The 57671-nt window shown below is 36.9% G+C and carries 44 protein-coding genes (2 of these 44 running past the window's edge); 24 read left to right on the forward strand and 20 right to left on the reverse strand.

What is annotated here, in order from left to right:
• From HND50_07655 to HND50_07665, 3 genes are all read right to left on the reverse strand, one after another.
• A protein-coding gene (locus HND50_07655; protein NOG45089.1) for an acyl-CoA desaturase crosses the window boundary here: on the reverse strand, positions 1–264 show its 5' end (the start). Its footprint begins 825 nt before the window's first position; 264 of the gene's 1089 nt are visible here — the first part of the coding sequence; its start codon is at positions 262–264; its stop codon lies beyond the left edge, outside the window.
• A gap of 97 nt (positions 265–361) precedes the next feature.
• Positions 362–1711, reverse strand: coding sequence for a DUF3179 domain-containing protein (locus tag HND50_07660; protein NOG45090.1), 1350 nt, complete (start codon positions 1709–1711; stop codon positions 362–364).
• A gap of 120 nt (positions 1712–1831) precedes the next feature.
• Positions 1832–3409, reverse strand: a complete 1578-nt coding sequence (locus HND50_07665) for a M28 family peptidase (protein NOG45091.1) — start codon at positions 3407–3409, stop codon at positions 1832–1834.
• A 130-nt stretch (positions 3410–3539) separates the two neighbouring features.
• On the opposite strand from HND50_07665, the gene HND50_07670 reads away from it, so the two are divergent.
• Entirely contained in the window at positions 3540–4436 is an 897-nt protein-coding gene (locus tag HND50_07670) for an EamA family transporter (GenBank protein ID NOG45092.1), read from the forward strand.
• On the opposite strand, the gene HND50_07675 is transcribed toward HND50_07670, so the two are convergent.
• Positions 4433–4816, reverse strand: coding sequence for a hypothetical protein (locus tag HND50_07675; protein NOG45093.1), 384 nt, complete (start codon positions 4814–4816; stop codon positions 4433–4435). The two genes, HND50_07670 and HND50_07675, sit on opposite strands and share 4 nt — an antisense overlap.
• A 193-nt stretch (positions 4817–5009) precedes the next feature.
• On the opposite strand from HND50_07675, the gene HND50_07680 reads away from it, so the two are divergent.
• The 10 genes from HND50_07680 to HND50_07725 all read left to right on the forward strand — a co-directional run bounded on the left by HND50_07680 (position 5010) and on the right by HND50_07725 (position 20955).
• Positions 5010–7394 carry a T9SS type A sorting domain-containing protein gene (locus tag HND50_07680; GenBank protein NOG45094.1) on the forward strand — a complete coding sequence of 795 codons (2385 nt, stop codon included), beginning with the start codon at positions 5010–5012 and terminating at the stop codon, positions 7392–7394.
• A 139-nt stretch (positions 7395–7533) separates the two neighbouring features.
• Positions 7534–9843 (forward strand): TonB-dependent receptor, encoded by a 2310-nt coding sequence (locus HND50_07685; protein ID NOG45095.1) that lies wholly within the window; start codon positions 7534–7536, stop codon positions 9841–9843.
• 18 nt (positions 9844–9861) lie between these two features.
• On the forward strand, positions 9862–10779 hold the full coding sequence (locus HND50_07690; GenBank protein ID NOG45096.1) for a DUF4249 family protein: 918 nt from the start codon (positions 9862–9864) through the stop codon (positions 10777–10779).
• A gap of 301 nt (positions 10780–11080) precedes the next feature.
• Positions 11081–12319 carry a GWxTD domain-containing protein gene (locus HND50_07695; GenBank protein ID NOG45097.1) on the forward strand — a complete coding sequence of 413 codons (1239 nt, stop codon included), beginning with the start codon at positions 11081–11083 and terminating at the stop codon, positions 12317–12319.
• Positions 12320–12452: 133 nt separating this feature from the next.
• Positions 12453–12962 carry a DinB family protein gene (locus HND50_07700; protein NOG45098.1) on the forward strand — a complete coding sequence of 170 codons (510 nt, stop codon included), beginning with the start codon at positions 12453–12455 and terminating at the stop codon, positions 12960–12962.
• Between the two features lie 78 nt (positions 12963–13040).
• Positions 13041–14318, forward strand: a complete 1278-nt coding sequence (locus HND50_07705) for a glycosyltransferase family 4 protein (GenBank protein ID NOG45099.1) — start codon at positions 13041–13043, stop codon at positions 14316–14318.
• An 87-nt stretch (positions 14319–14405) separates the two neighbouring features.
• On the forward strand, positions 14406–15221 hold the full coding sequence (locus tag HND50_07710) for an RHS repeat-associated core domain-containing protein (protein NOG45100.1): 816 nt from the start codon (positions 14406–14408) through the stop codon (positions 15219–15221).
• Between the two features lie 781 nt (positions 15222–16002).
• Positions 16003–16191, forward strand: a complete 189-nt coding sequence (locus HND50_07715) for a hypothetical protein (protein ID NOG45101.1) — start codon at positions 16003–16005, stop codon at positions 16189–16191.
• Positions 16179–16466, forward strand: coding sequence for a type II toxin-antitoxin system RelE/ParE family toxin (locus tag HND50_07720; GenBank protein ID NOG45102.1), 288 nt, complete (start codon positions 16179–16181; stop codon positions 16464–16466). The genes HND50_07715 and HND50_07720 overlap by 13 nt, the downstream gene beginning before the upstream one ends.
• Before the next feature lie 340 nt (positions 16467–16806).
• Positions 16807–20955: a hypothetical protein gene (locus HND50_07725; GenBank protein NOG45103.1), complete on the forward strand. Its 4149-nt coding sequence runs from the start codon at positions 16807–16809 to the stop codon at positions 20953–20955.
• A 60-nt stretch (positions 20956–21015) separates the two neighbouring features.
• Here HND50_07725 and HND50_07730 read toward each other — a convergent pair whose 3' ends face one another.
• A complete protein-coding gene (locus tag HND50_07730; GenBank protein ID NOG45104.1) occupies positions 21016–24534 on the reverse strand; it encodes a T9SS type A sorting domain-containing protein in 3519 nt (1172 codons plus the stop codon).
• A 212-nt stretch (positions 24535–24746) separates the two neighbouring features.
• On the opposite strand from HND50_07730, the gene HND50_07735 reads away from it, so the two are divergent.
• From HND50_07735 to HND50_07770, 8 genes are all read left to right on the forward strand, one after another.
• Complete coding sequence (locus tag HND50_07735) at positions 24747–25361, forward strand: YigZ family protein (protein ID NOG45105.1); 615 nt, start codon at positions 24747–24749, stop codon at positions 25359–25361.
• A 70-nt stretch (positions 25362–25431) separates the two neighbouring features.
• The gene (locus HND50_07740) at positions 25432–25875 is read left to right on the forward strand and encodes a DUF2384 domain-containing protein (GenBank protein ID NOG45106.1); all 444 of its coding nucleotides are present in this window, start codon (positions 25432–25434) and stop codon (positions 25873–25875) included.
• A 135-nt stretch (positions 25876–26010) separates the two neighbouring features.
• Positions 26011–26466: an RES family NAD+ phosphorylase gene (locus HND50_07745; GenBank protein ID NOG45107.1), complete on the forward strand. Its 456-nt coding sequence runs from the start codon at positions 26011–26013 to the stop codon at positions 26464–26466.
• 92 nt (positions 26467–26558) lie between these two features.
• Entirely contained in the window at positions 26559–28412 is a 1854-nt protein-coding gene (locus HND50_07750) for a type IIA DNA topoisomerase subunit B (GenBank protein ID NOG45108.1), read from the forward strand.
• A 45-nt stretch (positions 28413–28457) separates the two neighbouring features.
• Positions 28458–31004, forward strand: a complete 2547-nt coding sequence (locus HND50_07755; protein ID NOG45109.1) for a DNA gyrase/topoisomerase IV subunit A — start codon at positions 28458–28460, stop codon at positions 31002–31004.
• Between the two features lie 334 nt (positions 31005–31338).
• Positions 31339–31833 (forward strand): hypothetical protein, encoded by a 495-nt coding sequence (locus HND50_07760; GenBank protein ID NOG45110.1) that lies wholly within the window; start codon positions 31339–31341, stop codon positions 31831–31833.
• A 121-nt stretch (positions 31834–31954) separates the two neighbouring features.
• On the forward strand, positions 31955–33913 hold the full coding sequence (locus HND50_07765; protein NOG45111.1) for a hypothetical protein: 1959 nt from the start codon (positions 31955–31957) through the stop codon (positions 33911–33913).
• Between the two features lie 115 nt (positions 33914–34028).
• Positions 34029–34883: a hypothetical protein gene (locus HND50_07770; GenBank protein ID NOG45112.1), complete on the forward strand. Its 855-nt coding sequence runs from the start codon at positions 34029–34031 to the stop codon at positions 34881–34883.
• Between the two features lie 47 nt (positions 34884–34930).
• Here HND50_07770 and HND50_07775 read toward each other — a convergent pair whose 3' ends face one another.
• The 9 genes from HND50_07775 to HND50_07815 all read right to left on the reverse strand — a co-directional run bounded on the left by HND50_07775 (position 34931) and on the right by HND50_07815 (position 46192).
• Entirely contained in the window at positions 34931–36319 is a 1389-nt protein-coding gene (locus HND50_07775; protein NOG45113.1) for a M20/M25/M40 family metallo-hydrolase, read from the reverse strand.
• 52 nt (positions 36320–36371) lie between these two features.
• Positions 36372–37253: a hypothetical protein gene (locus tag HND50_07780; protein ID NOG45114.1), complete on the reverse strand. Its 882-nt coding sequence runs from the start codon at positions 37251–37253 to the stop codon at positions 36372–36374.
• Positions 37254–37317: 64 nt separating this feature from the next.
• The gene (locus HND50_07785) at positions 37318–39441 is read right to left on the reverse strand and encodes a T9SS type A sorting domain-containing protein (GenBank protein ID NOG45115.1); all 2124 of its coding nucleotides are present in this window, start codon (positions 39439–39441) and stop codon (positions 37318–37320) included.
• Between the two features lie 6 nt (positions 39442–39447).
• On the reverse strand, positions 39448–40515 hold the full coding sequence (locus HND50_07790; GenBank protein ID NOG45116.1) for a beta-propeller fold lactonase family protein: 1068 nt from the start codon (positions 40513–40515) through the stop codon (positions 39448–39450).
• Positions 40516–40627: 112 nt separating this feature from the next.
• Positions 40628–43138, reverse strand: a complete 2511-nt coding sequence (locus HND50_07795; protein ID NOG45117.1) for a choice-of-anchor B family protein — start codon at positions 43136–43138, stop codon at positions 40628–40630.
• Positions 43139–43278: 140 nt separating this feature from the next.
• A complete protein-coding gene (gene egtD / locus HND50_07800) occupies positions 43279–44244 on the reverse strand; it encodes an L-histidine N(alpha)-methyltransferase (GenBank protein NOG45118.1) in 966 nt (321 codons plus the stop codon).
• Positions 44245–44312: 68 nt separating this feature from the next.
• Complete coding sequence (locus tag HND50_07805) at positions 44313–44594, reverse strand: DUF427 domain-containing protein (GenBank protein ID NOG45119.1); 282 nt, start codon at positions 44592–44594, stop codon at positions 44313–44315.
• Positions 44595–44688: 94 nt separating this feature from the next.
• Entirely contained in the window at positions 44689–45306 is a 618-nt protein-coding gene (locus HND50_07810; GenBank protein ID NOG45120.1) for a glycerol acyltransferase, read from the reverse strand.
• 13 nt (positions 45307–45319) lie between these two features.
• Positions 45320–46192, reverse strand: coding sequence for an EamA family transporter (locus tag HND50_07815; protein NOG45121.1), 873 nt, complete (start codon positions 46190–46192; stop codon positions 45320–45322).
• Between the two features lie 191 nt (positions 46193–46383).
• On the opposite strand from HND50_07815, the gene HND50_07820 reads away from it, so the two are divergent.
• The 3 genes from HND50_07820 to HND50_07830 all read left to right on the forward strand — a co-directional run bounded on the left by HND50_07820 (position 46384) and on the right by HND50_07830 (position 50235).
• Positions 46384–47376 carry an AraC family transcriptional regulator gene (locus HND50_07820; protein ID NOG45122.1) on the forward strand — a complete coding sequence of 331 codons (993 nt, stop codon included), beginning with the start codon at positions 46384–46386 and terminating at the stop codon, positions 47374–47376.
• A 159-nt stretch (positions 47377–47535) separates the two neighbouring features.
• Positions 47536–49425 (forward strand): TonB-dependent receptor, encoded by a 1890-nt coding sequence (locus tag HND50_07825; protein NOG45123.1) that lies wholly within the window; start codon positions 47536–47538, stop codon positions 49423–49425.
• 105 nt (positions 49426–49530) lie between these two features.
• Positions 49531–50235, forward strand: coding sequence for a glycosyltransferase (locus HND50_07830; GenBank protein ID NOG45124.1), 705 nt, complete (start codon positions 49531–49533; stop codon positions 50233–50235).
• Positions 50236–50270: 35 nt separating this feature from the next.
• Here the strand turns inward: HND50_07830 and HND50_07835 are convergent, their stop codons facing one another.
• Complete coding sequence (locus HND50_07835; GenBank protein NOG45125.1) at positions 50271–50576, reverse strand: type II toxin-antitoxin system RelE/ParE family toxin; 306 nt, start codon at positions 50574–50576, stop codon at positions 50271–50273.
• Complete coding sequence (locus tag HND50_07840; GenBank protein ID NOG45126.1) at positions 50577–50753, reverse strand: addiction module protein; 177 nt, start codon at positions 50751–50753, stop codon at positions 50577–50579.
• A gap of 202 nt (positions 50754–50955) precedes the next feature.
• On the opposite strand from HND50_07840, the gene HND50_07845 reads away from it, so the two are divergent.
• Positions 50956–53760 carry a hypothetical protein gene (locus tag HND50_07845; protein NOG45127.1) on the forward strand — a complete coding sequence of 935 codons (2805 nt, stop codon included), beginning with the start codon at positions 50956–50958 and terminating at the stop codon, positions 53758–53760.
• An 89-nt stretch (positions 53761–53849) separates the two neighbouring features.
• Positions 53850–54461 (forward strand): bifunctional nicotinamidase/pyrazinamidase, encoded by a 612-nt coding sequence (pncA, locus tag HND50_07850; protein NOG45128.1) that lies wholly within the window; start codon positions 53850–53852, stop codon positions 54459–54461.
• 18 nt (positions 54462–54479) lie between these two features.
• Here the strand turns inward: pncA and HND50_07855 are convergent, their stop codons facing one another.
• From HND50_07855 to HND50_07870, 4 genes are all read right to left on the reverse strand, one after another.
• On the reverse strand, positions 54480–55583 hold the full coding sequence (locus tag HND50_07855) for a DUF2914 domain-containing protein (protein NOG45129.1): 1104 nt from the start codon (positions 55581–55583) through the stop codon (positions 54480–54482).
• Between the two features lie 63 nt (positions 55584–55646).
• Complete coding sequence (locus HND50_07860) at positions 55647–56339, reverse strand: HAD hydrolase-like protein (GenBank protein ID NOG45130.1); 693 nt, start codon at positions 56337–56339, stop codon at positions 55647–55649.
• Positions 56340–56471: 132 nt separating this feature from the next.
• Complete coding sequence (era, locus tag HND50_07865; protein ID NOG45131.1) at positions 56472–57383, reverse strand: GTPase Era; 912 nt, start codon at positions 57381–57383, stop codon at positions 56472–56474.
• Positions 57380–57671, reverse strand: the end of a protein-coding gene (locus HND50_07870; GenBank protein ID NOG45132.1) for a hypothetical protein. Its footprint extends 299 nt past the window's final position; only the last 292 of its 591 coding nucleotides appear in the window; its start codon lies off the right edge, out of view — the gene reads right to left on this strand; its stop codon occupies positions 57380–57382. The genes era and HND50_07870 overlap by 4 nt, the downstream gene beginning before the upstream one ends.

Raw genomic sequence — 57671 nt, forward strand, 5'->3', positions numbered from 1 at the left:
ACTGTCGTGCATAATATTAAAACCGATCAATGCAAATCCCTGTGCCAGAACAAAAGCGGATGCAATAGCCATTATCCAGGAGCTTGTAAAAAAAACAAGTAATATATATGATGTAATCACCATAGCAATTATTATTGTGCCTTTAAGAAAAATTCTCCAGCCACCTGTCTGAGTAATTTTGTTTTCTGTAAAATAATCATTCACCCTGGTTTTTAACTCTTTGTAAAAGCCGATCTGTTTTGTAAAACTTATCTTCTCACTCATTCTTTCCCCCTAACAAAAATAGATTCCTTTACTAAAGTGTCTGTTAAATATATGGAATTTATGACAAAAATTGTATTCTATATATTTAATAAGTTTATTAATTATTCTCTCTTGCTTCATAAACATCCGTATCCATAAAAAACTGATACCAGGCAAACCAGTATGCAAGATGCCCTGGGTAACGATTAAGCTTTTTAGAATGATCGTCTGTTACCAGACTGTCTTCATAAACTTTCCAGTTTTTCCCGGATTGGTCCTTTAGAACGCCTTCCATTGTCATCGAAAAATATTGATCTTCAGCTTGATAAACGCGAACGGTTAATTCGTCTTCATTTCCAATGAAAACAAAGTTAATCCCGCCAAATGAATCCTGAATTAACTGATTTTCCTCAAAAAGTTTTATAGGATAGGCCTTGGATTTTCCTTTAACGTGAATACCATAAACCCATTCTTTTGCCTCCAATTTATAATCCCGCCAGGAGATTGGAAACATGGTTCTAGGGCTTCGAAAGTAAGCATTGTAAGGACCGCCAAAACGACCGTAATTCCTTGTATGCCCCGTGTTAATATCTAAGACGAGTGTTTTGGGATGTTTTGTTTTCCATTCTTGCCAGCTTGTTCTAACAATGGGATAGGTTTTTAGTTTTACATCCTGCTGGGCCATTAAACCTGTTACCGGTTTACCTTCAAAAGCCGACCATAATGAATTTGTTTGGCGATCGTACATTAATTTATTGCTGCGGTATAATAATCCCGAAGAACCAAAAGTAAAAACACGCCCATCAACTTTTGTATCAAACGGTATTGCAGCACCGCATAATGTGCAATAAGATATCGAAACGCTTTTTCCACCAATTTCTATGTTGATCATTTCATGCCAGTTAAAAATACGCAGTGGATAAGCATGAAACTCTCCGTTTACTGCCAAACCAAAAACAGATTCATTATCATCAACATAGCTTGCAGCCTCTGCCTTAATCATCAATGGATTATCTAAAGCCGGGATACCATCTTTTTCTGCGCCACCCCAAACAATTTCATCCCAGCGAATATGGCTTGGAAAACGTGGATTTAAAAATGAACTGAATTGGGGATCGACAGTGCTTAACATAAAACGTTTAAAATTCATGTAATCTAAACTGTTCTTTATATCCTGCTGCCCTAACCACTCCATCCATTTTGGCCATTTTTTGTCGAACCTTCTGTGGGTCAGCTTTTTCAATTGCTCAAATGACTCGTCAGACAATTTTTTGAAATACAACACGTCAATAAAAGCTGCAGCTAAGGAGATATCATGCTTTTCGGCCAACGCTATTGCCGCAGTCAGTTGAGCATCCTCATCAGGATTAAGCAGGCTCATCATTAGTTTTAGATTTTCACTTTCCTGTGCACATAAATTTATTGAAGAAAGAAAAGTGAGTGTCATTATTTGAATTAATCTAATCATAACGCCTGTTGGTTTGTTTTAAAGAAAATACCTATAAAATATTACAAGGATAAAACAAAGAGTTAAAAAAAGAAAATGCCCGGCGTAACCGGGCATCTCATTAAAATTATTACATTTGGCTTATTGCGTTGGACTGTTTTGTTCTTCTTTCTTTTTATTTGTTCCTGTAATTTTAGCATTGTCAACAATCAGCTTATGATCCAGGTTTGCAACTTTTAAAGCAATCTGACTAGCCAGCCTGGCAACTTTATCTAGTTTTGGGAAATTGATTTTTTCGACATCATCTGTCGGCTTGTGGTAATCAGGATGGCCATCGATTGTAAAGAAAACAACAGGTACCCCCTTCTTTGCAAAAGCCCAATGATCACTTCGGTAATATATTCTTGATTTGTGGTTTTCATCATCAAGGGTATAATCAAAAACGAAATTTGCCGACTCTTTGTTAGCTTCTTCTACAATGTCAAAAAACTCACTACTTATCATACCTGAACCAACAGCAAAAATAGTATCTGTACTACCCCGGCCAACCATATCCATATTTATATTTACAATTACATCATCAAATCTTTCAAAATGATTTGTGAAATAATAAGCCCCTAATAACCCTTTTTCTTCAGCTGCATGGAAAACATAAACGATTGGACGTTTGTTTGATTTTGTTGCAGACATTTGACGTGCGCTTTCTAAAATGGCAACTGTCCCGGAGCCATTATCATCTGCCCCATTATAAACTTTGCCCCCTTTTATTCCTTCATGATCGTAATGTGCCCCAACAGTTACAAGCTCATTATCCAATGATTTGTCGTTACCATCAACTATACCAACAACATTGCGGGCGTTAACTATTTTTGACTCTTTTTTTATCTCCATCGAGACGGATCCTAAGTTCATACCAGGTTTTATATATCCTGCTTTTAGCGTATCATATAATTGGGTATATGTTATGTTTCCCAGGTTGAACAAGTCTTTAATTGCTACACTATCCAACCAAGCAGCGCTAATTGCTTCTTCATTTTCCTCCCGTATGCGACCTATTCTTTCCTTTGAGAAATATTTACTGTACCGTTCCCATCGCTTCATGTAATATGTACTTGAGAGGATAAAAACCGCTACAGCGCCTTTCTTTTTGGCCCATTTTGTTTTTGTAGTTGATCGCCCCCAATGTTTGTTACCCATTCTTTTTTTAAATTCCTCATCGCCTTCAGGAACACCGGAAAGACAGACGACGGTCTTACCTTTCACATCTATTCCCGCATAGTCATCATAATTTGAAATAGAATCTGTAACTCCATATTTTAGATAAACCATTTGAGAATTATCAATTGTTTTTCCAGCCAAAATCGGCACAAAATTATCTATAAAAGTTAGTGACTTCTCTTTTTTATTATTATAAAGAACCAATTTAGAGCTTGGTTGAAAACGTTGGCTTTGAAGATCAAAATTTTGAAAATATGTACCATCATCACCAAAAGGTTTTACGCCATATTGTTTTAGTTGGCTGGCAATATATTGTGCAGCAATTCGTGCTCCTCGTTTTGTTGTTTCGCGACCCTCCAATTCATCGGAGGCAAGAAACTCTAAATTGGATCTTAAAAGAGTTTGACTATCCTTTGTCAGCTCATTCATAGTTTTTTGTTTATGTGTTTGACTACAACCCACAATCATAGCAGTTAAAACAATCAGTTTAATTATCTGCATCCTTTTTTCCCTTCAAAAAAGTTAGACCCCAAATAACCCAAAATCTTTATCTACAATGAGCACGAATTTATTTTCAGGATAATTGATTTTACAGTAATTTAAAAATTCATAAGAATAAACCAAATTATCAATGAATAGATTTGCCCCACTTTTTGTAGTTTTTGCCGCCTCACTTTGGGGCATCGACGGAATTTTATTACGACCAAACCTATATACGCTACCCGTTCCTCTTGTTGTTTTTTTAGAAAGCACAATAATTGTTCTGGTTTTGTCGCTATTTTTTGTTCGCTCCTATAAATCATTTTTTAGTTTAAAACGAAACGACTGGCTTGCTTTTTTTGGCGTAGCCATAATGGGTGGCGCTATTGGAACCATGTCCATTACAAAAGCTTTGTTTTATGTAAATTTTGTAAACCTATCCATTGTTGTGTTAATCCAAAAACTGCAACCGGCTTTCGCGATTATGCTGGCTTCATTAATTCTTAAAGAAACCCCACCCAAAAAATTTTACGGATGGGCTGCACTGGCAATTACCGGCGCTTATTTTATGACATTTGGTTTAACGTTTCCTGAAATTAGTTTTGAAAACAAAACAGCTTTGGCAGCAGGATTTGCTTTGCTGGCAACATTAGGTTTTGCCTCTTCTACTGTTTTAAGCAAACGGGCTTTAAAAAATTTAGAATTCAATAATGCGACCTATCTTCGTTTTTTAAGTACTGCAATTGTAATGCTGATAATTGTCCTATCTACGGGAAATATTTCTGCAGTCTCTCAGGTATCAACAAATCAATGGTTAATTTTTATTTCCATCGCCTTTTTAACAGGTGGTCCAGGTATTTTTCTTTATTATTATGGATTGAAACATATCAAAGCTTCAGTTGCTACAATCGCAGAATTAGCTTTTCCTATAACGGCAGTATTATTAGAGTTTTTTATCAGGGGAAATATTTTAGGTCCGGTTCAGTGGATTGGCCTGGTCGTTTTGTTTTACAGCATTCTTAAAGTTACCCGGCTGGAAAAAGGTTAAACTTTTGTAGCCGAAACTGAATTAACCATCAACGATATTCTACCAAAATCTTTTTCCAATTCTTTTGCCGCTTCTTTTCGCTGCTTCTTAAATTGACCTTCTAAACGAAGTTGGGTTGATATAATACTTCTTAAAAGTAATTCTACAAACTTCTGTTGATTTTGAAGTTTATCAGCCATTGACTCCAAATCATTTTCAAGTTTATTTTTAACATCTGGGTTATCCAATTGGCCAAAAATTTCCTTGTTGTCTGTAAAGAGAAGAGAGATTGATTTTATAAAATCGGGCAGACTTTTTTTATGAGTTTTTGCCAACGCAGAAAGTTGGGCATATTCGTCATCCGTAACACGAAAGGTTATACTTTTTTCCTTAAAAGCCATGATTGTGAAGGTGGTTTAATGAAACTTCTGTAAGATATCGGTTGCTAACTAAAAAACCAAAGAAAAAAAATAAAAGTCTTCGATTCTATCAGATCAGAAACAGATCGAAGGATTTCAATTGTCCTTTTTATTGTTTCACTGTATCTTTAAAAATCAAACCTGTAAACACACCTTTCATACTTGGAGGCTAATTATGATCAAAGCCATTTATAAACCAATCCTGCTATTATTGTTTTTATGTACAAGTCTGGCAAATGCTCAAAACATTGCCCGCTGGCATACCTCGATGGGAGATTTTGAAGTGGAGCTGCGCGAAAAAATTGTTCCGATTACAGCTAATAATTTTATGGATCTGGCAAATGCTCAGTTTTATGACAGCCTAATTTTCCACAGGGTGATTGTCAATTTTGTAATTCAGGATGGCGATCCACTCGGAACAGGTGAAGGCGGGCCAGGATACACCATCCCAGATGAATTTCATCCTGATTTGCGCCATGTTACAGGTGCGGTTTCCATGGCTAATGCCGGCCCTAATACAGGAGGATCTCAATATTTTGTAACTCTAACACCTCAACACCACCTGGATGATGTACACTCAATTTTTGGAAATGTTATTAAAGGAATGGATATTGTACAGGATATAGGGCATGTTGATACGGACGAGAACGATCGTCCTAAAGTGCCGGTTGTAATAGATAGCATCCGAATTTTGGGGGTGATTTATCCGCACATCGAAATCATTTCGACCAACATAGTTGAAGACCCGGACAATTCGGACGGTGATGGAATAATCAACCCATTGGAAAGTGCCCAACTTCATTTCACTTTGAAAAACTGGCAGCACTGGGCTAACTCTAAGAACTTATCTGTTCGGCTTTCATCCGATGATCAGAGAGTGACCATTGATTCCCCACCAATCGAACTGGGTACTGTTATTAATGGTGATTCTGTCTCATCAGGTGAAAAACCTTTAAATTTTACAATCAACACAAACGAGGCTTTTGACACTGAATTAAAACTTATTATTTCTTCTGGTTCACCGCACAACACAAATTATGAAACCGAGTATAGTATAAATTTTTCTGTTTCCCTTACCCAAGCTGGATTTCCGTTTAACACAACTTCCCGTTCTTCTGCTATAATTATAGATATAGATAAAAACGGTTATAATGAAATCATTTTTGGTGATTATCGCGGAAACATCCATGCCTTGAACGGTGAGGGAGAAAATGCCCTGGATAGTTTTCCTGTTGAAACCAGCGGAAGTATCCGCACAGCATTGGCAGCAGGAAACTTAGACGCGGATGATGCTTGGGAAATTGTTGCCGTTAATACAGTAAACAAAAATATCACGCTTGTAGATGATAATGGTAACATTCTGTTCAATTATAATAGTGAGAAATCCCTGCAAACTAATGCAATGATAGCTGATGTTGATTTTAATGGTAGCAATGAGATCATCGTAGTTTCAAATTCCGGTGATATTTTTGTTTTAAATTCTGATGGATCTGATTATCCGGGATTTCCTGTTTTTGATCTTGGTACAAAAGTCGTCTCAGCACCTGCCATTGCAGATTTAAATGGCGATGACTTTTTGGATGTCATTTTTGTCAGCACAAAAGATGGTGGCTCTTTGCATGCTATTTCCACTAAAAATGGAAATGAATTACCCGGTTGGCCCTACATGACCGGAAGCAATTCATACAGCGGACCGACCGTTTCCGACATCGATAAAAACACAACTGTAGAAGTATTGGTTGGTTTGGATAATGGGCACCTGGCAATTGTCAACCATGATGGTACTGAAAAATTGAACATCGATCTTGGCTCAAAAATTGAACCTGGTATTTTGGTTTATGATATAATCGGTGATGGTGAAAATGAAATAATTGCACTTGACGGAAATGGAGACCTTCACCTTTTGGATTCAACGGGAACTGAGTTTTCCGGATTCCCGATACCACTAGGAACAACAACAAAAGCAACACCAATCCTGGCAGATTTGAACAACAATGGTTTTATGGACATCATTTTTGGTGATGAAAATGGCTTTGTTCAGGTTGTCGATTTGGACTCTGCTGTACAAAATTTTCCATATAAGCTTGGTAAGGAAGTCCGTAATTCAGCTGTAATTGGCAACCTTGATGATGATGCAGATGCAGAACTTGGATTTGTGACATTTGGAAAATTATATGTAATGGATTACAAGCTTGCTGCTGTTCCGGGCTGGTCTATGTTTAAAGGCAATCCACAGCGTACTGGTAACCCGGAAGGCATTTTGACAGATATAAAAGTTGTTGACAATATTGTCCCAAAAACAACCCAGCTACACAATGCCTATCCCAACCCGTTTAACCCAACGACAACAATTGAATACCAGCTTGAAACCGGCACAAAAGTAAAGCTGGAAATTTTTGATATGTTGGGCCGTAAATTAAAAACCTTGGTAAATGCACAGCAAAAATCAGGAACATACAAAGTTACTTTTAGCGCGCCTTATTTTTCATCGGGCATTTATTATTACCGCTTGTCTACAAAAAATTTCCAAAAAACAAAAAAACTTTTATTGCTTAAGTAAGGATTAATCTACCCAACATTTTGCGTTAAATTTTACATTAATAAGGTGGTCTAATAGGCCACCTTTTTTATTTGGAAATTTTTGCAACTATTCAATTTTGAGATCGTTGCATCTGTTCTAAAAACAAAAATGGAAAAAAATGAAAATCCTGCTTCTTTTATTTTTATTAATCTCATCACAATTGTTTTCTCAGGAAAATGGCAACGCCACCATCAGCGGTTTTGTTTTTGAAGAGGCAAGTTATGAAGCCTTGATTGGCGCAAATGTTTACCTGGAAAACCAGCCCTTAGGCGGCAGCACAAATAACAGCGGTTACTATGTTATCACAAATATACCGGCCGGAAAAGTTACGCTGGTTGTTTCTTTTTTGGGCTACAAAACCCACAGGCAAAATGTGGACATTAAAAAAGTTGAAAACCTGAAAATAAATATTGTCCTCAAACAGGATTTGCTGGAATCGGAGACGATTGTAGTTACAGCAGATTCCATTCCAATTGCTGATCAACTTTTTGAAAAACAAATCTCAACCCTAAAACTTTCTTCAAGGCAAATTAATTCAATCCCTCAAATTGCGGAAGCTGACCTTTTAAGATCATTGCAAACCCTGCCCGGTATTTTGCCCTTATCCGATTTTTCTTCTGCTCTTTATATTCGCGGAGGCACTCCGGATCAAAACCTTTACCTGATTGATGGTACGGATGTTTACAATCCTGAACATGCATTTGGACTTTTTTCAACTTTTAACACCGACGCCATAAAGCAAGTGGATTTATCCAAAGGTGGGTTTAGCGCCGAAAAAGGTGGCCGTCTCTCCTCAATCATCGATGTTACAAATATTGATGGTAACCGGAAAAACTTTCAGGGCAAAGCCGGGATCAGTCTGCTTTCTGCACGGACAACTCTGCAAACTCCTTTAGGCGATTATGGCTCTTTGTCCGGCTCCATCCGGCGAACTTACTTTGACCAGACCATAGCCAGGGCCATTGATGATATTCCCGATTATTATTTTTATGACGGTAACTTAAAAGCATTTTTTGATATTGATGGCAATAACAATTTAACCATCAGCGGTTATGGCGGCCGCGATTTGCTGGATATCGTTTTCAACAGCAACGCCTCGGGTGATTTGGGTTTTAAATATGATTGGGGCAACCAAACCGGAAGTATAAAATGGGCCCATATTTTTAATCCCAGGTTGTTTGCAAATTTTTGGGTCACTGCCAGCCGTTTCTCTTCTTTTTTAAATTTTGAAGGATTTGAAGCCAAAGAAGAAAATATTCTAAATGACATCACGCTCAAAGGAAATCTTGAATATCATCACTCAAACACTTTAAACACCAATTTTGGTTTTGAGCAGAAAAATTTTGACGTACGCTATCTTTCTCTAGCACCCGGGCGCGACGTAATTGTAAAGACAAAACGCGAACATTATGTGGCATATCTGCAATCCAATTGGCAGCCAAGCCCTTTGTGGGATTTGGAAGCGGGCTTACGTTTTAACTTTTTTAATGCCGACAGCAATTTCTTTGATATTGCACCACGTTTTGCCGCTAAATATAGAATCGATGATAAAAGTACTATAAAGTTTTCAACGGGACTTTATCATCAATACCTGCACCGTATTCCACGATTCCTGATTGCAGATATCTGGACCACATCCAGCAAAAAGCTGAGGCCGTCAACCAGCGTTCATTATATTTTGGGATATCAGCGCGAGTTACCGGGACAGTTTCAATTGGAAGTTGAGGCCTATCATAAATCTTATAAGGATATTTATTCTTTTGACCAAAATTTCCTTACCGAGCTCCAGGCTTCTTATTTTAATGAGGATGAGGAACCTGTTTTTACATCCGGTGCGCCTTTATTAAACAGAGGCGACGGAATTACAAGTGGTTTTGAAATTTTATTGCGTAAAGAGAGCGGGCTTGTAACAGGTTGGGCCGGATATTCCATTGCTGAAACAGAGTACACAATTAAAGATATTAATCAGGGGCGCTCGTTTAAACCACGGCATGACCGAACGCACACAGTAAATTTAATTACAAATGTTGATTTGGATAATTTATTTTCACAAACGGTAACAAGAGATAGCAGCCGTTGGGGACTAGGCGTAAATTTTGTTTATTCCACAGGACAACCTATTACCGAACCAGGATCGGCATATTATATAGCGTCTTCACCTGATGCACCTTTTCGCGATGTGGCATTTGCGCCAACAAAAATAAATCAAATTCGCTTGCCGGACTATGCACGTTTAGATGTAAGTGTAACCTGGACTCTGCAATATGAAACCTGGAAAATGGCGCCGTATATACAAATTTTTAATATTGGCAATCGACAAAATGTATGGTTTGCCACATATGGTTTTGATGAAGACTTTATACCGGAATTGGAAGAACAATACATGTTTCCTCTTCTGCCAACATTTGGTGTTAATTTTGAATTCTAATTTGGATTGGAGAATTAATTGAAAAAAGTAATTATATTTTTAATAACTACTGTTCTCATCCTCTCCTGTGGTGAAGGTGTTGTTAAAGTTGAAAATGTAAGTTATGAGCCTAAAATAATGGTTGAGGGTTTTCTTGTACCCGGTAAGAAAGTTGAAAAAATCCGAATTATGAGAAATTTTAAACTTAACCAAAGCGTGGACATCCTTGATGCAATTGTTAACCCATTAGAAACAGAAGTAACACTAAAGGACGAGCAAAGCGGGTTGCTTTATCCTTTGTCCCTCCATATCCCGGATTCAATTCAAGATATTAATGGCTATTACTTTGAATACAATGGCAGCGATCTTTCAATTAGGCATGAAAATTCCTATACCCTTGAAGTAAAGACAGAAATCGATGGGCAGCAACTTTGGACAAAATCCACAACAACAGTTCCTCCCGCCGGGTTCAGCATAAAAAATGTTAATTTTGACAGCCTTAAATTTGGCCAGCAAAAAGGTGATGGCAATTTTGAAAATTTCGAGCTCACCATTGAACGGGCCGAAGGTTTAACTTTCTATGTGAGAACTGTCCGTGCCATGGATAATGACTCGTTAAGTTTTATTCGAAACCATCTGGTCGCGGAGTTTAAGCAAGAAGACTTTGAAGAACGGAAAGACGATTTTTCTTACAATGCCCGATGGATACAAAATACACCGGATTATCCCGGTGAAAGTATCATCCGCTTATTTTGGGTACATTTTTTCTTTTATTCAGAATATGAAGTTATCGTTTATGCTGCGGATGAAAATTACAGGGAGTTTTTACAAACCTATTCACGCGTACAGGAGTTTGACGGAAATTTCCATGAAGCAAAATTTAACTTTGAAGGTGATGGGATTGGTGTATTTGGCTCAGTTGTACCGGATACTGTTTATATAAAGGTGACTCGCTAAAACTTAAAACTATACTTATTTTATTGTAATTGATCAGAAAATTACCATTTTTGATTTTTGTGTTTACTTTTCATCACGTAGTGTGTTTATGATTTTAAGTTAATTTAAAATCTTTATTCCCCCCGAAACATTAATCTTTACTCGTTTTTCATTTTCTTTAAACCCAAAAAAATGAACCCAAAATTGCAGCTTTCAGCCCACATTCATATTTAAAAATAATATTAACACCACGACTATTATTATATAGGGGAAATATTTTGGAGGCCATGAACTGAATTCATAAGACAGGGAGGAATTCATCATGGAAAAAATTTTAACTTTATACAGGAAGCTGGCAATTTTGCTTTATTGCCTCGGTGAGTTCTTTTTTAACCCACTGCTTGCCGGGCAGGATATTTTTGTCGATTACTTCACATTTCAATCTTCCGATGTTGGCAAAACTCATCTCGAGCTCTATTTTTCTTTAAATAATTCAAAAATCCAATTTATTGCAGATGGCAAAGAATATACAGCGTCTGTTTCTTCCTCTTTATATATATTTAATGATCTGGATCAACTTGTAAAAAAACAATCGCTTGATCATGAGCTGGTCTGCGATTCATTTAATAAAACAATAAACTCATCCATTACTAATTATTTTAAATTTAAACTGGATATTAATCCGGCTACTTATAAAGCCATATTGGTAATCGAAGACAAAAATAAAAACTCGTCTGTAAACCATAAAATGAGTTTATCAATACCTGATTATTGGAAAGACTTTGCTTTGAGCAGCCCACAAATTTTTACATCGCAGGAAGATTATAAAATACCCAATATTAACCACACTGTCTTCCATACGATGCCTCAATTAAAACTGTACTATGAGTCTTATAATTTGGAAATTGATGTTTATTCACAAAACCTTACAGTTGAATATCTATTAAAAAATGAATCCGGCCATGTCTTTCAAAAACAGACTCAGATAGTTCCGGTAAACCAAATAAAGTCGGGCTTTAAAACAACTTTTTCGGTGGAACACCTGCCTGGTGGTAATTATTCATTACAAATCATTCAAAAAAACAATAATAATACGGCATCCTCAAACATTCCATTTACATTGATCCAATCCCCAACAAAGATTGCCCTGCGGAAATATGACAGGGTATTAGATGAATTGCAATATATTGCCAATACCAAAGATTTAGAAACTTTGAGGAAGCTGGACTTGAATAAACGGCAGGAAGGGATCGATTCCTTTTGGAAAAGATATGATCCAACACCTTTGACTAAAGAAAATGAACTTAAAAATGAATACTATACCCGAATCGTGCAAGCCAATAAAACTTTTTCTTTAAAACAACTTTCTGGGTTTGAAACAGATTTTGGTATGATTTTAGTTTTGTTTGGTAAACCGGACAAAATATCGGGGAGTGCTCCAACGCAAGTATGGCACTACAATGATTTAAATCTAAAGTTTACATTTATTAGTATTGATGAGAGAACTGCTTTTAACCTTGTTGACAGAGGACAGGTTTTTGCAGATTATATGCCGAGGTAGAATTAAACGGTTCTTGCATAAGCGGTATTATGTGCCGCTTTTTTTATATATAGTAGTGTCTTGTTTATAACGTATTCAATTGATTAAATTGTTAAAACAAAGATAATTTATTCAATTAAAAATAAAGGCTGAAATGAAAGATTATTTAAACCGCTTTTACAATTACATTTTAAATTTTGAAAATGAACTAGCTGACTTTGATCCAGATTTAGCCAAAACAAAACCAGCAGCAGAAAAATGGTCTCCGAATGAAATTTTAGGACATTTGATTGATTCTGCAATAAACAATCACCGTCGCTTTATTTTGATGCAGTTGCAGGATAATATGAATTTTGACGGTTATGACCATCTTAACTGGGTTGAACTGAACGGATACAATAAAAAAGACTGGAGCGATATTCTTGATACCTGGGTAACTTTTAATACAAACATTATCGAAACCCTGGAAGAAATCCCCCAACAAGCCTGGAAAAAAGAATTTACTGATCATACGCTGGATAAAATTGCATGGCAATCACTGCCTGGTTCCAAGGCAGCAACAATGGAATATTTAGTTAAAGATTATTTCGGTCATCTGGTTCATCATTTAAAGCAGGTTTATGCTTTGGGAAATTTAGCGTTTCCAATGCAAAATTCGTATTAACAATAGATGAATTTATTCCGAATTACTAAAATGCTTCAATATTAGATTAAAGAGCTAAAACATAAACAGGGATTTTTTATGCGAATTGGAATTATAATAGGCAGAATTGGTGATGTAGACGGTGTGGCGCTTGAGACTGAAAAATGGATTAAAATTTTACACGATCTTAAACATGAAGTTTTTGTTTTATCAGGTCGATTTACAAAACCAATAATCGATGCTGATCATGAAACCATTATCCCCAACATGTCTTTCTTTTCTCCGAATTGTGAGTGGGAACAGAACAGGGCTTTTTTCTTTCCGCCGGATGACCCAGATGAATTGTTGACACATTTGCACTCCACTTCGGATGGTTTGGCAATACGCATGTTTAAATGGGTTATGCAAAACAAATTGGATATGGTTATATCTGAAAATGCTTCCGCGCTTCCTGCACATCTTTCCATGGGGATGGCCATAAAAAAACTGGTTGAAGCTACAGGAATAAAAGTAATTTGTCATGATCATGATTTTTCCTGGGAACGTGGCGATCGCTATAAAACACCTTTCCCGGAAGTTGAACAAATCATAAAAGAAACATTTCCCCTGCAGATTGAACATGCTTCACATGCTGTAATAAATACATATGGTAAAGATTTTTTGCAGGACAATTACAATATTGACTCAATTATAGTTCCCAACGTAATGGATTTTAATGAACCTTATGGCCGGAAAGACAAATATAACAAAAACCTGTTAAAAGATATTGGACTCAATGATGATGACATCCCGCTGTTCCAAATAACCCGTATTGTCAGGCGCAAAGGAATTGAAACAGCCATCCGTCTTGTAGAAATGCTTGACGACAAAAAAGTTAAACTGGTAATTACCGGTAGCGCTGCAGACGATGAGCGTAAAGGCTATTTTAAAGAATTGGTTGATCTGATCAATGAAAAGAAACTAAATGAAAAAGTGATTTTTGCATACCGGAGAATTTTAAACGACCGCGGTTCCCGGCCACACGATGGAAATGTCTATTCGCTCTCCGATGCTTATGCACATTCCACGGCTTGCACTTATTTTAGCACCTATGAAGGTTTTGGCAATGCTTTTGTAGAGGCCTGCCTGGCCAAAAAACCTATTTTTGTAAATGACTACAAACCTGTTTACTGGCCGGATATTGGCTCCAAAGGGTTTAAAGCTATTATGCTTGAGGATAGTGTTTTGACCGATGCAAAAGTAAATGAGATGAACAATATTATCCACGATCCCAAGCTGCAGAAGGAAATTGGTGAGTTTAACCACCATCTTGGCCGCCTGCTTTTTTCCTATGACGTTCTGAAAGAGAAATTGGAAATCCTGCTAAGAAAAAATTGATTGTTTGAATTATTACACTCACCCTTCTTATATGTAAAAGACCATTTGGGCAGCATACGCCAGACCTGGAAAGACAATGGCACTATTGTGCACGGCCAGGATTATTACCCATTTGGCGAGAGTTTAAGGGAATATTTTAACGGTAACCCCATAGAGAAATACAAGTTTACCGAGAAAGAGAGGGACACAGAAACAGGCTATGATTATTTCGGCGCCAGGTACTATGACCCCGATATTGGGCGTTGGTTGAGTGTTGATCCGCTGGCTGGAAAGTATCCTTCATTGAGCCCCTACAATTACACCGCAAATAATCCGATTAGAAATTATGATCCCGATGGAAAGGCATATTTTGATGCTATAACCGGAGATCATATATCTACATCTGAAGCTTATAACAGATTGAAAACAGCTATTGGAAATTTTATATCAAATGAACTATATGGTACGAGTAAAATCACGGCATTAATGTTTTATAGTGAGGATCATAATTTCTACGATATTTTTGTTGATGATTTTGAAAGCTCCGGAATTGGTGGAAAGGCTTCTAATATGGGAATATATTCAGGAATAGAGGGGCAGGATATTCTGGTTGATACACGTTTTAGAGGAGAAAATAGAATAGCGTTTGAAGTAGGTGGCGGAGGAAGTGACTCAAAAATTGGCTCGAATGAAAATTTAATATTTGAAGGCCCCAGTCAAGAGCTATTAATTTCTATTGAAGCGAAATCATTAAAAGAGCTGAATAGATTCTTGAAACAAGTAGGATATATAAGATATTACGATAAAAAAAAGGGAAAATACACTTATAAGCCAACAGAGGAAGAAAAGAAAAAAAGAGAGAAAAAAGAGAGAAAAAAAGATGATGAAAATAGATGGAAAAAATATGATGTAGAAAATCAATAAGTATTTATAATTAAAGGAAAATATAATGTGGAATTTTCATATTTTTTTATTTGAATTGGGATTATGGTTTTTTATTGTTCTTTTAATTTTTAGATATATCAAAGGAAAAAATCATCTTAATTTTAAACAAATTTATTTTGTTAACTCTATTATTTTTTCAATATTGATTTTATTTACAATTTCTAATCAATATTTTTCCTTTGTAGCGTACGAAACAACTAAGAGACTTTTTAAACTTCTTAATCCATATAATCTTGCGAAATCAATAGAAACAGTTGAACTTCATTTAATGGATTCAGATCGATTATTTTTTAACTTCTTAATGGGACAATGTTTTATAATCGCATTATTATTATTTACATTTATTTTTTTTAATATTCGTCTATTAAAAAAGGAAAAGTTAAAGAACGTTAAAGAAGTATAATTTCATCTTATTGATTTAGCAGAACTGAACAATGGAGAAATATAGGCTTAACACATATTCTTCCAGGCTCCCGCGGAGTAGCGGCGGGCAAGCAAGACCGCCCCGATGAACCGGGGCTTTTACATAATGGGGGTTATACATTCGCCTTCGCACACCCCGATAAGGGCTAAAGCCCGGTCGGGACGTTGTATAACCAACATTCATGTAAACTTGCTTTGGGCACTTCAAAGAAAACGCGCGTTGTTCCGTCCCGGCAAAGCCGGGAACTTACAAACCCGGTAACTTCCCGGCTACGTTTTTTCAACTGGCATAGAACTCAAAAAAACACTATTTTCTATAAAAAATATAGGAGAAAAAATGGCCGAATCTGTCAAAGAAAAAGCAAAAGGCGTAATAGACAATCTGCCTGAAGATTCAACCATGGATGATATTATACATGCCCTTTATATCCAAATAAAATTTAATCATGGATTAAAACAGATTGAAGAAGGCAAAGGGATTCCACACGAAAAAGCAAAAGTGATGATGAGAAAATGGGCAAGATAATCTGGTCCCCTGTTGCCCTTGAAGATATTAAAAGCATCCATGATTACATAGCTAAAGACTCCGTAGACCGTGCAGCCCTTTTTATAGAACGCTTGATCGAGTCAACAGACCGCTTAACAGAGTTTCCACATTCTGGAAGGGTTATCCCTGAAATAGATAAAAATGAATGCCGGGAGATAATTTTCGGTATATACCGTATCATGTACGATGTAGTTCCAGATGCCGTAAGAATAGCATCGGTAGTTCATTCAGCGCGGGACTGGAAACCTGAATAACTTGTTCTTTGTAAAAAGCCCTCGGGAAATTTTTAGGACCGCGCATTGCTCCCCGATAAAGAATATCGGGATGTGCCACAACCACCTACCGTAAGCAGGCCTTTGGGCAAAGATTAGTTCAAACATTTCACGACGAGAAGGCGGTATCTCTGCATTTGATACTTAGGTGCCGCTCTTTGTTTTAGAACGCACTGTTCAACATGCTCACCTTTTCCCTCCCCCATCCTAAAACAAAATAAACTTTTGCCGAAAATGAGTTAATATTTTTAAGACTTCCTTAGCATAAATGTGTATATTAAATACATAGCTCCCTATTTTCTTCATCATTTGAGGTAAAGGCATGAATGCATCTGAATTAATTTCCCATTTAAAAGCTGAAAAAATTAACACCTGGTTCGATCTCGGCCTGTTTGTTGATCGTATCAAAGACTCGCGTGATCCTTCACCTTCGGCTAAACACAAAACATACGGTAAGTTTAAAGAGAGTATATCATCGGGAGGAATTGCTTTTGTATCCTTTTTCTATTCTGTCGATGGTGCATCTATGGAATGTGATAAATATGTCCGGGCGTTTCAGCGAATTTTGGGAGATTTTGAAGTTCATTATATTGCCGGGAAATTTTATGAAACAGGAAACCAGTTTCTTGTCCCCGGTTCAAAACAATTTCAGATGGATGAGCTTTCCGCCTTTGATGATTGGGACCTTTACAATGATTTCTTTTATAAGAAACTGGAACGAGGAAGCAAAGTTTATAACAGCCTGATAACACGTTTCTGGGCACAGGTAATTGCTATTGTAGAAAAACTTGCAACCTATATTGAAGATCAGAACATTGGGCTTATTTACTTATTAAATATTAATTCCAACCCCGGCAATGTTTCGGAAGCGCTTGCTTTTGTATTAATTTCTGAGTTAATGGATATCCCGGTTATTAATAATAATCATGACTTTTATTGGGAAGGTGGCAATAGCGAGATAGACATTCAGGAAAAAAAACTAAAACCCGGGCCACGTGATCACTTTTTTAAAAATTACCATTTAGGCGAAGTTTTCTCCCTCTTAGAAATAATCTATCCCTGGGAGTCCCGCAAATGGATGTCCTTAAATATCAATCAGTCGCAATGTGATGATTTAATTGACGAGCATGGACATAATCCTGCAAATGTTTTAACAATAAATACCTGCGTTGATGTTGAAAAATTTAAAAATGAAATAAAGGAAAGCCGCAAGACTGAAATACTAAACCAGGTCTGTCATATTTTTTCCAATGGTAGCAATGAAATTAAAATACATGCAGCCGGTTTGCATAATTTTGACTCCAATATTGACCGAACAAAATTAAAGCCCATTTTATTTGGAATTGAAGATAAAACGTGTGATGCCTTTGAAAAAGATAATATCTTCTTACTTCAGCCAACCAGAATACTTAGGCGTAAGGCAATTGAGGTTAATTTCACGTTAATTAGAAAGCTGCTAACAGATCCCGAAGCTGCCGATTATTTTGAACAAAACGATAATCTTAAAATCACACTTTTAGTTACAGGCCCTATTGCAACAGGCCAAGTTGACTATTGGATATTTCTCATTTCAAAATTTAATGAAATGCTTTTGGGATTAGGTGAAAAATTTCGCAGCAAGGTTTTTCTTGGTTTTATGCTTAGTGCGTTTGATAAAAAAGCATTCCAGGAAAAATTTCCCCGGCCTTTAACCTTGCCAGAACTTTACAAAACATCTTCAATGATTGTACTGCCAAGCGAAACCGAAGGTCGCGGGTTGCCAATAATTGAGGCGGCTGCAAGTGGGATGCCTATTTTTTGCAGGCGCTATTATCCTGAACATGTTTTTGCACACGTCATTGGAGAAAATCTGCCAAAAAACCAAAGGCTAACCGTAACCGCATTTCGAGATCCATCACTTGGAAGTGATGAAATCGAATCTGTTAAGCGGCAAATATTTGCACCCAAAGCTTACGAGACCATAAATCAAAAAAACAAAGAAATTGTAAAACACCGCTTTAGCTTTGAAAGCCTGACCAACGAGCTTGAGAACGTCCTCCTTAAACTATTTTTACAGGTAAATTCCGGACAGGAAGACATGAACCTGGCGCAAGGGGCAATTGAAGGATATGAAACACATCTTAACCACAATAAAGTCTTTTCAGAAAATTTGATAAATACTGAAAACAGGCAATACCTGGCAGGCTATGGCCAGCTTCTGTTTATGTTAATGCTCAAATCATTAATTGATCCAAGTTATTTCCGTGTTGAGGAAAAACGAGTTCGCGGAATGGCAATGCATTTTGCAAAAGAACTGATAGACAATACACCGGACCCTTCTCCGATCCCAATGGACGTTATCCACAAATTTTACAATAGTGTAGATTCTCTTTTTCTGTATCGGAAAGATGAGATGGAACTCCGCTTTGATCATTCAATGGCCTATCGCCACAGAAGCAAAACCAATTATCCATATAGAACCCTGACCTCGCAGGAATTAACGGGCGTTATCAATACCTTGTACCACCGTTTAACAGATCCGCCACCGGTAACCCGCATTGGAGGAGTTACAGAAATAAAAAAGGATTGGTACCAAAACTTAAGCGTACTTTATGAAGGAGCAAAACTCAAAATTGATCATATCGACGATCTTGAAGAACGGCTAATGCAAAACAAACCTGTAGCATTATTTCCTGGAAAGTTTATTGAGCTTGAACTTGAATTATTTGTTTTAGCGCCTATCCGCTTTAGGCTAAACCTTGCGGAAAATGGAAAAATTGATGAACGAACAATTGGCCGTAAAAAACTAGCCCCAATCTTTATTATTCAACATGAACAATCTCTAGGTAATTCTGTAACTGCCGACATTTTGAAATCCTATATTTACTATAGCGGTAATATAGAGCTGATTACAGTTTTCAAACATGGTATTTGTAAAATTATTGCCAGTAAACAAAAATCGGTTGGGCTTCATTTTTATGAGATCGGAGAATTGGCGGCCAATGCTTTAAACTTTATAAAAGATAATAACGGCATTTTAATTACCACCGGAGACCACGCCACCATGATGACAGATATCGTTGATATCGACCGCTTTCACATTGGTAAAACAAACAACACCTTAGCAGCAAAAATTTTGGGCATTAAACTGTCCAGAGGATATGTTCAATGGGTTCCGGCGGGTCTGCGTTTTGCTCTCTCCTATCCAACACCTATTCAAACCGGAAAGGATTTTAGCAAGGCTTTAAAAGGGTTCCGTTTTCAAAAACTTTGCACCGAAATTGGACGTGAGAAAGTGCTGGAAATTTTAAAAAAGGATGCCGCCGAAAAAGGAAGCCCGATTAAGACAGTCTTAAAATCAATTGAAAAATCCGGTGGAAATGAAGGGCCGATATCTCACTCAGCGATAAATGGAGTTCATGCCGATGGTTTTCCTTGGTCAGGCGCTATGGCGAGGGTAAATATTTCATCTGAAAAATCGTGGGGATTTTCGGTTGTTGAGACTAAAAATGAGCCTAAAACTGTTTTAAAGTTTGTAGAAGAATTTAATATGCAAAATGGAAGAGCTGCCCGGGTAGCCTGGAATGGAGGTTATATTTTAAATCCGGAATTGGTTGGCAAACTTGGTATTCCAGAAACGTTTATCGGCTCGCCGCTTGGTTTGATTATCTCAAATGGAGAGGTTAAATGCCCACCACTATTTAATAAGGCTGCCTTTTTGGTAAATTCGGAAGGCCGTCTCAGCGTGGAAAGGGTAAACTGCGAATCGGGAATTAAAGTTGAATTAGCAGGTCAGGAAGTTGTCTTTTTAAAAGAAGGTTATAATCTTGAAATGCCCGGTACCAATCCGTGCTATTACGATTTGTTATATCCACAAAACAAATTACCGGGTAATGGACGCGTTTTAATCCGTCTTGCAGGAAACACTGTAAAAGATATAATAAAAACTTCAGCCGGAGAAACTGTACCCGTTTTGCCTGTAGGTTTAACCCTTTCACTTCCGGCTTCTACATTTCTGGAAAAATTGAAAATTGGAGATGAAGTTAAGCTTCATTTAAATGGTTTGGAAAATATTGTATCGGCCATTGAAGCCGGGCCGCAATTATTGATGGATGGCAAAGAGTGCCTGGATATGGAAGTTGAGGGTTGGAAAACGGAGAACTCAATAAATACACAGGCTGCCCGATTGGATTTTACCGATATGCGCGGGCCGAAGATTGCAATCGGCATAAACAAAGAGGGGAACTTATTTGTCTTAACCATTAATGGCCGAATCCGCGAATCCGTAGGAGCGACACATTTTGATATGGCTGAGATATTAAAAAAACAAGGAATGATCCAGGGTATGGGTTTTGATCCGGGTGGAAGCAGCACATTGGTTGTGGATGGCAAAACAGTTAATATTTCGCCCTATAACAGTGCTTATGAAAAAGATGTTTATTCCCTGGCCCCTGAACCGCGAATGGTTGCCAATGCTTTTATCGTTTCATAAAAACACAAACCTTCCAGAACTACAATCCTGGAAGGTTTTTTATTTTTTACTGGCTTATAATTATTTTACAAGCATCATTTTGCGTGAAAGACTTTTATCTCCCGCCTGTAGAACTGCAAAGTAAATCCCCGAGCCTACAAATTCTCCCTGCTGATTTCGGCCATTCCACATTGCGCTTCTAAAACCGGATCGTTGACGTGTGTTAACCAGAGTTTTAATTTTCCGGCCAAGGACATCATAAATTATTAAGCGTACTTTGCTATCTTTAGCCAGCGTATAATCAATGGTTGTTTCCGGATTAAATGGATTTGGATAATTTTGATGAAGCGCCAGTGTTTGTGGCAGCACTTCCGGGTTTTCTTCAATTCCCGAAACATTGTGTGTTTGAATTACAAACATACTATCCGGCCCGGGCCAATCTGTTAATGGGCTTAGATTGGTATTAAGTTCCGAAGCAGGAATTGCCCCACCGGCAATCAAATCATAAAAATGATAATCTCCACCAATATGATCCTCAAACCCAATCATTGCGCCAATATCTCCACCGGCAAAAGTACCCGCTTTAACTGGACCATAATGGTATTCAATCTTACCATCTTCTTCATAAAGACGAACCTGAAAATTTACACGGGTTGATGTTTCTTCGCTCCAATAACCCCGCAGGCTTTTATATTGAATTGCAAAAACTCTATTTGGAGAGCTTCCTAAAACCTTATAACTGATTCGTCCACCTTTACTTCCGGTGTCTGTATTTAAATCTTCCCACCAAGGTCCTAAAACTTTACTTGGGCGGCTTGTTGAGGCAAGGGAGCCATTTTGATTTGCTCCAATCTGGCCAATTTGAGCGGCTGTCGATAATCCTCTTTCACTGCCATCACTGCCTGTTCCGAGTTCTACCCATCCATTTGAACTAATTTGCACCTTATCATATTCATAACCATCATATTTGAATTTAAAAGGAAGATTAACTTTTGCCTGCACATCATCACCTTGTGGTAATTCAGTCGGATCGGATAACTCCGTGTAAACCATGTGTTTCTTTTCATAAACAGATTTTGAAATTAATGTGGATTCAATTACCACAATATCCTGTACTGTCGTTTTTTCCGGTGTTATATAATGGATAGCATAGTTTCCGGTCTCTGTAGGTTGAAAAGATTGCTCAAATTCAAAGGGATTTTTAGCATTTGGGCCAATACAGCAAACCGTTTCATGTCCGATATAAACTTCTTCTTCATTACTATCAAATACTTGAATTGTAATTACTACAGAATCTGTAAATTCAGCATTACCAAAATTACTAACAGAGCCACCAAAATTGATTGTTGCTCCTTCAAGAATTGTACTTGCAACTGAATTAAACGAGTAAACTAAAAGCACACTCGGCTTATAGGCTAAAGGTCTTTGCCATGCACCATTCCCATGAGTGGCAACCCTAAGTTTACGATTCGCTTTAGAAATATTTAAATCCATTGCGATTACAGCTTCTGGCAATCCTTTGGAAAACATTTGCCAGGAATCGCCTCCGTCTTTAGAAATATAAACGCCCAAGTCGTTACCAACATAAACATGCTGAGAGTTTTGTGGATCTACAACCACTGAGAGAGTTGGAACATCCGGTAAGGATCCTGTTTTGTTTTGCCAGGTAAGTCCGCCGTCTTCCGTTTTAAAAACATGGCCTGTACCAAAACCACTAAAAACTATATAAGCTATATCCTGATTGTTTGGATCAATAAATATGTCAGATGGATAACGATCTGGTAGAGTTGAGGTAATGTCTTCCCAGGTTGTGCCGCCGTTTGTTGTTCGATAGACATGTGCTCTTGTAACGGTTGGTGCTGTTGCAGCAATAACAAAATCATCATTTTGGGCAGAGATAGCTATAGAAAGAAATGAGTTGCCATCAAAAGATGAACCATTATCTGTTGCACTCCACAATTCAGCTGCATTGGTTGTTTTAAAAATAGTTTGTCTGCCGGCATATAATACATCCGGATTGGTTTCTGAAATTGCATAGGGTGCTATAAAAGCCGCGCCACCGGTATTAATTCCATTTGTTGCTGAGATAAAACTCTGACCTCTGTTTGTAGATTTTTGAATATTTCCTCTTTGCCAGGATCCATAAATAGTATTGTCATCCAGGGCATTCATCGCAGTCCAACTGCCATCGCCGCCTATAACCCGAACCCAATCTTTACTGCCGTAGGTAATAACTGTATTGTTATCCTGAAGTCCGCCAATGGCCAGAGTAGAATCTTGGTGTGAGCTGGAGAAGCCGCCGTAAAATTGTGATGTAATCAGTCCGTACCCAATATTGGAATAGTTCGAACCAAAATCCGTACTACGGTAAACACCACCGTCATTGGCAATATATAATGTACCCGGATTTTTCGGATCGTGTGCATAATTGTGATGATCAACGTGAGGCCCGCTAATTTGGGTTATACTGTTTCCACCATTTTCTGACTTATAGATTTGAACACCAGCATGAACAACTTGGTTACTGTCTTCCGGATGAACCGCTACCCAATGGGCAAAAAAGCCCTGATAGGTTTGAACATCAATAACATCCGAATTATATTTCTGAACCCATGTTGTACCAAAATCTTCGGTTTTAAATAATCCCTGTCCAGTTAAACTATCCGCAACTGAAGCAAAAATTGTATTTGGATTGGATGCATATGCATCAATAAGTGTCTTACCAGAAAAATCAGGCGCATTCTGCAGTTTGTCCCATGTAGCACCGGCATCTAAACTTCGGTATAAACCGGTACCCGGGCTTCCCAGGTTTCCACAGGAAATAAGCACTTTTGATGTATCCTCTGTATGGATAACAATATCTTCAACCATCAGGTTCTCGAAAACCAAGTCCCAGTCTTCTCCGCCATTAACACTTTTATAAACACCCTCTGATGTGCCGGCATAAATGCTTTGCGGATTTTGTGGATTTATTTCCAAAACCTGAACGCCTTTTTGTTGAGCAGTAGTCCAGTCAAGACTTTTTTTCCAGGTTTTTCCACCATCTTCAGATTTTAAAATCCCAATGCCGTATGTTCCGCGTGTGGTCCGGATAACTAACCCACCTATTGATTTATTATATCCATAAACCTCGCCAGTACCGATATAAACATTATTTGTATCTACCGGATCAATCGCAATTGCCATAACCCCAAGAACAGGAAATCCTGTTGTAATTCTGTGCCAGCCAGTACCGTTAACAGCATCGTAGGTACGCCAAAGTCCACCACTGGCAGATCCTGCATAAAGAGTCTTTTCGTCAACCGGGTTCACAGCCAGGCTAATCATTCGTCCCGGAACATTATCCGGGCCCATATTCTTCCATTCTGCCAATGAATCATCCACACTTAGCCCAGATTTATTTAGTTGAAGTTTTGATTTTGCAAAGCCCTCGTACATTGCTTTTTGGGAAATGTCTTTTTCAGGATATGCACGGGATGCTGTCCAGAATTTTAAGGCTTTATAAGCACCGGAAATTCTTGGTTGTTCTTTCTTTTGCGTTAAATAAAACGTGAAGCCTGCCATTAATATTAATACAAAGAATATGATTTTCTTAGACATAGTTCCCCCGATATAGTTTTAGAATTTGAGGTTCGAATAAATAGAATATAAAATAAATAAAAAGTATCAAAAGTCCTTATAGAAATTAGCTAAATGAACAATTTTTATTTAAACCGTTGCTAAGGCTTGTTAAGCTGAGTTTTATCCCGGTTGTTTCTGTTTTTAAAAATAGATACCTTTTTGAGAACCGATATTAAATAAACTTATTTAAAATGAACAAATCTACTACCCTAAAACCTGATGACTATCTTGTGCCTAAATCAAAACATCAGCATGAAATAAAAGTTAAAGGATCTCGTTTTTTATGCACTGTTATTCCATGTGCTTCAAAAAAGGAAGCTGAAGAGGAATACGCTGCAATCAAAAAAAAATATTACGATGCGACCCATAATTGTTTTGCCTGGCGCATAAATCAGGAAGAGTTTCGCTACTCGGATGATGGTGAACCTTCCGGAACTGCCGGAAAACCAATTTTACAGGCAATTGATGGAAAAGAGTTGAAAGAAGTTTTATGTATAGTTACGCGCTATTATGGTGGAACAAAACTTGGAACCGGCGGATTGATACGTGCTTATGGCGATAGTACAGTGCAAGCATTGACAAATACTCCAATTAAAATAAAAACCCATTGGGCAGAAGTTAATATCGAATTTGATTATACATTTGAAAATTTGATACGGCGAACACTTGCAGAATTTAATGGCAAAATTGAAGACTCTGATTATAGTGAGATCGTGAAAATGAGGCTGGCTCTGCCTCAAAGTGTATGTGATTCTTTCAAATCCAAAATATTAGAAACAACAAACTCCCAGATTAATATTTCATGATTTTGGACATTTTTCTTGATAATTCGGACAAATGTCTTATATTGTGGTGTGGATGAAATGGAGCAAAAAAATGTACCAATCCGAAAAGCACGATTTTGAAAGTATTTCCGATCTAATCGTGGAATACAGCCCAAGTATAAAAAGCAATATCGCCATTGCGCTGGAGGCAAATAAAGGCATAGATGCACATACATTTTTTGATATTGTAAAATTGTCCGGCTACTCCAAAGATGAAATGGCCCAGGTTTTTAGTACATCTGTAAAAACGTTTTCCCGGTACGAGAAAGAAAATAAAAAATTAGGCCCTTTGCGTAGTGAGCTTATCTTAAAAATTATGGCCCTTTTCAAAAAGGGCATTGAGGTTTTTGGCAGCCTTGATAGTTTTAAATCCTGGCTTGGTAAACCTGCTTTTGGTCTTGGTAATAACACTCCGTTTTCGTTAATCCATACCTCAACCGGTATTGACTTGGTTCATGATGAACTGGTTCGCATCGAGTTTGGAGATTTGGCTTAATACCAGAATATGCTTCTTTCCAAATGGATAGCATTTTAACACAGAGGTCGCAGAGAGCACAGAGAAAAGAAAAATTAGAATTAATATCAGATATAATCTTCACAAACTATGGGTATAGATTTTTTAACCTAAACTATGATAGTTTACCGCATCACTCTTGAAAAATGGTCAACAAGTTTACAGGCATCCGGCTTCCCGGCCAGATGGAATTCCAAAGGTAATTTTGTGATTTACACATCAGCGTCTAAAGCATTGGCCTGTTTAGAGAATATTGTCCATAGAAGCGGGGAGGGGTTAAATAAATTATTTAAAGTTATGAAAATTGAAATTCCTGAAAATCTTCCGGTTGAAAAAGTTGATGAATCCGGCTTACCGGATGCATGGCAGGAGTTTACAAATCTTCCTTTTACACAAGAGATTGGCGATGCGTGGATAAGTCAAAAATCTTCAGTCGTTCTTGAAGTACCATCTGTAATTATTCCCGGGGAATTCAATTATATAATAAACCAAAATCATCAAAATTTTAAAGATATTAAACTGTTACAGGTTGATGATTTTATTTTTGATTCGCGATTAAATCCTGTAAAATAATTAAAATTTTTTTACTGTACGGTTGTGCATATAAGCGATTTGTTTTTTATATTACGCAATCATTTTTATTAACGATTAAATGGAAAGTTTTAATGTCAAAAGCAACATATACTGAAGACAATATTCGTTCACTGGACTGGAAAGAACACATCCGATTGCGCCCAGGCATGTATATAGGCAAGCTTGGTGATGGCTCCGCCCAGGATGACGGAATTTACGTTCTGGTAAAAGAGATCATCGATAACTCAATTGATGAACATGTAATGGGTTTTGGCAAAACAATTGATCTGCGCGTTTCAGAACATAATGTAAAAGTTCGTGATTATGGCCGCGGAATTCCCTTGGGGAAAGTTTTTGATTGTGTCGCTAAAATGAACACCGGTGGAAAATATGATAGCGAGGCTTTTCAAAAGTCAGTTGGATTGAATGGTGTTGGTACAAAAGCTGTAAACGCCCTTTCAAATTATTTTAAAGTCCAGGCCGTTCGTGATGGCAAAATGAAAGTTATCGAATTTTGCAAAGGTGAGGTTACAAAAGACCATAAAATTGAATTGACCAACCAACGCAATGGTACGCAGATTGAGTTTAAACCGGATGACTCTGTTTTTAAACATTTTCACTTTATTCCGGATTATCTTGAAAATCAGCTTTGGAATTATGCCTACCTGAATGCCGGATTAACCATAAATTTTAATGGTCAAAAATTTCATTCTGAAAATGGCTTATTGGATTTGCTTACCCGCAAAAGCGATCCAGAATCATTACGCTATGATGTCATTCATTCCAAAAGCAAAGATATTGAATTTGCGCTAACCCATGGTAGCCAATATGGCGAAGAATATTATTCTTTTGTAAATGGTCAACACACAACACAGGGCGGGACACATCTTGCCGCTTTCCGTGAAGCAATTGTAAAAACTGTTCGTGAGTTTTATAAAAAAGATTTTGATGCAACAGATATTAGAGCTTCAGTTATAGGAGCAATTAGTGTGCGCATTCAGGAGCCGGTTTTTGAGTCGCAAACCAAAACAAAACTTGGCTCTTTAAATATTGCTCCGGAAGGCCAGACAATTCGCGGCTTTGTAAATGAATTCATAAAAAAAGAACTTGATGATTACCTGCATAAACATCCTGATACAGCAGAAAAATTATTAAAACGAATTCAACAGTCAGAACGCGAAAGAAAAGAAATTGCCGGTATCAAAAAGCTGGCCAATCAGCGCGCCAAAAAAGCAAATCTGCACAATAAAAAATTACGAGATTGCCGAATTCATTATCAGGATGCAAAAAAAGATCAGCGTTACGATTCCACACTTTTTATAACTGAAGGTGACTCTGCAAGTGGGTCTATTACCAAAGCGCGAAAAGTTGAAACCCAGGCAGTTTTTAGTTTGCGTGGCAAGCCATTAAACAGCTTCGGGCTTACCAAAAAAATTGTTTATGAAAATGAAGAGTTTAACCTTTTACAGCATGCACTAAATATTGAAGATGGCCTGGATGGCCTGCGCTATAATAACGTGGTTATTGCCACCGATGCCGATGTTGACGGAATGCATATCCGTCTTTTACTGATGACATTTTTTCTTCAGTTTTTCCCCGATCTTGTACGAAACGGGCATGTCTATATTTTGGATACACCACTATTTCGTGTTCGAAATAAAAAAGAAACAATTTATTGCTACGATGACTCAGAAAGACTGAATGCCATTGAAAAGCTTGGAAAAAATGCAGAGATAACCCGTTTTAAAGGATTAGGCGAAATCTCCCCGCACGAATTTGAAGGGTTTATCGGGGATGATATCCGGCTTGATCCATTAGTGCTTCAGGAAAAAACATCCATAAAAAAATTGCTCGGATATTTTATGGGCAAAAACACTCCTGAACGGCAAAAATTTATTATTCGAAACTTAAAAGTAGAAAAGGATTTGGCTGAAGAACTGGTTTAAATCTGTAATAAAAGAATTTAGAAATATAGAAAGAATGTTTTACCTATGTCTGAAGAAATAATGAATGAAAATGGTGAAGACCAGGAACTGCAACAAACAGTCCATGTTAAGGAAATGTACAGCGACTGGTTTTTGGAGTATGCCTCTTATGTGATTTTGGAACGTGCAGTCCCCGGAATTCTGGATGGATTAAAACCAGTACAACGGCGCATTCTGCATTCCATGAAACAAATGGATGATGGACGCTTTAACAAAGCCGCAAATGTAATTGGCCATACAATGCAGTATCATCCGCATGGTGATGCGGCCATTGGCGATGCATTGGTAAATATCGGCCAGAAAGATTTAATGATTGAAACGCAGGGCAACTGGGGTGATATCCGCACGGGAGACTCGGCTGCTGCACCACGATATATTGAAGCCCGTCTGTCCAAGTTTGCACTGGAAGTAGCATTTTATGAAAAAACGACTGAGTGGCAAAAGTCTTATGATGGCCGTAAAAACGAGCCGGTAAACTTGCCGATGAAATTCCCTCTGCTTTTGGCACATGGCACAGAAGGAATTGCTGTTGGCCTGGCCACAAAAATAATGCCCCACAATTTTGTTGAGCTGCTGGAAGCCTCAATTAAAATTCTACAAAAAGAAGACATCTCAATCTTCCCGGATTTTCCCACCGGCGGAATGGCTGATTTTTCCAATTATAATGAAGGTCTTAAGGGCGGCAAAATTCGCGTTCGTGCCAAGATTGAAACTGTTGATAAAAAAACACTGATTATCCGCGATATTCCATTTGCAACTACAACAACCAGCGTAATGGAATCGATTGTTAAAGCCAATGACAATGGCAAAATTAAAATTAAAAAGGTTGTAGATAATACGGCAAAGCATGTTGAAATACTGATAGAGCTGCCGGCTGCGACATCACCTGATGTTACGATTGATGCGCTTTATGCTTTCACCGATTGTGAAATTTCGATTTCGCCAAATGCCTGCATAATTATTGATGAAAAACCTGTTTTCATGGGTGTCAATGACATTTTACTGGCTTCAACAAAAAATACAGTGCGTTTATTAAAACGCGAGCTGGAAATTAAGCTGGGTGAACTGAATGAAAAATGGCACTTTTCTTCTCTTGAAAAAATCTTTATTGAAGAACGAATTTACCGCGATATCGAGGAATGTGAAACCTGGGAAGCGGTGATAGAAGCAATCGATAAAGGCCTTGACCCTTTTAAAGAATTACTGTTTAGGGAAGTTACAGAAGATGATATTGTTCGCCTTACTGAAATAAAGATAAAGCGAATCTCAAAATTTGATTCTTTTAAAGCCGACGAAGCAATCAAAAATCTGGAAGGCGAAATTAAACAGGTAAAAAGCAATCTGCGCAACCTTACCCAATACGCTATTCGGTATTTTGAAATGCTTATCCAAAAATATGGCAAAGGCCGTGAACGTAAAACAGAAATCCGCAATTTTGAAAACATCCAGGTGCGCCGGGTTGCCGTGGCAAATCAAAAACTATACGTCAACCGTGCTGATGGATTTGTTGGAACCGGACTGCGCAAGGACGAATATATTGGTGATTGCTCGGATATTGATGACGTTATCGCCTTCAAGTCAGACGGAACATTCATCGTTACGAGAGTGGCAGATAAAACATTTGCCGGTAAAGATATAATCCATGCAAGCGTTTGGAAAAAAGGTGACGAACGCATGGTTTATAATATGATTTATCGTGACGGAAAAGATGGTCGGACTTATGCAAAACGTTTTTCGGTAACTGCCATTACACGCGATAAACAAAATGACCTGACCAAAGGGACAAAAGACTCCAAGGTTTTTTATTTTACCGCAAATCCAAATAGTGAATCGGAAGTTGTTACCGTTTCCCTTAATCCGCGATGCAGCGCACGCCAAAAATCTTTTGATTTCGATTTTGATTCGCTGGCCATTAAAGGCCGTGGATCTCAGGGCAATATTATCACCAAATATCCCGTCCGTAAAATTGCGCATAAGGAAGCAGGGCAATCTACACTTGGTGGATTGGAAATCTGGTACGATGAAACTGTAGGCCGTTTAAACAATGATTCACGCGGATCATTTGTTGGCAGTTTTGAAGGCGATGAACGGATTTTGGTACTCTATAAAAATGGTTCGCTGGAATTGACGACATTTGATTTAAGCAATCATTATGAACATGAAAAAATTGAAACCATCGTTAAATTCAATCCGGAGATTGTGATAACGGCTGTTCATTATGACGCGGACGTCCAGAACTTTTATGTGAAACGATTTAAAGTAGAATCGGAAGTTGTTGGCCGGGTTACACAGTTTACTGCTGAAAGCAAAGGTAGTTTTGCTGCCATTATTTCCACAGATGATACCCCAAAAGCAGATTATAAATATCTGTTTGGAAAACAAAAAGATAGGCGTAGCGGCATTTTGGAATTAAAAACCCTCGTTGATGTAAAAGGCTGGAAATCACGCGGCAACCGTTTAAGTACTTACCAGGTAATTGATGTAAAACCACATAAACCTGATGGCCCGGAAATAATTATCGCCCAGGAAGACCAAAAAGATTTGTTTGAGTAATAAAAAATTGTCATTCTGAGCATAGTGCACGGAGCGAAGAATCCCATTCCTTACCTGGCTAATTTACTTTTTAACAGCGCCTTTACATAACCGCAAAACTGTTGTATTTTTATCTGTCTAACCAACCTTTATTACATAACCTAAAACGAGGTATACTATGGCCGATATACCCACTGTTTTTAAAAAACGCTTAAAAGAAGCTCAAGAGAAAAACCTCAAATCGCTGGATCTAAGCCGGTTTTGGAATGGATCATTTTATGAAGAACTTAGCGAGTTGCCAGGACCTGTATTTGAGTTAAAACAGCTTGAAGAGTTAAAACTTAACAATAATACCATTAAAGTACTCCCGCCTGATATAAAAAAACTTTCTCATTTAGAGCTAATTGATTTGAGAGGAAACCCATTAAAAGATATCCCTGAAATTAAGGGTTTATTTGTTGATTTTCACGTCTTTAAAAAATGCGAAATAAAAAAGGAAAATATTTATGGCCTTAAGCTGAAGAAAGAAGATAAAGCCGATCTAAAAAATTTTACAAACCTGCAATCGCTCTATTTAAGTTATAACAAAATCAGCGACATCTCTTTTTTAAAAGGGCTGTCAAACCTGCAATCGCTCGATTTAAGTTCTAACAAAATCAGCGACTACTCTTTTTTAAAAGGGCTGTCAAACCTGCAATCGCTCTATTTAAGTTATAACAAAATCAGCGACATCTCTTTTTTAAAAGGGCTGTCAAACCTGCAATCGCTCTATTTAAGTTCTAACAAAATCAGCGACATCTCTTTTTTAAAAGGGCTGTCACCTGCAATCGCTCGATTTAGAGAAAAATAAAGTTAGCACTCTTCCAGAATGGATTATTGAAAGAAACCTGGAAATACAAATAGAACATGAATTCGCTACTGGTTGCATTAATTTATTTGGAAATCCGATAGAGAAGCCACCGCTGGAGGTGGTGAAACAAGGCAACGAGGCAATACACGCTTATTTTGAATCTTTTAAACACCAACAACAACAGCTGCTGAATGAATGTAAAATTATTTTGATTGGTGATGGCAGTGCTGGCAAAACATCTCTGGTCAAATGCCTGATGGAGGATAAATTTAATCCCAATGAGCCACAGACGCATGGTATCCGTATTCGTGATTGGAAGATAAATAATATTTCCGTTCATTTTTGGGATTTTGGTGGCCAAGATATAATGCATGCCTCACACACATTTTTCCTTAGTAAACGTTCCCTTTATCTTCTTGTTTTAGACGGCCGCAAAGATGAGAAAACAGAGTATTGGTTAAAACACATTCAAACCTTTGGCGGAAACGCCCCGGTAATTATCGTTCTTAATAAGGCTGACGAAAATCCAGCTTTTGATTTGGAACGCAAAAGTTTAAAAAGGAAATATCCAAACATTGAAGATTTTGTGCGCTTTTCCTGCTCAACCGGAGAGGGCAAAAGAAATCTTGAATTATTGTTAAAAAAATGTTTGCCTCAACTGGAGCTTGTTAATACACCTTTTGCCCAAAGCTGGTTTAACATAAAAAACAAGCTGCGCGACATGAAGGACGATTTTATAAGCTATGATGACTATTTGAAACTCTGCCATGATGAAGGGATTAAAAGTGAAGAAGCCCGGAAAACCTTGATCACTTTTTTAGACAACCTGGGTATTATAGTTCACTATCCAGAGATGGGTTTAGAAGACACGCATGTACTAAATCCACGCTGGTTGACAAATGCTGTTTATAAAATAATTAATTCAAAAAAAGTGTCCCAAAAAGCAGGCGTATTGGATTTAAATGATTTAAGTGAAATTTTAAAACCGCAAAAAGACGAAGAAAACCCCTATCATTATCCTAAAAATAAGCATGATTATATTATTAATATCATGAAAAAGTTTGAGATATGTTTTCCGCTGGATGTGAGAACTGTTTTAATTCCCGATTTGCTTTGTAAAGACGAACCGGATTTTACTTTTGACAAAGATGAAAACCTGCAATTCATTTTTCAATACGACTTTTTACCTAAGTCGGTATTTCCACGCTTTATGGTACAAATGCAAAATGACATTGAAAGTAATTTATATTGGCGTAGTGGAGTTGTTTTAATGGATTCTGACTTAGGTACGCGGGCCGTAATAAGATGCGATGATACAGAAAAGCAAATTTATATTTCTGTTATAGGTGAACAAAAACGTGATTACTTTGCTTATCTTCGCAAAGCTTTCAGGATCATCAATGACAGTTTCGAAATCCCAATAGTCGATGAACTGATCCCGCTTCCTGATAATCCCGACTTCACTGTAAGTTATGAAGAATTAATTGGTCTCGAACGGATGAGAGAAACTCATATTGCAATTGGGAAATTAGAGCAGAGATATAGTATTTCAAAATTGTTGGATGGTATTGAAAAACCGGATGAGCGTAAAATGATTATTAATGAAATCTTAAAAGCTAAGGAGATTAATATGCCGATTGATAACCGCTCTCAAGTTGAAATAAAAGATAGTTTTATACAAAAACAAAGTTCTAGACAAAGTCAAAAAGTCAGCCAAAAAAATAAAAATGTAATCACTATAAATGAAATACAGGGTTTGTTTAAAAACATAAAAGAAGATTTAATTGATGAGGCTGATATTTCATTGGCTGATGAAAAAGACAAACACCGATTAACGAAGGAGTTAGAACATATAGAAAAAGCATTTGAAGATGCATCAGATGCGGTTGATAAGGAACAGAGTATTAAACCGGAATCAAAAAATAGAATTGAGACTTTTGTAAAATCACTAGAAAATACTGAATCACGGATCGGTAAAGTCTACGGACTGCTTGAAAAAGGAAAAGAATATGGGCAAAAGTTTTATGAACTGTATAATAAAATTGCTCCGGTTGTCGGTTTAGCTAGTTTAACATTATAAGTCCCACATCTCATAGTCTAAACGGAACCACTTTCATATTATTTGGTTTGAAACAATTTCTTTTCTTAGCCCGAATATAGTGTTATTAAAATACTTTCCCCAAGGAGGTTTGGAAATGAAAATTAGTTCTTTACAAAAACCATCTTCTAATAAACTACATTATTCAATTCTTATCACTCTTGGATTACTAACAACCAGTTTTACAAACAGCCAGACCCAAAAAGTATTGACTGAAAACGTTGTTAAAAATCCATCAGAGGCCATTTTTGTCTACCAGGATATTGAAAATTTTGTTGATGCTCAACAAGCTATTGCATCGGGGAAAGACACAAGCGAGGCCCTAAAATCAAGATATCTCGATAAAGCATCACCCGGCTTAAAAATGTTTATCAGCAAATACGATTTGACCATTGAGCGTTTAAGGCGTGCAATAAAAAACTATTCTGATGATTATTCAAATGTTGCAGAAAAATTAACTGCATTGAAAAACCACGAAGCAAGTTACAAAGAATATTATGCTAAAATAAAAAATGTGGTTCCAAATGCAGTTTTTCCACCAACCTACTTTGTAATTGCAGGGCATCGGGGAATTGGATCTGGTTCAACAGAAGGCCCTTTAATCTCAATAGAAAAAAAGACCATTAAATCTATAAAGGAAATGCAAGGCACGCTTGTTCATGAAATGATACACATGCAGCAACTGGCTGCAACTGGCGAAGCATATTTTGCAATATTTTCCGGTAAAGAACGAACATTGTTGGCAACCTCTATTCGTGAAGGCGGAGCCACTTATATGGCCGAACTTATTGCCGGCGGGAGTAAACATAAAAATTTAGCACGCGATTATTATCTGGCAAATGAAAATAAATTTTGGGAAAAATTCAGTAAAAGCATTATGGCCGTCACCGATTATCCAGGTTTCCTGAAACTAAGCCGATACGCGGAAAAGTTTATCCAAAAAACAGATTGACATTTTGAAATCGTTCGGTTAAAAATTGTACTAAAGACGAGCATAACTTATAATCCAAACTGATCCACCAAATAAATCAAGGTTGCCATTGAAGCTGTACCCAATTCCAGCTCCCTTTTATTTACCGCGCTAAACACATCTGCCGGGGAATGGTGAAAATCAAAATAGCGCTGAGAATCTGGAACCAATCCAATCGTTGGTGTTCCATCAGCTTTATTAAGCGGGTTAATATCCGGTCCGCCATAACCCTTTTTTATTGATTCGATTGTGTAATCAGGAAAGTATTTTAACCATTCCTGCATTTTAGCCAACGTAGAGTCAGGCCCTTTTAAACCAAAAGCTCTTGGCGTAAATCCACCTGCATCTGATTCGATTGCAATGATATGTTTTTCCTTTTTATTAACTGCTGAATCAGCATATGTTTTTCCGCCCCTTAAACCATTTTCTTCGTTAATAAACATCACTGCCCGCAAGGTATGTTTTGGTTTATAACCCATCCGCTGCAAAATCTTTAAAGCTGAAATTGACTGCATACATCCTGATCCGTCGTCATGCGCACCTTGTCCTACATCCCAGGCATCTAAATGGCCACCAACAGCGATAATTTTTTCAGGATGCTCAGATCCCTTTATTTCTCCAATAACATTGTAGGATTTTGCATCGGGCAAAGTTTGACTGTTTATTTTTAGAAATAATTTTTGCTGTGGATTGCTTTCCAGGATTTCAGCAAGTTTATTCGCGGAATGATTTCCCAAAGCCCCGGCGGGAATTTGCGGTGCATCTTTTGCATAACCCAAAGTACCCGTATGTGGAAAGTCGTCATCACCAGATGAAACAGATCTGATTACCACAGCTATTGCACCATAACGAGCTGCCTGAGACGGACCTTTTGTACGTTGATTGACAGTTCCAACATACCCGGAAAATGTACGCAGATGCTTATGTTCAAAAGAACGGTTATAAAAAACAATTTTCCCTTCAATTTTTTCACGGCCTAATTCAGCGACCTCATCCAAAGATTGAACTTTTACTACCTCGGCTGTGATGCCTGATTCTGGCGTTGAAATGGATCTGCCAAGGGCCAAAATTGAAAACTCAACTTTGTTTCCATTTTTATCAACTATATATGCCTGCTCTTTTTCACCACGCTCCCAATGTTCTACCATTACATCTTGTAAAAAAACATTGTCAAAGCCAAAATCCTGCATAACCTGCTTTGTCCATTTTACCGCCCCATCGGCCCCTTTAGATCCGCTTAAACGATGAGGAAACTTTGTTGTTAATTCTTTTAACAATTTATGTGTCGGAGTTTTGACCAATGCCTCGCTATAGATTTTATTAATAAATGTTTTATGCGAATCTTTTGTCTGAGAAAAGAGAGATCCCCAAAATACAAATAGGCCAAAAAGAAGTGTATATACAAATGACTTGTTCATTAACCGTACTCCAATAGTTATGTAGAATGATCGTATAAAGAAAATAAGATGTTCAATATTCCTGCCCGGTGATAAAATTATTCTCCGAGTCCCAAATAAGTTTTGGAAGGTACTCTTCATCTTTTATGCCTGCCCATGCTCTTTCTTTGGGATAACCAAGTCCATGAGAAATGTAAAAAACCTCATCTATTTTCATAAACCGGTTTCTATGCTGATGTCCATATATATGTGCCGAAGAACCAACCTGCCTTAGCTGTTTTTCCAGACCTGCCGTACCGGCAACACGACTAAAATTAAATTTTGGCGCCGGATCTTTAAAACCTGCTTTTTTTAAATCAGCCGGTTTCTTTTTTCCAAAAATCAAATCCTGCCGTGGTAAAAAGTGGCTAAAAGAAATAGTGACTTTACCATCTTCTTCAATTTTCCAATTATTCATTTTAAGAAAAAACTCGGCAGCATTGGCAAACCCATTCCATTCAGGCCATTTTACAGCGTAATTATCAACCCACATTCCCAAATTTGGATCTTCACCGGGTTTCGGTAAAAACAGGCTTTCAGGGCCTTCTTCAGGTTTTAAATACCAGGAAAAAAGAGGTTGAATTCTGATTGCTTGCTTTTTATTGCCAATCATAAAAGGCGATGTTTTAACACCAAGAGTAGAACAGATACTTATCAGCAGGTAAAACTTTTCAAGTGAATTTTTACTTTCCTTTTTGCGAATCCATAAATCATGATTTCCCGGTACAAAACTGACATGGGCAAATTTTCGAACAAGGTACTCAAGAGCTTCGGCAAACTTTAAAACATTGTCCGATACATCACCGGCAACAATCAAAACATCATCTTTATAATCAGAATTTGAAAGGCCTTTAACCCAATTCATATTTTGATCATAGTCTACATGTAAATCGGAAATGGCGAAAACCCGTGTCATAATCTTTTGCTTATAAGTGATGCCAACGAATTCCCAGAAAGAGAAGTCGGCTTAAAAAACTCAACTATTTTAAAAGGATGAGTTTACGGGAATGTGAGGAAAAATCAAAATTGACACGCAGATAATAAAGTCCGGATGCGGCAATGTCATTGTTCTCCGTAGAACTATCCCACATAAAAGAATATTTTCCAGCCGTTTTATGATCACTTAGAATAGTTTTTACCAGACCTCCGGAAATATCAAAGATTGAAATATTTATATAACCGGGTTTTGCCAATTCAATATCAAAGTGGGTTTGACCATTAAAAGGATTTGGATAGTTTTGCGAAATGTTAAAAGAGTTCGGATGATTTAAAGCAGGTTCTTTTTCAATCGGATTGGCTTTTTGCGAATCGAAATAATAAAGGCCGCCGCCTTGTGTTCCTGACACGATAGAAGTAAAACCTCCATAAAGATTTGCCATTGCCGGTGCAGCAATTTTTTGAGCTGTTAAAAGTGTTTCTTCAATTTCGTTAAAAAGAATTTCACTTTGAGTAGAGTTATTCTTATAAAAAAATATTTTGCCATCACTGTTGCCTATCAAAAGGTCAGAATCCCCGTCATTATCAAAATCATAAAAAGACGGTTTTGCAAATGATCCGACATTTATCCCTGCAAATGAATTACTTTCCAAAGAAAAATCAGGGCTGTTTTTATCACCATTGTTTTTATAGAAATTCAGATTTCCATCAGACTCGCCAATAACCAAGTCGAAATCCTGGTCATTATCTAAATCTGCAAAAGCCGGAACACTGGTCGCCCCGACATCAATATCTGCATAACGGCTGCTAACTAATTCAAACTTAGCATTTTGTGCTGTGCCGGTATTTAAAAAATAGGCCAGTTTCCCATTTATCCTGCCAATGAAAAGATCAAAATCTCCATCAGCATCCAAATCTGCAAAGGCTGGTGCATAATTAAACATGTTTTCAACTACAACATAATCTCCTTCTATCCATAGAAATTGTGGATTTAAAGAGTCGCCAATATTTTTAAAGAAAAGAAGTTGTCCATGTGTAGCAGATGCAACCGGTTGCGTGTTATTACCAACAAATAAATCAAGATCGCCATCGGCATCTATATCCACAAAAGTAGGTACGGATTGTTCTCCTGCATCAAACTGGTTTATAAAAGTACCCGTATTAAATACAAACTCTGCCTGCTCTTCTGAACCAAAGTTTTCATAAAAAAGAAAATTTTCCACTACATTTTGAGTAAATGAAAAAAAGCCGCCATGTACTGTAACAAAAAGATCAAGATCATTGTCATTGTCTATATCCACAAGCTCCGGGACGTTAAAGCCACCTGTTTCTACCGGTCCCGTGTCAGGATATTCATCACTTGCCTGTCTAAGGGAAGTTGAATCGCATCTTCCATCATTTTCAAAATAATAAAGACCTCGTGAAAAAAAATCGCCATAAAGCAATTCTGCCGGCCCATCGTTGTTCAAATCACCAAAAGAAAGACTGTTTGCACCATGATGTTTTGTGTTTTTTGAGAGGCCTCCCCCGATAATTAATATATCCTGGTAACTATCGGTAGCAAACTTAAACTGTGGAATCTGGTCAGGCGGGTTGGCGATATTTTCATAAAAAGTGATCGTCCCTGTTTGGCGGCCAAGAAAAAGATCCTTATCACCATCGCAATCAATATCAAAAAAGTTGGGAATACTCGTTAATTCCGAGATGATCAAATCCCCGGCAGAGTCACGCAAAGTATCCGCCTTAAGGGTTAAAATTCCGTTTTGATTTTGATAATAACTTACCTGTTCTTGTTCACCCTGGCTAAATAAATCGATGTCTCCATCGTTGTCAATATCCACAAAACGATACCAGGCACCATGATTTTTCATGAGCCAATCATCCGTTTGCCAGGTAAATTCTGGATTTTGAGCTGATGCTATGTTTTCGAAAAAGGTTATCCGGTCATCAATTTCCTGTACAAACAGGTCCTTGTCATTATCATGATCTATGTCTATAAATTGAATGCGCGGAACATTAAAGCCACCGATAAATGGCTGTTTAAAAACAAATCCGTTTTTATCCTTAACAGGAAAAGGATTTATTTTGCGCTCAAATTGTAATTCCTGTGAAAACAAATTGATTGAAAAAATAAAAATTAAAGAAAGTGATAAGAGAAATTTTAACACGTGAATTTATGATCCTATTCCAGATGGTGTTTTACCAACTTCAATAACTTTTTCGATTGTATTACCGGAAGTGTTAATTACTACTACTGTTCCGGTATCTGATGCATTACCAGATGAATCATTTGGAATATAATCACCATTTGTGTTTTGGTTGGAAATAAAGAGATATTTTCCATCTTTAGATAATGCGCTTCCATGCGGAGAAGCCAGGCCATTTCCGGTAATGTTAACAACATTTTTAGTGACAATATTTACAGCCGAAACAGAGTTTGACATTTTATTGCCTAAATACAAAGTTTCACCATCATTAGCCAAAACGGGATGCCACGGAGCATTTCCAACATCAATGGCCTGATCAAAAGAAAGCAAACCTATCGAATCGAGATTAAAAAAAAGCAGCTGATTTGAAATCTGTCCGGTTGCAAAAAGCTGTTGGTCATCTGAAGAAACTTCAAACTGAACAAGTACATTATTATCCCCGGCAAATGTAGAAGTCTCTTCAAGCTCATCATTACCGGCATTTATGACAGCAATTTTATTTTCTACAAGGCTACCGGAATAAAGGAATTCACCATTATTCTGAATCATCAATGCATGAGGGCGGGCAAAAGGAAGAGGGATTTCTGTAACCGTCATTGTTTCCGTATTAATTGAAATTATAGATGACGGCGGATTTGGTGCTGTCATCGACCGGCCGGCATACAATTTTGGCATATTAGGATGTAAAACCAGCATTCCGGGAGTTGGTGTATCAGCAGTTCCCAAAAGTTCATTTTCCTTGTTAAACTTTAAAACCTTGCCATCAGCGATTAAACTTACATACCATATGTTTCCATCTTCTTCAACAACAATGTGGTGCGGCTTAGAGCCTGCGCTAAAACCATAATCCACCAAATTAAGCGTTTCAATAATTTCATGTTTCTGTGCATCAATGATTGAAATTGTGCCTTCACCCTGGTTGCACACATAAATGGATTCAACAGAACCATCATTTGAAGAAGTTGTTTCACTGCATGAATAAACAAAAATGAGTAAAAACGAAAAAATTGCGGACTTCGCTATAATTGATTTCATTTTATCCTTTTCAATATTTTAGATTTAAACTAAAACAAATGGGAGCCAATTTAAAGCTCCCATATTTTGGTGATTCCAATGCATTTTAGAAAACTGTTAATTTTAAAACTAACTATTGAATTAAAATCATTCGTTTAACACTTGTAAATTGCTCGGTCTGCAGTTTGTAAAAATAAATTCCGGATGCAAGATTTTCTGCCACAAAGTTAACTGAATGGAGGCCTTTGTTTTGCTGCTCATTTACAAGCGTTTTAATCTTTTGGCCGGTAAGGGAGAATACTTCAATCTTTACATTTGTCTTCTTGGGCAGATTGTATTCAATATTTGTTGAAGGATTAAACGGGTTTGGATAATTTTGTTTTAGCTGAAACGTTTCAGGGTTTCCGGATATAATTTTATCAAGCGAGAGAGGACTATCAAACCACTCAGAAATCCTGGTTAATAAATCATCCCTGGATATATAGCTGTCATTATTTTGGTAAACAGCTTCAAGGCCAAATCCTGCAAAGAAAAGTTTTGAGTTGTAATCCGTGTATTCAACACCGACAGCACCATATTTTCCATTTGAGTTACGATACTCAAATACAGGTTGCGCCTGGTTGCTGCTATCCGGCTCAATTGCATCAGGTGAAGTCTGGTTATTTGCAGCCTCCCCACTAAAAATGCCAAGGAATGTAACACCATCGCTAATTTGATGATGCCGACCACTCAAAATTTTAGTTCCCATATTTTCAATATAGTTAACATGAATCCAATCCTGTAAAAAGGGGTTGACTGTGCTGTTTAAGTGTTCGGCTATATTTTGTCCTGATAAAATAACATTTCCACCATTCATTAAATAAGCTTTAATTGTGTCAATTTCTGCCTGAGAGATTACATCATCAATGGCATCACCAGTCATCCAGATAATAAAAGAACCACTTAATTTTTTAATTCCGTCTACCGAAGGTAAACCGCCACCGTTCGATACATTATAAATGTACTCTTTTTTTCCTATTTGATTTAGCGACTCTTTGATAAAATCCCCATAATTTGAGTTTGGATCGTTGTTTACCACCAAAATATCAGCATCGGTTATACTCAACGTTACCTCTAATTCATTTATCGCCACTTCATCCAGTATAAACTCCGACTGCTCATAAAAAGCATAAGGGAATGTGCCAATTTTTAAATTTAAATAATTTACAACATCACTGTCCGATATATACATATCTGTGATTTCAATAATTCCATTCTCATCAGAATACTCACTGAATTGTTCATCATTTTCCAAAAAGGTACTTGTCATAATAAAAGTAGATAAAACATCTTTTATTGGTTTTCCTTGGTTGTCTTTAACAGTAATCCTAAACGTTGTTTTTGGCGCTTTCTCAAGCTCAACATTTATCGTATGTTCAACACCTCCACCTAAAATTATTTCCTGTGAAAAATTTTTGTATCCAATAGCAGAAAAAGTCACATTTACAGTGTCAGATAATCCAAAACCAATATTATAAAATCCATTTGAGTTAGTAACTGTATTTATATCAAAACCTTTAAATTGGATAACTACACCTTCCAAAGGAAGACCACTTTCTTTATCTGAAACTATTCCATCAAAGAAATCTGCCCTTGCATTGTTGAATTTTACAACAAAAAAACCTCGGTCCATGTCACCTAAATAAATATTACCCGATTTGCTATGGGGGAAAACGCCCCAATTTCCATTAAAATCCGGATTATTACTTTCGGGATATGTATCAAAATAACCCACCAATGTGGCTCGTGTAGGATCGTGAATATCCAGTATTGATAATCCTGATTCGTAATGTGCAAGGTACACATAGTCACCTTCAACATGAGCATTATGCTGTAAACGACTTGGCCCAAGATATTCAGACACAAGTTCAATATTGTCCAAATCAGTTATATCCCATATTTTTAATGTTTTATTTGCTGTTTCTTCTGTAGTAACCAAATAATCACTATTTTTTGATAACCAAGTATTATGAACATAACCAGCGTTTGGCACCTGAATTTCTTTAATGGTAGTTGGATTGTCAGGATTAGAAACATCATAAAAACCAAGTGTGCCGCGTCTGCCTTGTGCAGTATATGCAGTATTGTTCCGTACATATAGGTCGTGTGTTTCAGTACCGAAATCTTTAACATGAACAGGTTCTTCAGGATTTTCCAATGAAAAAATGGAAACTGCACCCGATGAAGAAGCATTGGCCAGGTACATGGCAGCTGTTGTAGTATCAATATAGAGATTATGGAAGTTTGGGACCTCAAGGTTTGCAACAAACCGAACACTATCCGGGGCTGTCGAAAGATCGAGGATAACCAAGCCACCTTCAGTATCGTTTACAATATACGCATAATGTTTGTATGTTTTAATATCCCGCCAGGCAGAATTGGGCCCAGGAAAAAAACCAATTTCTACAATATCATTGGGATTTGTAACATCAAAAACAGAGACACCGTTAAAGGCACCGGATATTGCATAAAATCTTCCATCCGGGGCATCATAACCCCACACATCACTCATATAACCTCGGCTAGAAAAAGTATCCAAAACTTCGATGTTTTGGCTAAATGCAAAACTTAAAAAAAACAAAATAGTACATAAAATCTTTTTCATACATATTCCTTTAGGTTAAATAATTGGGGCCTAATAGTTACAAACCAAAAATGGATTATCAATTAGAAACTGTTAAACCGTAGACATTAATGAGTGATCGCTCAGTTTCTTCTGATGATTAGTTGAGTTTTAGTTATAAATTATGAATCTACTGTTAAATACTGAACACTAAATAGCTCGGCTTCATCAATCCAAACATTTTCAACTGAAAATCCGGCATCATTGGCGATATTCTTAAACTCATCCAGACTATATTTATAGGATGATTCTGTCCAAATGCTTTCATCTTTATTAAAAGAAATAATAGAACCGTTTAATTTTACAGTTTGGTCTTTCTTGCTTATCAAATGCATTTCCATTCGACCTTCTTTTTTATTATAAAACGCATCATGCCGGAAATCATCCAAGTTGAAATTGCTTCCTAATTCTTTATTAAAACGTTTTAGCTGATTTAGATTAAACTCTGCTGTCACACCACGTGAATCATTATAAGCATTGTTTAATAGCGATGTATCCTTTTTAAGATCTACACCTATCAATAATCCGCCATTTTGCCCGGAAACTTTTGCAATCCTAGATAGAAATTTAAGAGCTTCGTCTCTATGAAAATTGCCAATGGTTGATCCTGGAAAATAAACAATCTTGTGATCGATTGTGTTTTTAGGTTCAGGAATTAAAAATTCTTTATTGTAATCCGCACATACCGGAATGACTTCCAGATGCTTATATTTTGCAGCAATTTGGGCAGCGCTTTTTGCCAAATGAGAACAGGAAATATCTATAGGAACATAGGTGCAAATTCCCTTAACATGATCAAGGATAATCTTAATTTTATCGCTACTGCCGCTGCCATATTCTACAAACATTAGTTTTTCACCCATTACATCAGACATTTCCTCAAAATTGTCATGCATTATGGAAAGTTCTGTACGAGTAACATAATATTCATCGAGAGTGCAAATTTCATCAAATAATTTCGATCCGCGTTCATCATAAAAATATTTACACGGTAATTCTTTGCGGGATTTACTTAATCCCTCCATAACTTCTTTGTACATCAATTTTAAACCGACTGATTTATCTTTAATTAAAATATCGCTGTCCATAATAGTCCTTGATTTTTCCGGGATTGTTCAAAATAAATCTGGTTAATTAATTGGTTCCTATGAACTCATTATTTTTCAACTTCTACGCCACGCCAAAAAGCAATATGGTCTTTTATCTCTTTGGCTGCATCTTTGGGGGCCGGGTAATACCAAGCGGCATCATTATTTTTTATGCCATTAACAACCACAGTATAGTAGCTGGCTTCGCCTTTCCATGGACATGTTGTATGTGAGTTACTTTTTTCAAAAAATTCTTGTTTTATAGAACTTGGCGGGAAGTAATGATTTCCTTCCACAATAATTGTTTTTTCACTTTCAGCTAAAACCTGGTCTTTCCATATTGCTTTCATATTAATTCTCCTTTTTTATGCATAAATTATTAGTCGCACAATTAAGAGAAAACTATTCACAAATGTATCACCATGTAACTGAGTTTTATTACTTTTAAGAATCCTTTTCTTTAGATTCCTGAAATCTGATCGGGCCAAAATTTTCCGGAATTTTCCCCTTCATTCCATCATAAAATTTTCTAATCAACTTAAAATCTTCTTCCATATTTCCTGATGGCAGAAAACCCGGTTTAATGCCACCTACTTTATTTCCATAATCGAGAAAACCAAAAGCGATGGGAATCTTTGCTCCATTGGCAATATGATAAAACCCTGATTTCCAAAACTCTGTAAAACTTCGCGTTCCCGATGGCGCAATCACAAAAATTAGTTTTTCCGATTTATTAAATATTTCAATAATCTGGTCTGTAAATTTTGTCCGCGAACGCCGGTTGACCGGAATTCCGCCAAGCCAGCGTAGATATTTTCCATGCAAACCTTTAAACAGATTATCTTTTGCGGCCCAGTTAAGTTGCCTGCCAATAACAATGGAAATAATCAGCATTAGCGGTAAATCCCAATTGGAAGTATGCGGCTCGGAAATTAATAGAAACTTCTTTTCTTCCGGTATTTTAAAATCAACTTTCCAGCCGATTAATTTTAATACTACTTTAGCAAACAATCTTGAAATAGGATTTTTATGCTTTGTTTTCTTTTTGACTTCTATATTCATATCCGATAAACTTCTACCTACTAATTATTTTTGGAATTCTTTTTTTATCAAATCGTCCGGCCAAATATATAGCAGAAATAATTATTGTACCACCTATTATCATTTTTAAAAAATCACCACTCTCTGAGAAAATAAAAATAGAAAATGCAACTCCAAGAGGAACTTTCAAATTATTAAAAACTGCCAAGGTACCTGCATTAACTTTCACAGCCCCATAATTCCAAAGGAAAAAACAAATACCGGATGCCAGTATTCCAAGGTAAAGCAATGTATAAAAATGTGTTGTGGTGATGACTAATGAATCCCAATCAGTCATAAAAAAGGAATTTGTCCCACTGATAATAAAAGCGCCAAAATAAAGCCAGCTAAATAAATGAACATCTTTAACATTCAAAAAATTCTGTCTTATTTTTTTATAATAAACCTGGCCGACTGCAAAGCAAATATTAGAAAGCTGCATTAGCAAAAATCCAAGCTGAAACTTTACATCCGGGATATTTTTAAAAACAATTATTGCTGCGCCAAAGATGGATAGGATGGCCATTAGTAAAAAAAACAAATGAAAACGTTTTGATAGAATATCATTTATTAAGGTAACATACAGTGGAGTAAAAATTGTAAACAGGGCTATTTGCCAGGCCTGCAAATAATTATAAGCATAAATGTAAAAAATATACATCAAACCAAACTGAACTGCCCCTACTGTCATTAAAAGCAAAAGCTGTTTGGATTGGAATTGCTTTATTCGCAAAAACGCACCAAAAAAAACAAACGATATCGACAGGCGGGCAAATGCGATAAAATGAGAATCTAATCCGGCCAGGTTGCCTTTTATTAAACCAAACGAAAGTGCCCAAATTATTGAAACAATTAATAAATAAATCATAAGAAGTTAATGAAAAATTAAAAGCAGAAAACATGGGAAATCCCAGGCAAAAAAACAAATTATTTTCACATATTGTTTATAAGCCAAAAGATTGGGGTGAATAAAGAACAATCATATTCATGCAAGACTAAAACCTATTGTTCGTCTATATGCGATTGCTTAAATTAGTTGACCGAAAATAATGGAATGATATGGCAGATTTAAAAAAAACTCAAAAACAGCATCAAGATGAATACATCTCACGGATAAACAAAGCAATTGATTATATTGAGCAAAACTTAAATAATGAGCTTTCTTTAAATACTGTTGCGGAAAAAGCAAATTTTTCACCATTCCACTTTCACCGTTTATTTGGATCAATCATTGGAGAAACCCTAAACCAATTTATTAACCGTCTTCGATTGGAGAAAGCAGCTTCGCAATTACTAAATAATCCTAAAAAAATGATTACTGAAATAGCTTTCGATTGCGGCTTTTCCGGTTCAGCAACCTTCGCCAGGGCATTTAAAAATATGTTTGGAATAAGCGCTACAAATTGGCGTGATAATGGTTATAAAAAGAATAGCAAGATTTGTAAAACAGAAAACAAAATAAGTCAATCAAGAAACAAGATCTGGAAAGAAAGTACGATTTCAGCCATGTATATTGATCCTGTTAACAATAACCTAAATTGGAGGATCAACATGTTAGATAAAGCAAATATCCAGATAGAAGTTAAAGATGTGCCGGAAAGGCATATAGCATATGTTAGGCATATTGGCCCCTATAAAGGCGACTACAATTTATTCGAGAATATGTTCAACAAACTATCGAAGTGGGCAGCTCCGCGGGATCTTTTACAATTCCCAAAAACAGAAATGATGTGCATTTATTATGACGATCCTGGGATCACTGCTGAAGACAAATTAAGGGTCGATGCATGCATAACCATTTCACCAGAAACGCCAGTAGACGGAAGTATTGGTAAAGCAACTGTCCCCGGAGGAAAGTTTGCCGTGGCTCATTTCGAGATTGATTCTGATGAATATGAATCAGCCTGGAAGGTAATATATGGGGATTGGTTGCCACAAAGCGGCTTTCAACCGGATGACCGGCCCTGCTATGAATTATATCTGAATAACCCAAAGGAACATCCTGAGAATAAACATATTGTTGATATTTATGTGCCTGTAAAACCATTGTAATCATTCAGCAAAACCAATGTTTTCATGTAAAGATTAGAGCCATCGTTTTTTTTTTTGCGATGGCCTTTTTTTTCAATCCTTCCTCGAAAAACAAAAGAGTTGGCATAATTCTCCCAAATAATTAAGTTTACAAACCCGCATCAAAATCAGGAGAATTCAATGTTTAAGAAGACTATTAGCTTTGCTAATATTTTTTCCATTTTCATTTTTAGCTACACATTTATTTTTGCCCAGGATAGTTTAACTGTTTACAAACTGGACAAGGACATCATTATTACTGCAAACAGAACACCTACTGCTTTTAACGATGTTGCGCGAACTGTTTCGGTAATTGATCACGTTGAAATTGAACATATTGCTGCCCAATCCATTCCGGAACTTTTAGAAAATGTAAGTGGTGTAGATGTTCTACAACGCGGCACACAGGGCGTACAGGCAGATATAAGCATGCGCGGCGCCGGATTTAACCAGACCTTAATTTTGGTTGATGGAACAAAAATGAGCGATCCTCAAACCGGCCATCACAACATGAATCTTCCGGTTGATATTAGTGATATTAAACGCATTGAAATCTTAAAAGGGCCTGGTTCAAGATTGTACGGCCCGAATGCTTTTGGTGGAGTAATTAACATTATCACAAAAAGTAGCGACCAGCTTGAATTATCTGTTGGTGGATTGATTGGAGAACACAGTTTATACAATTCCCAGATAAATTTTAGCCTGCCACATAATAATGGATTTACACGCCTCACAATCGCAAAAGCCGGAAGTGATGGTTATAAGTTTAATACCGCTTTCCATAACTTAAATGTATCGCAAAACAGCGAGTTAATATTTGATGATCTTACATTTTCAATTGCCAGTGGCTATAATGAAAAACATTTTGGAGCAAACAACTTTTACATCCCTATTTTCCCAAATCCATTCCAATACGAAGAAACTGATCTTTTTTTCTTAAAAGGGGCCTTAAAATATAAAATCGAAAACTTGGTTCTAAGCACCCAAACTTCATTTCGCGGACATAATGACACTTACTTTTGGAATAAAAACACAAGCTCACCAAACAAGCATCAATCAAACTCTGTTACAACTGAATTTAATGCCCAGTTAAATCACAAGTTTGGAATTACCAGTTTTGGTGCTGAGTATACAAGCGAAGATTTCGAAAGTAATTCTCTGGGAATTGAAGAAAAACGAAACAGCAATGGGTTATTTACCCACCAGAGAGCAAACAGCGGGTTTTTTGTTCAACACCAGGTTGCTTTTAATCAATTGATATTGAGCGTCGGTGGATCGCTATATAATTATTCCGGTCAGGGCTGGCATGGTTGGCCCGGTGCAGATGTATCTTATAAACTGTCTGAGAATTCAAAAATTTATTCGTCTTATTCCGAAGGTTTCAGGGTGCCAACATACACCAATCTTTATCTTAATTTCCCTGCAACAAGCTCTCCATTTGTACGCGCTTTTGGAAATCCCGATTTAAAGAATGAAAAATCCCATAATTATGAAGTTGGCTACGCCTTTCATAATTCTCATATAAATGTTGAAGCCGCCGTTTTTCAAAGAAATGATAAAAACCTGATTGATTATGTCTTTAATGAAACGGACACACTTTACCGGGCAGAAAACTTTACAAAACTGGTTACAAAAGGATTTGAAAGTTCCTTTAAGATTCTAAATCCAGGGCTCGGGTTTAATTCACTTTTTATTCAATATTCTTTTCTGGATTTAAATGTAGATCTGGTCGGAAAAAAAACAATTTATGCACTTACCCATTTTAAGCACCAAATTATTGGCGGGTTAAATTATTCTATTCCATTTTTAGATCACTTAAATCAAAGCTGGCGGATTCGCTATGAAGACCGTCTTTTACCTTCACAGCAAACAACAGTGGATACACGCATTAGTTGGAAAAGACCTTCTTTTCATATGTTTCTTGATATAACAAATATTTTAGATGAAAAATATGAAGATCTCCCAGGTGTCCCAATGCCAGGACGCTGGCTTAAAATTGGTTTTGAATACAAGATTTTTGGCGAGTTATAATAACATCAAAGTGGCTTGGGGAAATCCTGAAAAGCAACTTCAAATAACCTGACCTTTAACTTTAAGGGTTTGGCAAAGAACTACTTGAAAAAAGAAAAACTCTTAATGAACCTAAAAGAACTCACAGTAATTATTCCCACAAAAAATGAAGAGAAAAACATTATTTCTTTTCTGGATAGTTTACCAAAACATTTAAAACTTTTAGTTGTTGATTCTAGCACTGACCGAACCCGCGAACTAATCCAAATACAAAGACCGCAGAATACTGAAGTATTTTTTGAAGAATGTAATATACCCAGGGCCCGGCAAATTGGTGCAGACAATGCGTCGACAGAATGGCTTTTGTATAGTGATTGCGATATGATTTTTGACAAGATGTATTTTGAAAATCTGGAAAAAATGGAAATCCGAGAAAAACTCGGTGAGATAATGGGAGGAAAACACAGCCTTAAAAAGTATAAATGGTACTATCGATTTTACTCATTTAATATGATGTTCTTTTCCTGGTTTACAATCCCGGTTGGAAGCGGCTCAAATATGATTTTGAGAAAAAAAGCTTTGCAGCAAATTGGCGGATTCGATTTTTCTCTTTCTCACAGTGAGGATAGTGATATCCTTTGGCGCATCCGTAAAGCTGGCTGGAAGATTAAATTTAATCGCAACCTAAAAGTCTATGAAACCGATCATCGCCGCCTGGATGCAGGTATGTTTAAAAAATTCTGGCACGGTGGGTTACGAGCTTTTTTCCTTATTACGGGGATAAACAAAAAAAGCGTACAAAGTTCTGATTGGGGATACTGGGATAAATAATTGAAGTTTGCTTAGAAACTTTTTTTAACTATTTATTATTGCCCTAACCTTTTTTTTATCCACATAGGGTCTCTGCGCATTGGTAAAACGGCAGTAACATAGGCAATATTATTTTTTATGTAATAATAAATTGTGTATGGAAAACGTTTGGCAAACATAAGATATAACCCGTATTTTTTTCTATGTATGCCTGCATAAACTTTGAGTGATTGAATATCTGCAATCAAGCTATCCCAAAAATATTCACCAATCCCTTTTTCTTGCTTATCATAAAAAATTTTTCCATTTTTCAGATCGTTTTCAACCTCTTCTAGTAATAAAATCTTTTTAATTCGAATCATTTATGGCTGTGTTTTTAATTTTTCCAAAGGTATAAAACTGGCCGTTTTATTTTCTATCTTTTCCATTCTTTCTTTGATTAAATCTCCGTGCCAATCCGGTGGTTCAATTTGAGACTGCTCGCTCATGAATGACTCCCAAAGAAGTTCCATTATTTGAAAACGTTCTGTTAGACTCATTTTACTTATATCACCTGCATTCATTTTAATTTACCTTTCTCAGATTTTTAAAGAATATATTTAATATTTAACCTTTTGACAAACTTAGAATAAAATGTTTGCTAAAAAATCAAAAGATGATTTACTTTATATGTTCTTTAAAATAGAATATTAACAAAAACTCCAATTATATTTTTCAATTTTCCTTAATATCAGGATCGCAATGTTAAAACAAATCGGAATAATATTTTCGCTTCTTATAATTTCACATGCATTTCTTTTTGCCAGTGATTGGCAAAGAATGCATGGCAAATATGTTACTTTGGAATTTAATCCCGGCTTCGAGGCCTTGGCCGATTCCATGGTCAATATTGCTGACAGGGCTATCCCGAGACTTGCTGCCCTGCACGGTGTTTCACTTTCTGAATTTGATGAAACCAAAACCCGAATAATCCTTACAGACGCTCCAGACGTTTCAAATGGTTATGCTATAGAAAATGATATTGTCATTTATGCACGCAGCTCAATGTACATGAATTCCTGGAGTGGACCTCATACCTGGTATAAAATGGTTCTTGAACATGAGCTTGGCCATCACCTTACTTTCCGCGCTATTAAAAGAACAGCCAATATTTTTGGAATGCTGCCAATCGTATCTACGCCACGCTGGTTTTTTGAGGGTATTGCACAATATTTCGCCGAAACATGGACGCCATTTCGTGGTGATCTTTACATGAAAGAAGCCGTTTTAAATGGTCGTTTTTCTTATAACTCGCTACTAAGCCTGGAAAATGGCCGCCTGCTTTATGCATCCGGGCACGCGTATATTCGCTATCTGGCAGATCAGTTTGGCGATTCGTCTTTGATTAAACTTATGGCTTATGAAAAAGATGGTCTCTTTTACAATTTTGATGATGCTTTTGAAAGTGTGTATGGAAAAACCCCTGCATCACTTTTTCCCTATTTTGCCAGGCATATGATTATTTACTATGGCAATAAGGCAGCTGATTATCCGGTTCTTGATTTTACAAATACATTGCCTTCATTTGGCTTTCGTGATTTACAAATTTTACCGCTGAGTGATGCTGATTCAACCTACCTTGTTTCAACTATCAAAGAATCCAACCATCTTTTTATAACAGCTTTTATTGTAAAGATTGAAAATGGAAACCAGACTATTCTGAGCACAATCAGTAACAATGTCAATACAAAACTTATTGTTAGCCCGGACAATAATTTTATTGCTTATGGTAGACGGAATCTCGGAGCAAAATTTAATCAGACCACATTGAATTACGAGTGGTTTGTTTATGACAGAAAAACAGCCTTAACTTTTGAAGCAACGGACAATGTTCGTGCAATTAATGCATCCTTCACGAACAAAAACGAACTGGTTCTATCTGTTGCGGAAGCAGGTGAAACGATCTTGACAAAGATTCCCAACCCGCATTTAGACAATTTTCAATATCCCCCGCAACAAATTTTTAAAACGCCAATGCCCATTGGCAAAGTAATTGGTTTGGAAGACGGCTCGATACTTTTCGAAGCGCAGGCAAAAAGCTCTCAACGGGATTTATACATTTGGAAAAATGGAAAAACCAATAAAATAACGGCAGATTCGCCTGAAAACAGAAATGCAATTGTAATTAATGAAGACCTTATCGCATTTAACCAGATGATCGACAACAACCCTGCCATTGCTATTATGGATAGAAATAGTGGAAAGATTAGCACTAAGATTAATCAACAATTCCCGCTTTGGCTGCACAGTTTTGACAAGCGAAAAAATGAAATAATTACCATACACAAAGATGCCGGATCTAATACAATTTTTGCAGCACTACAAGTAGACTCGCTATTAAAAATGGAAATTGGCCCTGAGAAAAAAGAAAGCCTAAAAAAATATTCAAGCTGGACAAAAAAACAAGCTGTTGCAGACTCCATCGAAGGAAATGGTGAGGCAATATTGAGACATAAGAAAATTGAAGAATTCCCATTTCCACAAGGCCAATTGATAAACATGCAAACTATTCCTCTCCCCATTTATGATGAAAAATCTGGCGCAGGGCTTTTTGTTTCCTCCGTTTGGCTTGAATCGATGCAAAGACAAATATTAGCTGCTACAGGTCTTTTTTATTTTGACAATTGGGATGACTCTTTTCTATCCGCCATACATTCCATAAAATTTTTCGATCTCAATTTTACCACGGCATACTATCATGGACCGGGTTTTATTACTCGAATTGATGGCCATTACAAACAACTTGTTCACGATTATGGTGTTTTTGACGTGGAAATGAAACGCTTCATAAATGGAAATCCGCGGCTGGCATATGCTTTAAACCTCTCATATTCAACCGATCAGTTTTCGAAAGTTCCAACCGTAAATTCCGTCTCTCATCATGGCCCTTCAATTAAAATTGGAATGGGCTATAATTTACCGGCAAAGCTTCCATTTATCTTTCCTAAACGTCAAATATGGGGTTCTGTGAATTATTATAAATCTGCCAGAAAAGATTTGGATTTTTCAGTGTTACAAGCCGTTGGCCGCGTCGGATCAAACCTTTTCATGGAAAATATTGGAATTGTGAGCCGTTTCAATTTTACTAAAACTGATGGCGATGTTCCTTCCTCTGCACAGACCGGGATCGACCAGGATTATTCATATAATATTCCCAGAGATTTTAGGAATTCAAAAGCCATCCGCGGGGTCAAAAAAAATATTTTAGGAGATGAACTTCTTTGGTCTTCCACCGAACTTTCCTATGTTCTTGCTCAGAACACGCCTGCTAAAATTTTAATAATTCCTGTTAAAGAAGTTGCAATAACCGCTTTTATTGACGCCGCACAAATTAAGAATACTACATTAAATACATCGAACGATGTTTATAGTTTTGGTGGTGAGTTTTCCTTTGGTGAGAGTTTCTTGCGTTTTGCCGGCGGTTATGCACAGGGATATTTAGATAATAAAAAACTGAATGGTACATTTTATGGCCGGATTAATTTGATTATCAACGAGTTGTATTAGTGGTGGACTAAGGGCAAAAAATTTTATAGCTTTGGGGTCAGGTATTGTGATTCTATTTTTCTTTTCACTATTTAAATATAAGGTTTCTCATGAAAGCGCTCATCCTTGTTGATATCCAAAATGATTTTATACCGGGCGGAGCTTTAGCCGTAAATGATGGTGACGCCATAGTGCCAATCGTAAATAAACTACAAAATAGTTTTGATTTTATTGTTGCAACTCAGGATTGGCATCCGGCAAATCACGGGAGTTTTGCGGAAAACCATGAAGACAGTGAGGTTGGTGAAGTAATTGAGTTAAACGGTCTGCAACAAATTTTATGGCCTGTACACTGTGTACAAAAAAGTGATGGTGCTAAATTTCACCGCGAATTAAATCTAAAAAAAGTGATTAAGTTTTTTCAAAAAGGTACTAATCCGGAGATTGACAGTTATAGCGGTTTTTATGATAATGGCCATCGTAAGTCAACCGGGTTGGCCGATTATTTGAAAGAGAACAATATCAGCGATGTTTACATCTGTGGCTTGGCGACAGATTATTGTGTAAAGTTTACTGCGCTGGATGCAAAAGCTGAAGGTTTTAAAACTTTTGTAATTGAAGATGCTTGCCGCGGTGTAGAGCTAAATACCGGCGATGTACAAAAAGCTTTAGAAGAAATGAAAAATGACGGTTGCATTATTGTAAATAGTGAAATGATTTAAACTTCTCTATTTTTGATTCTACTTAATAATTTCCTTCAGCCCTACCTTCTGATCAACCTTTTCAATTTCAAAAGAGACCCGCCCCAAAAGCTGCTCACGATCTGTTTCAACATCAATACGCCATAAACCGGCTTGTATGTTGCGTTTTTGAGTATAACCGCGATAACCGCCATCGCGCCCGCCGTTTATTTTATAATTTGTACGATCTGTTGTAATCCACTCATCTTCTTTTTCATTATACATTTGCCAGTGATGGTAGATTCTCGTATTAAGATTTGTAGGAGCAAAAACCGAGGCAAAACAGAAAACCGTATCTCCGGGCGCGTATCGGAAATCATCATCGGAGTCTTTAAATGGCTCATACCAGCTGCCTTCCTCAAAACGCAGCTTATAACCATCGCCAACCCGGTTTACATAATGATAGATGCCGGCTTCTTTTAAAGAAAGCGGAACCGGCGGAATCAGGTTTGTAAAATACAGCATATTAAAAATCAGGTAAATGGAACCCAGCGTTATTAGCTGATTCTTAAGTTTGGCCTGCATTTTATCGTACAGCTGTTTATACAAAAGATAAACCAATCCGGCAATAAACCCTGAACTGACCAATCCGCTAAGTAAAAAAATGAAAGCATTCATGGTTTCAAAAAGAACTGGCAGGTAAAAAATAAAAAATGAAAATGTTGCCAAATAGTAAAATATTATTTGAAAAGTGAGATTGCCAAGCCTGTCTTTAACAAACTCATTGCTCACCAAAAGCAAAATTAAAAAAAGTAGAAAAAGCCAATTTTTTGTGATTGATGCGCTCTGAAAATAGTAAACCACATAACCACTAAACAAACCGCCAAAGAAAAATTGAACCAGGTTTGGATACCAATCCTTATATTTTAAAAGCCATTTATTTTCTATGATATTTTCTTCAACCAGGTTCACCAGGTAAATAAAAACTCCTGCCAACAGGATATAGGAAAACATAATCAGGTTATCCAAAAGTAAATCAATGCGCGTAAGAGTAAAACTGTCCCAGGTAAAACCGGCAAAAAATGCGATAATCGGCTGGTATTGTTTTTTGTCTTCGTAAAAGGCCTTTAAGGTCGTGGTTGTTTCGTCAAGTATTTTCTTCATTTAAAGACATCCATATAGTGGTGACTGAGCTTGTCCTACTGACAGGATCAGGGTACAATCGCTTTAAGAGTTTTTAATAATCGAAAAGAACTCCTCCAAATTACCCAAGTCTTGCATCACAAAATCTGCTCCCGCTTTTAGCATAACCTGCTTATCAATTTTTCCCGTTAAAACGGCCAAACATTTTAAACCATTTGCTTTGGCACATTCCACATCTTTTGGGCTATCACCAATAATCCAGGTATCCTCAGCTAAGAATGTTTTACCAAAATATTTATCAGCCCGAGAAATGGCGATGGGTGGTAATTCATTTCGGTTCCAATGATCGCTGCCAAACGCACCAAGTGAAAAATAGCTATCCAATCCGGCAGCATTTAATTTAATTTTAGCGCCGTGCATCATGTTTCCTGTAACAAGGCCCATAAAAATAGCATTATCCAGGCTACAGGTTTTCAACAGATTTTCAACACCAGGCAAAATATCAGGAGGAGTTTGTGGAGTAACATGTTTTTTTAACTCGCAAAGGAAGTCGTCCAAAATGATATTTATAATCGGATCATCGAGCTCAATTTTATGATTATTAGACGCTAAAACCTGTTGAACAATCAACGGATCAGTCATTCCGTTAAAGCGTACCTCGTTTCCATTTTTAAAGTTTGGGAAATGCTTTTGGATTACATTAAGGGCAACTTTTTTAGGTATACCGCGCCCGGTGATAAGCGTGCCGTCAATATCAAATAGAAGAAGTTTTTTCATAAATCATTTTAGTTTTAAAAGAGTCTTACCACTGACACACACAGAATCATCACGGATCTTAAATAAAACTAAGTTTTAATTATTACTTACATCGGTGTAAATCTGTGCTGATCTGTGGTAGCAAAACCAGTATTAATATCCCATTTGCTTCAGCTTACTTTCGCTCCGCCGCCAGGCCGGATTAACTTTAACACGTAGTTCCAGGTAAATCTTTCTGCCCAAAAACTGTTCAATAACATTGCGGGCTTTTGCACCAACCTCTTTTAACTTTGCCCCTTTTGCGCCAATTAAAATGCCCTTCTGCGAATCACGTTCAACAAAAATAACTGCCTCGATATAATCTTTGCCTTTACTTCGCTCCTTAAATTCCTTGATCATTACCTCTGAAGAATAAGGAATTTCTTCATGATATGACCGAAAGATTTGCTCCCGGATCAGCTCACTAACAAAAAAGCGTTCCGGTTGATCTGTAATGGCATCCTTATCATAAAATGGAGGGCTCAATGGCAAGTTTTTTTCGATTTCAGTTTTCAGTTCATCAACTCCCTCTCTGTTTGTCGCAGAAATGGGAACAATCGAATCAAAAGAATACCATTTTTGATAGAGCTCAATCAATGGCAATATTTTAGATTTTTCTATAAGATCGATTTTATTAAGAATTAAAATGGAACGATGTGCCGATGTTTTTAATGCTTTTAGATCAATCTCCACAGGATGTTTTTTTTGTGTGCAGTCAACCATCATAAGCAGCAAATCTGCATCACTCAAAGCCTCTTCAATTTGCTTTACCATTTTTTTATGAAGCTCATATTTTGGTTTTACCAAACCGGGCGTATCCACAAAAATGCATTGAAGATTTTCCTCATTTAAAATGCCCAGTACATTACGCCGTGTAGTTTGTGGACGTGCAGAAATAATTGCCAGCCGAATATCGAGCAAGGCATTTAATAAAGTGGATTTACCTGAGTTTGGTAAACCGAATATTGCAGCATAACCTGCTTTGTGTTTTGTGTTTATGGATTGGTTCAAAATTGTGTTCTTTATTTTAAAATTTCTAGTAGTTTTTGAATTTGTTCTAAACGTGGCTGCATAATTTCAAATCCTGTATCACGATCGATTTTATCTGACCAAAATTCGCAGATAACTCCGCTTTGGCCTACAAAAAAATAAGCCAGGTTTTCAAATGTTCCGAGAACGTCTTTTAATTCTTCTTTTTCGATTAGTGCTTTTATTTTTTTATTATCTGCCGGCATTATAAAAAAAGCTTTGCCGTTGTTTGATAAAACCTCGCCGGCATTATCCGGCGATTCATTATTTTGTTCCAGCTGCCAT

It is taken from the genome of Calditrichota bacterium (assembly GCA_013112635.1).
In the GTDB taxonomy this organism is placed as follows: Bacteria; Calditrichota; Calditrichia; order Calditrichales; family J004; genus JABFGF01.

Coding starts and splice junctions, on each gene's coding strand:
- HND50_07750 (NOG45108.1), top strand. CDS start 26,559: ATGTCAAAAGCAACATATACTGAAGACAATATTCGTTCACTGGACTGG.
- HND50_07695 (NOG45097.1), top strand. CDS start 11,081: ATGGAAAAAATTTTAACTTTATACAGGAAGCTGGCAATTTTGCTTTAT.
- HND50_07665 (NOG45091.1), bottom strand. CDS start 3,409: ATGCAGATAATTAAACTGATTGTTTTAACTGCTATGATTGTGGGTTGT.
- HND50_07720 (NOG45102.1), top strand. CDS start 16,179: ATGGGCAAGATAATCTGGTCCCCTGTTGCCCTTGAAGATATTAAAAGC.
- HND50_07740 (NOG45106.1), top strand. CDS start 25,432: ATGTACCAATCCGAAAAGCACGATTTTGAAAGTATTTCCGATCTAATC.
- HND50_07860 (NOG45130.1), bottom strand. CDS start 56,339: ATGAAAAAACTTCTTCTATTTGATATTGACGGCACGCTTATCACCGGG.
- pncA (NOG45128.1), top strand. CDS start 53,850: ATGAAAGCGCTCATCCTTGTTGATATCCAAAATGATTTTATACCGGGC.
- HND50_07675 (NOG45093.1), bottom strand. CDS start 4,816: ATGGCTTTTAAGGAAAAAAGTATAACCTTTCGTGTTACGGATGACGAA.
- HND50_07795 (NOG45117.1), bottom strand. CDS start 43,138: ATGAAAAAGATTTTATGTACTATTTTGTTTTTTTTAAGTTTTGCATTT.
- HND50_07840 (NOG45126.1), bottom strand. CDS start 50,753: ATGAGTCTAACAGAACGTTTTCAAATAATGGAACTTCTTTGGGAGTCA.
- HND50_07780 (NOG45114.1), bottom strand. CDS start 37,253: ATGACACGGGTTTTCGCCATTTCCGATTTACATGTAGACTATGATCAA.
- HND50_07685 (NOG45095.1), top strand. CDS start 7,534: ATGAAAATCCTGCTTCTTTTATTTTTATTAATCTCATCACAATTGTTT.
- HND50_07835 (NOG45125.1), bottom strand. CDS start 50,576: ATGATTCGAATTAAAAAGATTTTATTACTAGAAGAGGTTGAAAACGAT.
- HND50_07705 (NOG45099.1), top strand. CDS start 13,041: ATGCGAATTGGAATTATAATAGGCAGAATTGGTGATGTAGACGGTGTG.
- HND50_07825 (NOG45123.1), top strand. CDS start 47,536: ATGTTTAAGAAGACTATTAGCTTTGCTAATATTTTTTCCATTTTCATT.
- HND50_07735 (NOG45105.1), top strand. CDS start 24,747: ATGAACAAATCTACTACCCTAAAACCTGATGACTATCTTGTGCCTAAA.
- HND50_07755 (NOG45109.1), top strand. CDS start 28,458: ATGTCTGAAGAAATAATGAATGAAAATGGTGAAGACCAGGAACTGCAA.
- HND50_07715 (NOG45101.1), top strand. CDS start 16,003: ATGGCCGAATCTGTCAAAGAAAAAGCAAAAGGCGTAATAGACAATCTG.
- egtD (NOG45118.1), bottom strand. CDS start 44,244: ATGGACAGCGATATTTTAATTAAAGATAAATCAGTCGGTTTAAAATTG.
- HND50_07725 (NOG45103.1), top strand. CDS start 16,807: ATGAATGCATCTGAATTAATTTCCCATTTAAAAGCTGAAAAAATTAAC.
- HND50_07730 (NOG45104.1), bottom strand. CDS start 24,534: ATGTCTAAGAAAATCATATTCTTTGTATTAATATTAATGGCAGGCTTC.
- HND50_07815 (NOG45121.1), bottom strand. CDS start 46,192: ATGATTTATTTATTAATTGTTTCAATAATTTGGGCACTTTCGTTTGGT.
- HND50_07845 (NOG45127.1), top strand. CDS start 50,956: ATGTTAAAACAAATCGGAATAATATTTTCGCTTCTTATAATTTCACAT.
- HND50_07855 (NOG45129.1), bottom strand. CDS start 55,583: ATGAAGAAAATACTTGACGAAACAACCACGACCTTAAAGGCCTTTTAC.
- HND50_07670 (NOG45092.1), top strand. CDS start 3,540: ATGAATAGATTTGCCCCACTTTTTGTAGTTTTTGCCGCCTCACTTTGG.
- HND50_07660 (NOG45090.1), bottom strand. CDS start 1,711: ATGATTAGATTAATTCAAATAATGACACTCACTTTTCTTTCTTCAATA.
- HND50_07700 (NOG45098.1), top strand. CDS start 12,453: ATGAAAGATTATTTAAACCGCTTTTACAATTACATTTTAAATTTTGAA.
- HND50_07810 (NOG45120.1), bottom strand. CDS start 45,306: ATGAATATAGAAGTCAAAAAGAAAACAAAGCATAAAAATCCTATTTCA.
- HND50_07745 (NOG45107.1), top strand. CDS start 26,011: ATGATAGTTTACCGCATCACTCTTGAAAAATGGTCAACAAGTTTACAG.
- HND50_07820 (NOG45122.1), top strand. CDS start 46,384: ATGGCAGATTTAAAAAAAACTCAAAAACAGCATCAAGATGAATACATC.
- HND50_07770 (NOG45112.1), top strand. CDS start 34,029: ATGAAAATTAGTTCTTTACAAAAACCATCTTCTAATAAACTACATTAT.
- HND50_07775 (NOG45113.1), bottom strand. CDS start 36,319: ATGAACAAGTCATTTGTATATACACTTCTTTTTGGCCTATTTGTATTT.
- HND50_07790 (NOG45116.1), bottom strand. CDS start 40,515: ATGAAATCAATTATAGCGAAGTCCGCAATTTTTTCGTTTTTACTCATT.
- HND50_07805 (NOG45119.1), bottom strand. CDS start 44,594: ATGAAAGCAATATGGAAAGACCAGGTTTTAGCTGAAAGTGAAAAAACA.
- HND50_07680 (NOG45094.1), top strand. CDS start 5,010: ATGATCAAAGCCATTTATAAACCAATCCTGCTATTATTGTTTTTATGT.
- HND50_07830 (NOG45124.1), top strand. CDS start 49,531: ATGAACCTAAAAGAACTCACAGTAATTATTCCCACAAAAAATGAAGAG.